This window comes from Actinoallomurus oryzae (assembly GCF_039541955.1).
In the GTDB taxonomy this organism is placed as follows: domain Bacteria; phylum Actinomycetota; class Actinomycetes; order Streptosporangiales; family Streptosporangiaceae; genus Actinoallomurus; species Actinoallomurus oryzae.
In genome coordinates, this window is the sequence record NZ_BAABHF010000027.1 from 1 (window position 1) to 56233 (window position 56233).

The 56233-nt window shown below is 69.0% G+C and carries 54 protein-coding genes, 1 other RNA gene and 1 pseudogene (1 of these 56 cut by a window edge); 24 read left to right on the forward strand and 32 right to left on the reverse strand.

The window, feature by feature from the left end; genetic code table 11:
• Positions 1-265 precede the first annotated feature (265 nt).
• The 3 genes from ABEA10_RS26615 (at position 266) to ABEA10_RS26625 (ending at position 4583) form a co-directional block, all read left to right on the forward strand.
• Positions 266-2263 carry a tetratricopeptide repeat protein gene (locus ABEA10_RS26615; RefSeq protein ID WP_345468641.1) on the forward strand — a complete coding sequence of 666 codons (1998 nt, stop codon included), beginning with the start codon at positions 266-268 and terminating at the stop codon, positions 2261-2263.
• A 915-nt stretch (positions 2264-3178) separates the two neighbouring features.
• Complete coding sequence (locus ABEA10_RS26620; RefSeq protein WP_345468642.1) at positions 3179-3706, forward strand: hypothetical protein; 528 nt, start codon at positions 3179-3181, stop codon at positions 3704-3706.
• Complete coding sequence (locus ABEA10_RS26625) at positions 3687-4583, forward strand: Kiwa anti-phage protein KwaB-like domain-containing protein (protein ID WP_345468643.1); 897 nt, start codon at positions 3687-3689, stop codon at positions 4581-4583. Before ABEA10_RS26620 ends, ABEA10_RS26625 begins: the two co-directional genes overlap by 20 nt.
• 129 nt (positions 4584-4712) lie before the next feature.
• On the opposite strand, the gene ABEA10_RS26630 is transcribed toward ABEA10_RS26625, so the two are convergent.
• The 6 genes from ABEA10_RS26630 to ftsE all read right to left on the reverse strand — a co-directional run bounded on the left by ABEA10_RS26630 (position 4713) and on the right by ftsE (position 10484).
• Complete coding sequence (locus ABEA10_RS26630) at positions 4713-5141, reverse strand: hypothetical protein (protein WP_345468644.1); 429 nt, start codon at positions 5139-5141, stop codon at positions 4713-4715.
• Between the two features lie 434 nt (positions 5142-5575).
• Positions 5576-5951: a transfer-messenger RNA gene (gene ssrA, locus ABEA10_RS26635) on the reverse strand.
• A 390-nt stretch (positions 5952-6341) separates the two neighbouring features.
• Positions 6342-8177: a penicillin-binding transpeptidase domain-containing protein gene (locus tag ABEA10_RS26640; RefSeq protein WP_345468645.1), complete on the reverse strand. Its 1836-nt coding sequence runs from the start codon at positions 8175-8177 to the stop codon at positions 6342-6344.
• 8 nt (positions 8178-8185) lie between these two features.
• Positions 8186-8659, reverse strand: coding sequence for an SsrA-binding protein SmpB (smpB, locus tag ABEA10_RS26645; protein WP_345468646.1), 474 nt, complete (start codon positions 8657-8659; stop codon positions 8186-8188).
• Positions 8660-8808: 149 nt separating this feature from the next.
• Complete coding sequence (gene ftsX, locus ABEA10_RS26650) at positions 8809-9714, reverse strand: permease-like cell division protein FtsX (RefSeq protein ID WP_329251757.1); 906 nt, start codon at positions 9712-9714, stop codon at positions 8809-8811.
• A 71-nt stretch (positions 9715-9785) separates the two neighbouring features.
• A complete protein-coding gene (gene ftsE, locus ABEA10_RS26655) occupies positions 9786-10484 on the reverse strand; it encodes a cell division ATP-binding protein FtsE (RefSeq protein WP_329251754.1) in 699 nt (232 codons plus the stop codon).
• A 208-nt stretch (positions 10485-10692) separates the two neighbouring features.
• On the opposite strand from ftsE, the gene ABEA10_RS26660 reads away from it, so the two are divergent.
• Positions 10693-10878, forward strand: coding sequence for a hypothetical protein (locus ABEA10_RS26660; RefSeq protein ID WP_285578978.1), 186 nt, complete (start codon positions 10693-10695; stop codon positions 10876-10878).
• 47 nt (positions 10879-10925) lie between these two features.
• Here ABEA10_RS26660 and prfB read toward each other — a convergent pair whose 3' ends face one another.
• Positions 10926-12047 carry a peptide chain release factor 2 gene (gene prfB, locus ABEA10_RS26665; RefSeq protein ID WP_345468649.1) on the reverse strand — a complete coding sequence of 374 codons (1122 nt, stop codon included), beginning with the start codon at positions 12045-12047 and terminating at the stop codon, positions 10926-10928.
• A gap of 130 nt (positions 12048-12177) precedes the next feature.
• On the opposite strand from prfB, the gene ABEA10_RS26670 reads away from it, so the two are divergent.
• On the forward strand, positions 12178-13230 hold the full coding sequence (locus ABEA10_RS26670) for a DUF8094 domain-containing protein (RefSeq protein ID WP_345468650.1): 1053 nt from the start codon (positions 12178-12180) through the stop codon (positions 13228-13230).
• A 72-nt stretch (positions 13231-13302) separates the two neighbouring features.
• Here the strand turns inward: ABEA10_RS26670 and ABEA10_RS26675 are convergent, their stop codons facing one another.
• Positions 13303-14211, reverse strand: a complete 909-nt coding sequence (locus tag ABEA10_RS26675; RefSeq protein WP_345468651.1) for a DUF8094 domain-containing protein — start codon at positions 14209-14211, stop codon at positions 13303-13305.
• A 66-nt stretch (positions 14212-14277) separates the two neighbouring features.
• On the opposite strand from ABEA10_RS26675, the gene ABEA10_RS26680 reads away from it, so the two are divergent.
• Positions 14278-14832, forward strand: coding sequence for an NUDIX hydrolase (locus ABEA10_RS26680; RefSeq protein WP_345468653.1), 555 nt, complete (start codon positions 14278-14280; stop codon positions 14830-14832).
• Positions 14833-14872: 40 nt separating this feature from the next.
• Here ABEA10_RS26680 and ABEA10_RS26685 read toward each other — a convergent pair whose 3' ends face one another.
• The 4 genes from ABEA10_RS26685 to ABEA10_RS26700 form a co-directional block, all read right to left on the reverse strand.
• Positions 14873-19798: an NAD-glutamate dehydrogenase gene (locus ABEA10_RS26685; protein WP_345468654.1), complete on the reverse strand. Its 4926-nt coding sequence runs from the start codon at positions 19796-19798 to the stop codon at positions 14873-14875.
• Positions 19799-19822: 24 nt separating this feature from the next.
• Positions 19823-20629: a tryptophan 2,3-dioxygenase gene (locus ABEA10_RS26690; RefSeq protein ID WP_329251738.1), complete on the reverse strand. Its 807-nt coding sequence runs from the start codon at positions 20627-20629 to the stop codon at positions 19823-19825.
• 111 nt (positions 20630-20740) lie between these two features.
• A complete protein-coding gene (locus ABEA10_RS26695) occupies positions 20741-22669 on the reverse strand; it encodes an acetoacetate--CoA ligase (protein ID WP_425550968.1) in 1929 nt (642 codons plus the stop codon).
• A gap of 199 nt (positions 22670-22868) precedes the next feature.
• A complete protein-coding gene (locus ABEA10_RS26700) occupies positions 22869-23753 on the reverse strand; it encodes an SDR family NAD(P)-dependent oxidoreductase (RefSeq protein ID WP_345468655.1) in 885 nt (294 codons plus the stop codon).
• Between the two features lie 72 nt (positions 23754-23825).
• Here ABEA10_RS26700 and ABEA10_RS26705 point away from each other — a divergent pair, with 72 nt between their 5' ends.
• The gene (locus tag ABEA10_RS26705) at positions 23826-24743 is read left to right on the forward strand and encodes a LysR family transcriptional regulator (protein WP_345468656.1); all 918 of its coding nucleotides are present in this window, start codon (positions 23826-23828) and stop codon (positions 24741-24743) included.
• Between the two features lie 25 nt (positions 24744-24768).
• Here the strand turns inward: ABEA10_RS26705 and ABEA10_RS26710 are convergent, their stop codons facing one another.
• Positions 24769-25521 (reverse strand): helix-turn-helix domain-containing protein, encoded by a 753-nt coding sequence (locus tag ABEA10_RS26710; protein WP_345468658.1) that lies wholly within the window; start codon positions 25519-25521, stop codon positions 24769-24771.
• A gap of 56 nt (positions 25522-25577) precedes the next feature.
• On the opposite strand from ABEA10_RS26710, the gene ABEA10_RS26715 reads away from it, so the two are divergent.
• Positions 25578-26141, forward strand: coding sequence for a class I SAM-dependent methyltransferase (locus ABEA10_RS26715; protein ID WP_345468659.1), 564 nt, complete (start codon positions 25578-25580; stop codon positions 26139-26141).
• On the opposite strand, the gene ABEA10_RS26720 is transcribed toward ABEA10_RS26715, so the two are convergent.
• Positions 26119-27546: an amidase gene (locus ABEA10_RS26720; protein WP_345468660.1), complete on the reverse strand. Its 1428-nt coding sequence runs from the start codon at positions 27544-27546 to the stop codon at positions 26119-26121. The two genes, ABEA10_RS26715 and ABEA10_RS26720, sit on opposite strands and share 23 nt — an antisense overlap.
• Positions 27547-27690: 144 nt before the next feature.
• Here ABEA10_RS26720 and ABEA10_RS26725 point away from each other — a divergent pair, with 144 nt between their 5' ends.
• Positions 27691-28845, forward strand: coding sequence for an MFS transporter (locus tag ABEA10_RS26725; protein WP_345468662.1), 1155 nt, complete (start codon positions 27691-27693; stop codon positions 28843-28845).
• Positions 28846-28978: 133 nt separating this feature from the next.
• Here the strand turns inward: ABEA10_RS26725 and ABEA10_RS26730 are convergent, their stop codons facing one another.
• The gene (locus ABEA10_RS26730) at positions 28979-29680 is read right to left on the reverse strand and encodes an HAD family hydrolase (protein WP_345468663.1); all 702 of its coding nucleotides are present in this window, start codon (positions 29678-29680) and stop codon (positions 28979-28981) included.
• 313 nt (positions 29681-29993) lie between these two features.
• Here ABEA10_RS26730 and ABEA10_RS26735 point away from each other — a divergent pair, with 313 nt between their 5' ends.
• The 4 genes from ABEA10_RS26735 to ABEA10_RS26750 are packed head-to-tail and all read left to right on the forward strand — an operon-like array spanning position 29994 to position 31806.
• A complete protein-coding gene (locus ABEA10_RS26735) occupies positions 29994-30332 on the forward strand; it encodes a YbaB/EbfC family nucleoid-associated protein (protein ID WP_345468665.1) in 339 nt (112 codons plus the stop codon).
• A gap of 29 nt (positions 30333-30361) precedes the next feature.
• Positions 30362-30754 carry a hypothetical protein gene (locus ABEA10_RS26740; RefSeq protein ID WP_345468667.1) on the forward strand — a complete coding sequence of 131 codons (393 nt, stop codon included), beginning with the start codon at positions 30362-30364 and terminating at the stop codon, positions 30752-30754.
• Positions 30755-31441, forward strand: a complete 687-nt coding sequence (locus tag ABEA10_RS26745; protein WP_345468668.1) for a hypothetical protein — start codon at positions 30755-30757, stop codon at positions 31439-31441.
• Positions 31442-31482: 41 nt separating this feature from the next.
• Entirely contained in the window at positions 31483-31806 is a 324-nt protein-coding gene (locus ABEA10_RS26750; RefSeq protein ID WP_345468670.1) for a hypothetical protein, read from the forward strand.
• On the opposite strand, the gene ABEA10_RS26755 is transcribed toward ABEA10_RS26750, so the two are convergent.
• Together ABEA10_RS26755 and wrbA are read right to left on the reverse strand one after the other, a co-directional pair.
• Positions 31798-33222 (reverse strand): MFS transporter, encoded by a 1425-nt coding sequence (locus tag ABEA10_RS26755; RefSeq protein ID WP_345468671.1) that lies wholly within the window; start codon positions 33220-33222, stop codon positions 31798-31800. The two genes, ABEA10_RS26750 and ABEA10_RS26755, sit on opposite strands and share 9 nt — an antisense overlap.
• 26 nt (positions 33223-33248) lie before the next feature.
• Complete coding sequence (gene wrbA, locus ABEA10_RS26760; protein WP_345468672.1) at positions 33249-33920, reverse strand: NAD(P)H:quinone oxidoreductase; 672 nt, start codon at positions 33918-33920, stop codon at positions 33249-33251.
• A gap of 78 nt (positions 33921-33998) precedes the next feature.
• On the opposite strand from wrbA, the gene ABEA10_RS26765 reads away from it, so the two are divergent.
• Together ABEA10_RS26765 and ABEA10_RS26770 are read left to right on the forward strand one after the other, a co-directional pair.
• Complete coding sequence (locus ABEA10_RS26765; protein WP_345468673.1) at positions 33999-34454, forward strand: MarR family winged helix-turn-helix transcriptional regulator; 456 nt, start codon at positions 33999-34001, stop codon at positions 34452-34454.
• A gap of 235 nt (positions 34455-34689) precedes the next feature.
• Entirely contained in the window at positions 34690-35019 is a 330-nt protein-coding gene (locus tag ABEA10_RS26770) for a hypothetical protein (protein WP_345468674.1), read from the forward strand.
• A gap of 41 nt (positions 35020-35060) precedes the next feature.
• Here the strand turns inward: ABEA10_RS26770 and ABEA10_RS26775 are convergent, their stop codons facing one another.
• Both ABEA10_RS26775 and ABEA10_RS26780 read right to left on the reverse strand, forming a co-directional pair.
• Complete coding sequence (locus tag ABEA10_RS26775) at positions 35061-36305, reverse strand: erythromycin esterase family protein (protein ID WP_345468676.1); 1245 nt, start codon at positions 36303-36305, stop codon at positions 35061-35063.
• On the reverse strand, positions 36302-36889 hold the full coding sequence (locus ABEA10_RS26780; RefSeq protein ID WP_345468678.1) for an NADPH-dependent FMN reductase: 588 nt from the start codon (positions 36887-36889) through the stop codon (positions 36302-36304). The genes ABEA10_RS26775 and ABEA10_RS26780 overlap by 4 nt, the downstream gene beginning before the upstream one ends.
• A gap of 120 nt (positions 36890-37009) precedes the next feature.
• Here ABEA10_RS26780 and ABEA10_RS26785 point away from each other — a divergent pair, with 120 nt between their 5' ends.
• Positions 37010-37633 (forward strand): TetR/AcrR family transcriptional regulator, encoded by a 624-nt coding sequence (locus ABEA10_RS26785; RefSeq protein ID WP_345468680.1) that lies wholly within the window; start codon positions 37010-37012, stop codon positions 37631-37633.
• Between the two features lie 32 nt (positions 37634-37665).
• On the opposite strand, the gene ABEA10_RS26790 is transcribed toward ABEA10_RS26785, so the two are convergent.
• On the reverse strand, positions 37666-37842 hold the full coding sequence (locus ABEA10_RS26790; RefSeq protein WP_345468681.1) for a hypothetical protein: 177 nt from the start codon (positions 37840-37842) through the stop codon (positions 37666-37668).
• 185 nt (positions 37843-38027) lie between these two features.
• A complete protein-coding gene (locus tag ABEA10_RS26795; protein ID WP_345468682.1) occupies positions 38028-38807 on the reverse strand; it encodes an alpha/beta hydrolase family protein in 780 nt (259 codons plus the stop codon).
• Between the two features lie 141 nt (positions 38808-38948).
• Here ABEA10_RS26795 and ABEA10_RS26800 point away from each other — a divergent pair, with 141 nt between their 5' ends.
• The 3 genes and pseudogenes from ABEA10_RS26800 to ABEA10_RS26810 all read left to right on the forward strand — a co-directional run.
• Positions 38949-39548 carry a TetR/AcrR family transcriptional regulator gene (locus ABEA10_RS26800; RefSeq protein ID WP_345468684.1) on the forward strand — a complete coding sequence of 200 codons (600 nt, stop codon included), beginning with the start codon at positions 38949-38951 and terminating at the stop codon, positions 39546-39548.
• A 188-nt stretch (positions 39549-39736) separates the two neighbouring features.
• Entirely contained in the window at positions 39737-40324 is a 588-nt protein-coding gene (locus tag ABEA10_RS26805; RefSeq protein WP_345468685.1) for a TetR/AcrR family transcriptional regulator, read from the forward strand.
• Positions 40321-40566: pseudogene (locus ABEA10_RS26810) on the forward strand (Rrf2 family transcriptional regulator); the annotation flags it as partial. The gene ABEA10_RS26805 and the pseudogene ABEA10_RS26810, both read left to right, overlap by 4 nt.
• A gap of 118 nt (positions 40567-40684) precedes the next feature.
• Here ABEA10_RS26810 and ABEA10_RS26815 read toward each other — a convergent pair.
• From ABEA10_RS26815 to ABEA10_RS26825, 3 genes are all read right to left on the reverse strand, one after another.
• Entirely contained in the window at positions 40685-41368 is a 684-nt protein-coding gene (locus ABEA10_RS26815; protein ID WP_345468687.1) for an alpha/beta fold hydrolase, read from the reverse strand.
• Positions 41369-41423: 55 nt separating this feature from the next.
• Positions 41424-42371 (reverse strand): NADP-dependent oxidoreductase, encoded by a 948-nt coding sequence (locus ABEA10_RS26820; protein WP_345468688.1) that lies wholly within the window; start codon positions 42369-42371, stop codon positions 41424-41426.
• A 111-nt stretch (positions 42372-42482) separates the two neighbouring features.
• Positions 42483-43115, reverse strand: coding sequence for a LysE family translocator (locus ABEA10_RS26825; RefSeq protein ID WP_345468689.1), 633 nt, complete (start codon positions 43113-43115; stop codon positions 42483-42485).
• Between the two features lie 166 nt (positions 43116-43281).
• Here ABEA10_RS26825 and ABEA10_RS26830 point away from each other — a divergent pair, with 166 nt between their 5' ends.
• A complete protein-coding gene (locus ABEA10_RS26830; protein ID WP_345468690.1) occupies positions 43282-43815 on the forward strand; it encodes a CGNR zinc finger domain-containing protein in 534 nt (177 codons plus the stop codon).
• A gap of 64 nt (positions 43816-43879) precedes the next feature.
• Here ABEA10_RS26830 and pruA read toward each other — a convergent pair whose 3' ends face one another.
• The 6 genes from pruA to ABEA10_RS26860 form a co-directional block, all read right to left on the reverse strand.
• Positions 43880-45508 carry an L-glutamate gamma-semialdehyde dehydrogenase gene (pruA, locus tag ABEA10_RS26835; RefSeq protein WP_345468691.1) on the reverse strand — a complete coding sequence of 543 codons (1629 nt, stop codon included), beginning with the start codon at positions 45506-45508 and terminating at the stop codon, positions 43880-43882.
• 88 nt (positions 45509-45596) lie between these two features.
• A complete protein-coding gene (locus ABEA10_RS26840) occupies positions 45597-46229 on the reverse strand; it encodes an HAD family hydrolase (RefSeq protein ID WP_345468692.1) in 633 nt (210 codons plus the stop codon).
• Positions 46230-46388: 159 nt separating this feature from the next.
• Positions 46389-47261, reverse strand: a complete 873-nt coding sequence (locus tag ABEA10_RS26845; RefSeq protein WP_345468693.1) for a hypothetical protein — start codon at positions 47259-47261, stop codon at positions 46389-46391.
• Complete coding sequence (locus tag ABEA10_RS26850) at positions 47258-47830, reverse strand: RNA polymerase sigma factor (protein WP_345468694.1); 573 nt, start codon at positions 47828-47830, stop codon at positions 47258-47260. Before ABEA10_RS26850 ends, ABEA10_RS26845 begins: the two co-directional genes overlap by 4 nt.
• Before the next feature lie 120 nt (positions 47831-47950).
• Positions 47951-48457 (reverse strand): DUF6912 family protein, encoded by a 507-nt coding sequence (locus tag ABEA10_RS26855; RefSeq protein WP_345468695.1) that lies wholly within the window; start codon positions 48455-48457, stop codon positions 47951-47953.
• A 33-nt stretch (positions 48458-48490) separates the two neighbouring features.
• On the reverse strand, positions 48491-49153 hold the full coding sequence (locus tag ABEA10_RS26860; RefSeq protein WP_345468697.1) for an HAD family hydrolase: 663 nt from the start codon (positions 49151-49153) through the stop codon (positions 48491-48493).
• Positions 49154-49386: 233 nt separating this feature from the next.
• Here ABEA10_RS26860 and ABEA10_RS26865 point away from each other — a divergent pair, with 233 nt between their 5' ends.
• From ABEA10_RS26865 to ABEA10_RS26880, 4 genes are all read left to right on the forward strand, one after another.
• A complete protein-coding gene (locus ABEA10_RS26865) occupies positions 49387-50028 on the forward strand; it encodes a Crp/Fnr family transcriptional regulator (RefSeq protein ID WP_345468699.1) in 642 nt (213 codons plus the stop codon).
• A 97-nt stretch (positions 50029-50125) separates the two neighbouring features.
• Positions 50126-50881 carry a hypothetical protein gene (locus tag ABEA10_RS26870; protein ID WP_345468700.1) on the forward strand — a complete coding sequence of 252 codons (756 nt, stop codon included), beginning with the start codon at positions 50126-50128 and terminating at the stop codon, positions 50879-50881.
• A gap of 137 nt (positions 50882-51018) precedes the next feature.
• Positions 51019-53157, forward strand: a complete 2139-nt coding sequence (locus tag ABEA10_RS26875; RefSeq protein ID WP_345468701.1) for a hypothetical protein — start codon at positions 51019-51021, stop codon at positions 53155-53157.
• Positions 53154-53945, forward strand: coding sequence for a hypothetical protein (locus ABEA10_RS26880; RefSeq protein ID WP_345468703.1), 792 nt, complete (start codon positions 53154-53156; stop codon positions 53943-53945). The genes ABEA10_RS26875 and ABEA10_RS26880 overlap by 4 nt, the downstream gene beginning before the upstream one ends.
• On the opposite strand, the gene ABEA10_RS26885 is transcribed toward ABEA10_RS26880, so the two are convergent.
• Entirely contained in the window at positions 53937-55586 is a 1650-nt protein-coding gene (locus tag ABEA10_RS26885; RefSeq protein ID WP_345468705.1) for a dipeptide ABC transporter ATP-binding protein, read from the reverse strand. The genes ABEA10_RS26880 and ABEA10_RS26885 overlap by 9 nt on opposite strands.
• Positions 55583-56233, reverse strand: the 3' portion of a protein-coding gene (locus ABEA10_RS26890) for an ABC transporter permease (RefSeq protein ID WP_345468707.1). 246 nt of this gene lie beyond the right edge of the window; the window shows 651 of its 897 coding nt (coding positions 247-897); its start codon lies off the right edge, out of view; its stop codon occupies positions 55583-55585. Before ABEA10_RS26890 ends, ABEA10_RS26885 begins: the two co-directional genes overlap by 4 nt.

Sequence of the window (56233 nt, forward strand, 5' to 3'; positions counted from 1 at the left end):
CGGCTACGCTGCTGCATAGCCGCAAGCCTCGCAGTGTCTACCAAGCCGGGGCAACTTCACTCTGCGACATGTGCGGGCATCGCGTCACTTCGAAACGGCTTGCCTGCTGCGTCATTTCGACTTGGGCATTCGAGCAAGCGAAGACCGGCCCCGGAACAGCACCACCCTTCGGACGGACCAGTGACCGTTCCTCCACGGACCCGAGCAAAGCACGCACTCCCGGCCCAACAAGCCGGCCTCGAACAGGGAGCGAGGGAGGCGGCGGATGACGTCGGGATGGCGGCGCCTCGTTACAGCGGCGGCGCTCGTACTGATCGTCGTCGCAGCGATCGCGTCAGCGGCCGCGGCGAAGCTACCCCTGCCTCCCGGCTGGGGCACCGCCGCCATCGCCGGTGTCACGTTGGCCGCCGGCCTGCTGCTAGACCCGTTCAAGCGCCTGGCAGGCGAGTGGATCGAACAACCACGCGAGCGACGAAAGGCGCTGAAGGCACACCTGCGGATGCTTGATCGCCGCGGTCGCCCACGCCGGGTCCGCGACTGCCGGCACGCGGTGGCACTCGGCGTCCATCCGGCCACCGACGGTGCGGCGGGGCTGCCACCTTACGTACGCCGTGACGTCCACGAGTCGCTTGAAGAGGCGCTTGCGGCCGGCGGCCTTGTGATCATCGAGGGCCGGTCGGCGGCTGGCAAGTCCCGGCTGGCGTACGAGGCAATCCATGCCTTCGCCCCCGACAGAGGGCTTATCGTGCCCGAGCACCCGCAGGCGCTGAAGGAACTCCATAAGGTCGGGCTCCCACTGCACCGCGCCGTGATCTGGCTGGACGATGTCGAGCGCTATCTCGCCAGCGGCGGTCTGGACAGCGCCGTGCTCGACGCGCTCTGCTCCCGCGACACCGTACTGGTCGCGACGCTGCGCTCCGAGGCGCGCCGCGACCTGGTCGGCTCGGAGCCCGACTCGGCGTTGAGGCGCGCCGCCGAGGAGGTTCTCCAGCGGGCGCGGACGATCCGCTTAAGCCGCGATCTCAGCGCCGACGAGCGTACGCGCGCGGAGCTGCACCGCGCCGATGCCCGGATCGCCGCCGCCCTTGTCCATCCCGGCCAGGTGGGCTTCGCCGAGTACATCGCCGCCGGCCCAGCCGCCCTCGACCGCTGGCGGTCCGCGCGGAATGGCGAACATCCGATCGCGGGGGCGATCATCTCGGCCGCCGTCGATGTCCGCCGAGCCGGGTTCATCGCTCCGGTCCCACGATCGCTGCTGGAGGGGCTTTACGAGCACTACCTGGAGACTCGCGACCGCACCGGCCGTTATCGGCTGCCGTCCTTCGACGAAGGTCTCGCATGGGCCGCCGAGCCGGTAAGAGGCGCGAGCGGTTGCCTCAACCCGATGGGCGAGGACCGCTACTGTCCGTTCGACTACCTCACTGATCACGTCCAGAGCACCGCCTCGATCCGTGACGTCCCCGATGCCGTGTGGGACACCGCGCTCGCCCACGTGGCCACCGAGGCTCTCACTGCCGTCGCCTATGCCGCTTTCCAGGCGGGGCGGCTCACTGTTAGCAAAACCGCATACCGGCGTGCCGCTGAGACAGGGAACACCGAAGCGATGAACAACGTCGGCGTGCTGCTGCTCGGCAACGGTCGAATTGACGAGGCCACGGAGTGGTTTCGCCGCGCGGCGGACGCCGGTGAGGCCACTGCCATGGTCAATCTCGGCAACCGGTTGAGAAGTGACGGCCTGATCGATGAAGCGGAGTCCTGGTACCGCCGCGCCGTGGACGCCGGGCATCACACCGCACTGCACAATCTCGCCATCGTGGCAGAGATGACCGGCCGGATCGACGAGGCCGAGAACTTGTGGCGCCGTGCCGCCGACGACGGACACGTCTACGCGATGAACAGCCTCGCTCTCTTGCTGAGGCGAAGCCGACGAATGGACGAGGCCGAAGCGTGGTGGCGCCGTGCCGCCGACGCGGGCCACACCGACGCGATGAGGAATCTCGGCAACCTGCTCTACGAAACCTGCCGTACCGGTGAGGCCGAAACGTGGTGGACCCGCGCCGCCCGCACCGAGCCCACCGCGGCGGGCAATCTCGGCGACTTCCTTCGGCAACACGGCATGGTCCAGGAGGCGGAGGTGCAATACCGCCGTGCCGCCGATGCCGGTGACGTTACGGCGATGCGCAGTCTCGGCCGCCTCCTCAAGGAGACCGGACGCGTGGAGGAAGGCGAGCAGTGGCTACGACGGGCCGATCCCACCAGTTGATGGGCCAGCCGACAAGAAGCACTAAGCCAAAGCCCTCTCCCCGCTTCAACCCTTGCCGGGAGAATAGCTCGACAAGCAGCGTCCGAACCCATGCTTCGTCAGAGTGATGGGAGAGCAGCGCCGCCCTCCTCCGACAGTGTTCGAGCGCTGCGACTTGGGCGACGGTCGGAACATCTGCCGGTCAGCACCGTACCGTGATCGCCGCGCATGGCTCGCGAGCCAGCGCATTCGCGAGCTCTTCCAGCGCGCAGGAGCCGAACCACACCGCGACGGCTCCCCTCATCTAGGCAACGCCGAACGAAGAGCAAACGCGAGTCGCTCCATTGGCTCTTCCCCACCCACGAACGGCGTGGCCACGGCCGCGCCGGCCAGTTGGTAGACAGCGCGGCGGTCCACGCGGTCGCCGATACGGTCAGGCGGCGGAGACACGAAAACGGCGCTGCTCTCCCGTCACTCTTACGAGTCACGAGCGAACAACGCCGTCAAACCAATGGCCCTCCTCCGACAACAACCCGCGGGGGGCTGTGGGGGGCGGAGCCCCTCACATCGGGGGGTTCCGGGGGGTCGTCCCCCCGGGCCAGCACGCGTGGACCTAACTGCGGCTTACTCGAACACAAATGACCAGGTAATCGCACTGTGCCCGCGATCTTCGCGCTCCTCACCTCCACAACTGGACTAGTCGCGAGGCGCCTTAGGCCTGGGTCGACCGACGACCACCGCACTACCCGTGGCCACTTCGCGACGGAGAAAAGTACGGCTCCAGCGGTCCGCAACGAACGCGCGGCTGCAAGGCTGGGGACGCGCATGACCGACTAGGCCGGCGGTCCCAAACACTCGGACCGCCGCGACCAGTCTTGTCGTAGCCGCATGAGATAATCGAACCTCTGTTCGAATAGCATTCAGCCAGGAGGCGACATGCTAGGCAAACCACTGCTCTTCCTATCAGCCTATGCACCGCTCTTTGCGCTCCTGGCAATTCGCTTCAAGCCGCTCGCGATCATGCTGACGTGCGTTGGCCTGGCAATACTTGGGCTCCTCGCACTACTACTGTTGCTCCGCCTGGACGCACGAGCCACCCCTGGAGCACACCGACTGAAGCAGGTCAAAGACGCGGACGCGGAGGCAGGGGCCTATCTGGGCGCCTACCTCCTACCCTTCCTGACCGTCTCAACACCGAGCGTTCGCGACGCCGCCGCCTATGCTGGCTTCATCATAATTTCTGGCGCAATATACTTGCATTCATCCGTTGTGCAGATCAATCCGCTGCTGTACCTTCTCGGCTATCGTGTACTACAAGTCGTCGACACAAACGATCTACAGGCTTATCTGGTCACCCGGCGACCCGCCCAAGTTGATCAATACATTGTCGCGACCAGGTTCCGCGACGACGTCCTGATCGACCGCACACGTAGGAGTGAGCAGCTTGACTCTGACGGAACCTAACCTCGATGGCCCAGCCACGCTAGTCATCGCTTGGCGTTTGGGTCGCAACGCACATGGGCGTGCTATCAAAGCTGGCGGCGATGTCATGTCGAGCCTGCGCCGATATGCAAGCGTAGCCTTAGATAAGGTCCGCAGCGCCGAGGGGCGTCGCTATGACCCGAACGATGAGCAAGACGAGGAGTGCGCCTACCTCGAAACTGAACGCGAAGAGCTACTAGACACTGCTCTTCTGGAAAAGATTCTCCAAGGCGCGTCACTGCAACAAGCCACTGACGATGATCTTCGGAAGCGCAGCTTGGCGCTTTACGCGCTTGTCGTTGGCGACGACCCAAATCGGCTTACTGCTTTCGTACGCAAAGGCAATCCTGTTCAACTTGCAAAAAAGAACCTAGTCACAGTCTTCGATCAAACCTTAGTGCGCATTGAACGGCCCTTGCTAGCGTTTGATCAGTTCTATGATGTGATCATCTATCCAAACAAAGTTTATGTTCTAAATCAAAAGAATTTCGAAGCCCTCTTCAAGGAAAGCGAAGCGGTTCTCGCGAAAACTTCCGAATGGGCCTCGAGTCTCAGTCAAGCACTTCCGCTATCCGACCAAAGTGTGGAATGGGTAGCGAAGCGGCTAAGAGAGACGTCGGTCATGCGACGCAGAGTACAGAGCATCCTTAAGAGCGACTATCTACGACACCTTACGCCGGACACGCTCCGCGCAAAGATGCAAGAGCGTGGCTTGGATCCGCAGGAGCTGATAGAAGACGGCAATCTCGTAATTAACAAAGAGACCGAAAAGGATGTCCTCTTGCTCCTTAACGAGGATCTTTGGACCGGAGACTTCTCCGGAGAGCAGTACGCCGCGTCTCGCAAGGCGAAACGGTAGACGCTAATAGCGCCCTCGCCAGCTCTGACCTGAAACGTTTCTCACCATCCAACGCACTAAAATTTCGGAGATTTTCGCGCCAGGTATAGCCGCATAACGTCGATGCGAGATTCATTCATGGTCGCTCTTTTATGGTCTCGCTCGGTGGAAGGCCTCGACCGCTTGTTTGATCAGCTCTTTTGCCATGGGGTCGCCGATCGCGGCGGCCTCTTCGGCCTCGCGACCCAGCACCCACGCGCGGGTGGCGTGGTCGCCGTCAGCCGGTAGGCACTGGCGGGCATCAGGCAAGAGGCGTCGAGCGTCCTCATGGGAGGTCGGGCCGTGCGTCGCGTAACTGCGGTAGGTGTTGGCGCATGCTACGACGACGGGGTCGCTGGCTTCTCTGGCTGCCAGCTCCACGATGCGGTACATGCGCGCCGAGTGGATCGGCTCGCCCAGGTCCCATGCGGTCCAGCCGGCGAGGACCGCAGTCTCTCCGGTGAGTTTCGCGAGGCGTGGCCTCAAGGGATCGCGGCCGTTGCCTTCGAGGAGGGCGGTCACTCCTCGCAGGTGCGCCATGATGGCGCGACACCTGCCTCAATGCGATGCAGGCCCACGGCGCGCTGTTCCGAGAACGTCACCGTGTCCTCGTGCAGGCCACCAGAGCCTGCCAGAGCGAACGCGAGTCGCTCCGTTGGTTCGTCCACACTCACGAAACGGCGTGGCCACGGCCGTGCCAGCCGGTTAAGAGACAGTGCGGCGGTCCACGCGGTCGCCGACACCGGTCAGGCGGCGGAGACACGAAAACGGCGCTGCTCTCCCGTCACTCTTACGAGTCACGAGCGAACAACGCCGTCAAACCAATGGCCCTCCTCCGACAACAACCCGCGGGGGGCTGTGGGGGGCGGAGCCCCTCACATCGGGGGTTCCAGGGGGTCGCCCCCCTGGGCAGAAACGACGAAGGACCAGCGGGAAAGGCGACAAAGTCGCCGACCACACCGGTCCCAGGTCCGCAGTGGAGGTGGCGGGAATCGAACCCGCGTCCTTCGGTACCAAGACAGGGCTTCTCCGGGCGCAGCCTGCTTGGCGTTTTCTCGGCCCCGGCGCTCACGCAGGCGTGTCGCCGACGGGCCCAGCCGCTGTTTGGTTTCCCTGTCGTTCCCGCGGCCGGAACTACAGGTGGAGTCTCCTTACGATGCCAGATCCCGGGCCGGAGACACTCCCGGGCTGACAGAGTTCGCTACCTAACCTCAGGCGGCGAGGGCGAACTCAGTGCGCTTAGAGTTGGCACTTGTTGTTTTGCGGTCACAGGATTTACGAGGTTACAACCGCAACCCTCGGCCCGCTTCCCCATGTCTCGACATACCGAAGTCGAAACCGATCACCCCCATGTTCAGTTGTCAACGGGCGCCGAAGCACCCACCACACCGACCGTACACGTACAACACACACCACGCCAACGCGATTCCCGCCACGAGACGATCGGCTCTGGACGATGCGGGGCGGCCGGCCTACAGGACGCCTGTGACCAGCGAGAAAAGATGAGAACCCCCGTGGGCGTGGACTAGGCACACCCACGGGGGCGACCGGCAGGGTCGGGCCGGTCCGGACGGCAGAGCCTCCCCCGAGACGAGGCTCTGGTCTCATCACGGCGACTGAGTCCGCAACCCCCCAAGCGGTGTCTCAGTCATCTGTTAAGACGTCGGTGACCGCCGCGAAGGTTGTGCCCGGTGAGTCAAGAGATCATAAAGTCGCCGATGCCCCGGCCGGCACGGGGGATCAGCCCGGTACGGCCCGCAGGAACCTCGCCGCGACCGCTGCCGCGTTGACCTTTCCCTCGACCGCCAGCGCGAAGGCCACGTTGCCGCGGAAGCCCACGAACCACGAGACCGTCTTGCCCGACCCGTACGGCACCTGGGCGACCACGCCGCTGACCGTGCCCTTGTTGCCCGCCACCTTCGCCGCGCGGGCCGCGCCGGAGGTGACCGAGCCGCGCAGCAACGGCTGGAGCGTCGAGATCGAGTCCGTGTCGAGCGATCGTGGCTGGATCGGCTGGGGGGACGCCGGGTCCTTGACCAGGCTCGGCGGCCGCCAGGTGCCGCTTCCCACCGTCGAGGCGGCCAGGGCCATCGCCAGGGGGCTCACTTCGATGCGGCCCTGGCCGACCATCTCCGCGGCACGCTCGGCGTCGTTCCTCGGCGGCGGCACGCTGCCGGAGAACGCCGGCAGCGCGAGGTTCCACGGCACGCCGATGCCGAAGCGGGCGGCGCTCGTGCGCAGGTCCTGATAGCTCAGCGAGCCGTACAGCGAGGCGAAGGCCGTGGGGCAGGAGCGCATGAAGTTGCTCTGGAGCGTCTTGCCTCGCGGGGACGAGCTGCGGAACACCTGGTCGCCCACCTTGTACGTGGGCGGGCAGGCCACGGCGGCGTTCATCTTCTGGTGGTAGCCCAGCAGTGCCTGCGTGGTGATCATGCTAAAGGTCATGCCCGGCGGATAGTGACCCTCGAATGCCTGGTTCTTGCCGCCGGTCAGATGGTTGGCGGCGGCCAGCACATCGCCGGTCTGCTGGTGCACGACGGCCAGCGACGCGGGCTGGCGCAGCCCCTTCAGGGCGTTCTCCGCCGCCCCCTGCACCCGCCGGTCCACCGTCGTCCGTACCGGCCGGCTCTGGGCACCCGGCAGCTCGTACAGCACCTGGCTGGACGCTCCCGACGGGGTCTGGGCCACCACCTTCACGGTCGGGGTGCCGGCCAGGCGCCGCTGGTCGAGCACCTGGAGGCCGGAGATGCCGATCGTGTCGCCCGGCTGGTACGGCGCGCCGACCTGCTGGAGGAGCTCGGCCGTGGCCGGGCCGAGCTGGCCCACGACGTCACCGGCGACCGCGGGCGCCAGCGGCAGATACCGCGTACGGGCCTGCACGCCGGGCACCTGCACGAGCTTGGCGGCCTCCGCGGCCTGGGCGGGCAGCTGGAGCGTCACCAGCGGCAGGAACTCCTGCGGCGGCGCGGAGCGTACGCGCCCGAGGACGCGGTCCTTGTCCAGGTCGGTGATCGACGCCAGCTTCGCGAGAGTGGCGTCCGGCCTGGCCAGCTGGCCCGGCAGCACACCGAAGACCTCCACCTTGACCTTCTTGGTCAGCGAGTGGCCCTGGGAGTCCTGGACGTACGCGCGCTCCGGCGTCTCGGTGACGACGGCGAGCCGTTCGCCCTTGCCGAGCTTCGGATGGATGATCGACGGGCTCCACACGACCTTCCACTGGCCGCCCGAGCGGTGCAGGTGCATCTGGCTGCCGTAGTCCCAGGGCTTTCCGTTGTCGCCGAGGTCGATCCTGACCTCGAACTGGGCCGTGGCATCGTCGCCGTCCTTGTGCACATGGCCGAGCGCGAGGTGCAGCGAGGCGAGGTCGAGCTGGCCCGGCAGCGCCTCGAGCGCGCCGGCGACCGTCTTGCGGTCGCCGTTGGTCTGCTTGGCGGCGCCGGAGTAGTCGCTGTTCTGCCAGGCCACCAGGAAGTTGCGCACCGTGGGCAGCGGCGAGGGCTCGGCGAACATCCGGCAGCCGGAGACCGCCAGCAGCATCCCGCTCACGGCCGCCAACGCTCCCCGGAACCGTCGCATGACCACCCTCAGCGCCTCTTCAGCCGTGCCGCGAGGGCGCGCTGCATCTCTCGATCGGCATCCCGTTTCGCGATGGCCTGCCGCTTGTCGTACGAGCGCTTGCCACGCGCCACCGCGATCTCGACCTTGGCCTTTCCGTCCTTGAAGTACAAGGACAACGGGATGATGGTGCGCCCCGACTCGGTCGTCGCGCCGCTCAGCTTGCCGATCTCCCGCCGGTGCAGCAGCAGCTTACGTGGCCTCCTCGCGGCGTGGTTGGTCCACGTCCCCATCGTGTACTCGGGAATGTGGACGCCCTCGAGCCAGACCTCACCGTCGCGGATGTGCGCGAATCCGTCGGTCAGGTTGGCCCGGCCGGCCCGCAGTGACTTCACCTCGGTGCCGGTGAGTACGAGGCCCGCCTCGTAGGTGTCCTCTATGTGGTAGTCGTGGCGCGCGCGCTTGTTCTGCGCGATGAGCTTGCGCCCCTCTTCGCGTGGCACTGGAACTCAGCCTCGGTCCTTCTCCCCGTACGGACGGTCGCGGTCGGCCGCGACATCGGGATCGGCCACGACCACCGCCGACGGCGGCGGGGCCGGTACCGATCCCCTCCCGAAGGTACGCGATCTGGCGATCACCGTGCGATCGTGACTCAGATCTTGAGGTAGCGGCGGAGGGTGAGGAAGGACGCCAGCGCGCAGAGGACCACGCCGAAGCACACCGCGAACACGATGACCTCCGCGACGGCGAACCAGTCGAGTGGGGTGGCGAACTGAAGGTTCTTCGTCAATCGTCCTAGCAGGAAGACCTTGGAGAAGCCCAGCAGGATGGCCGCGAAGGCACCGCCGATCAGGCCCGCGATGGCGCCTTCGAGGACGAACGGCAGCTGGATGTAGAGGTTGGAGGCCCCCACCAGCCGCATGATGCCCGTCTCGCGCCGGCGGTTGAAGGCCGAGAGGCGGATGGTGTTGGCGACCAGCAGCACGGCCGCGATGACCTGGATCGCCGCGATGATCAGCGCCGCCCACTGCAGACCGCCGAGGATCTTGAAGAACCTCTCCAGGATCGCCCGCTCGTTGATCACCTGGTCGACGCCCGGGCGGTTCTGCATCTGCGCGACCACCGCGGCGTACTGCTTGGGGTCCTTCAGCTTCACCCGGAAGGAGTCGGGGATGTCGCCGAGCTGGATGGTCTCGGAGAAGCCCGGGGTGTTGGAGAAGCGTTCCTTGGCGCGCTGGTACGCCTGCTGCTGGGTCTCCTGGGTGACCTTGGCCACCTGAGGCATCGACTCCAGCTGCGACTTGATCTGGTTCTTCGCGTCCTGGGTCGGCTCGGTCTTGTGGCACTGGGGGTTCGCGCTCAGCTTGTTGCAGAGGTAGACCGAGACCTCGACCTTGTCCGACCAGTAGTTGTTCGACTTGTCGACCTGCATCTTGAGCAGGACGCCGGTGCCGAACAGCGCCATGGCGATCGCGACGGTGACGACGAGCGCGATGGTCATCGTGAGGTTCCTGCGGAGACCGATCCAGATCTCCTGAAGAACGAACTGTGCGCGCATGCCTCGCTGTCCTTGGTCGTCCGTTATGGGCCGATATAGGGGAGCCTCGATCTCCCAACGGAGGCTAGAGGCTACACGCCTCCGTACGCCTGGCCGTACACGCCACGGGACTGGTCACGGACCACACGCCCGTCTTCGAGCTCCACGACCCGCTTGCGGAACGCGTCCACGATGGCCGCGTCGTGCGTGGCCATCACCACCGTGGTGCCGGTGCGGTTGATCCGGTCGAGCACCTTCATGATGCCGATGCTGGTCGCCGGGTCGATGTTCCCCGTGGGCTCGTCGGCGAGCAGGATCATCGGGCGGTTGACGAACGCCCGCGCGATCGCCACGCGCTGCTGCTCACCGCCCGACAGCTCGTCCGGCATGCGGTGCGCCTTGCCCTCGAGGCCGACGAGGTCGATCACCTCGGGGACGACCTTGCGGATGAAGCGCCGGGGCTTGCCGATGACCTCCAGCGCGAAGGCGACGTTCTCGTAGACGTTCTTGTTCGGCAGCAGCCGGAAGTCCTGGAACACGCAGCCGATGCGGCGGCGCAGGTGGGGGACCTTCCAGTTGGTGAGCTTGTTCAGCTCCTTGCCGGCGACGTGAATGCCGCCCTGCGTTGGCCGCTCCTCCTTGAGGATCAGGCGCAGGAACGTCGACTTGCCGGACCCGGAGGGACCCACGAGAAAGACGAACTCACCCTTCTCGACGGCCACGTTGACACCCTGCAGGGCCGGCCGGCTCTGGCGCGAGTAGACCTTGGTGACGTTATCAAAGTGGATCACGGCTGCATCACGACGTGTCAGTCTAGGGGGTGGGGGACGGAGGCGGCTGAACTTTCGTGGGACAGGCGCCCCGCGAGGGCCTCGCGGCTCGGGGGCCGATTGGCCAAGCAGCAGTCTAAGGGGGACACTGGCATGAAACGTCCAACTTGGGTACACCCATAGGTGCAACCGAGCATTACATGGCCCGACCAACGTGGAGAGGAGCCAGATGAGCTGCGAACATCTGATCTGTGCTCGGTGCGCGGGACCCGTCGTCGAGGGGCGCTGCCCCACCTGTAGAGCCGCACGTGCGGAGGTCCACTACCCCGGGACGTTCGGCATCTCCCCGGTGCTGATCGGCGCCCTGATCCTCGCGCTGACCCTTCTGATCGCGCTGAAGTTCGGGCTGAGCTAGCTTTCGACCGTCCGCGTACGGAACGCTCTCGGGCGGCCCTGAGCTCGTCAGTCCTGCCCGTCGCCGGCCTCCTGGCGGCGCATCCAGCGGATCTCGGCCTCGATGAACTCATCGATGTCGCCGTCGAGCACGGCCGTGGGGTTGCCCGCCTCGACACCGGTACGCAGGTCCTTGACGATCTGGTACGGGTGCAGCACGTAGTTGCGGATCTGGGTGCCCCACGAGCTGGTCGACTCACCGCGCAGCTCGTTCATCCGCTCGGCCTCCTCCTGGCGCTTGCGCTCGAGGAGCTTGGCCTGGAGCACCGTCATGGCGGTGGCGCGGTTCTGCAGCTGGCTGCGTTCGTTCTGGCAGGACACCACGATGCCGGTGGGCAGGTGCGTGATGCGCACCGCGCTGTCGGTGGTGTTGACGCCCTGGCCGCCCGGCCCGCTGGAGCGGTAGACGTCGACCCTGATGTCGTCCTCGGGGATGTCGACGTGGTCGGTCTGCTCCACCACCGGTACGACGTCCACGCCGGTGAACGAGGTCTGCCGGCGCCCCTGGTTGTCGTAGGGCGAGATGCGCACCATGCGGTGGGTGCCGTGCTCGCCGCGCAGCGTGCCGTACGCGTAGGGGGCCTTGACCGTGAACGTCGTCGACTTGATGCCGGCCTCTTCGGCGTAGGAGGTGTCGTAGACCTCGGTCGGGTAGCCGTGCCGCTCGGCCCAGCGGAGATACATCCGCTGCACCATCTGGGCGAAGTCGGCCGCGTCGACGCCGCCGGCCTGGGAGTTGATCGTGATGAGCGCCTCGCGGGCGTCGTACTCCCCCGACATCAGGGTGCGGACCTCGAGCTGCTCGACCTCCTTGCGGAGGGCTCCCAGCTCGCGCTCCGCCTCGCCGCGGGTGTCGTCGTCGCCCTCTTCGGCGGCCAGCTCCAGCAGCACGCCGGCGTCGTCCAGCCGACTCCGCAGGCCCTCGACCTTGCCGAGCTCGCCTTCGAGGTAGGACAGCCGCCGGGTCACCTGCTGCGCCCGCTCCTGGTCGTTCCACAGGTCGGGGTCGGCAGCCTGCTCACGGAGCTCGCCGATGTCACGGCGCATGCCCTCGAGGTCGAGCACCGCCTCGATGCCCTCCAGCATCGCGCCGAGCTCTTTCATCTCTTCTGACGGGTCGATGGCTGCCACGATCAAAAGCCTACCTGGGGCCGGGTCCGCGAGGTACGCGAGCCGCCGCCTGATCGGACTCGCGTTCGGGCACTGGGATTCGCCTGGCATACTCTGCCCCACATCGGTAACACATGATCGGCCGGGGAGCATGAGGACAGCGGTTGCGTCGGCTCTGGCGACGGCGGTGGCCCTCGCCGCGCTGACGGGGTGCTCGGGCGGCTCGCACGAGCAGGCCCGCACCAAGCCTGTGGCGGCGGAGTCCAGCCCCGACACCTCTCCCCCTCCCGTGCCGCTGACTCCCGAGGTGGCCAAGAAGGCGTTCCAGTCGTTCGTCACCAACGAGGACGTCGCGCGGGCCAGCGGCGACGAAAGGCTGGCCCTGTGGTGGACCAGCGAGGGGCAGTCGCAGCTGACGGCGGCGGCGTTCCGCCGGGCGATGACGGCCGGCGACCCGGTGCCCCGCTACCGGTACGGCACCCCGACGCTGTACGTCCCGCGGCTGAAACCGGAGGGACAGCAGTGGTTCGTGGCGAGCGTGCGGCGCAGCCTGGCCAACGGTAAGAGCCCCCACACCGTGCTGATGGGGTTCGTCAAGAGCAAGCCGACCATGCGGTGGCGCCTCAGCCTGGCCACGCTGCTGGACAAGAAGCAGAAGCCACCCAAGATCGCGGTCGATGACCAGGGGTACGCCAAGCCGCTGGCGACGTTCGACACCGACCTGCTGATCCCGCCACGGGACGTGCCCTCCATCCAGGCCACGCTCGCCGAGGAGGGCCCGGGCAACGTCGCGGCCAAGGTCATGGCGACCGGCAAGCACACCACGAGCTATTACATCTCCGACCAGAAGGCCACCAAGCCGAAGAAGGGCTCGGGGCTGAAGGTCGACACGGTGTACGCCACGACGTCGTTCCCGATCTTCCCGTTGGCCACGACCGACGGCGGCGGTATCGTCCTGTACGCGCTGAGCCGCGACGCCGTGTCGACCAAGCCCAAGAAGAAGCCCGGTCACGTGCCGATCCCCAAGGACGCGGCGCCGTTCGTCGCGTCGGACCTCGTGCACAACGAGCTGGACGTGACCCAGACGCTGCAGTTCGCCACGCTGGTGCCGCCCGCGCCCAAGAAGGACACGACGAGCACGGAGAAGGCCGTGATCATCGCCGCCGATGGCGGCACGATCAAGGCGAGCGTGCCCACCAAGTGAGCGAGGGGGTGCCCCTCGGCCGTACGAGGGGCTGCCCCCGCGGGGTCGCGTGGTCCGCACGGGAGACACCGGCTACGACGTCGTGGCCTGCACGGCCTTGCGGTAGGTGCCGATCACCTGGGTGTCGCCGTGATCGGGCACGACCGCGAGGTACTGGATGAGCGCGGTGGAGCTGAGGTGGTGACCCACCCGCCCCGTGACCAGCCCGGCGAGGTCGCCGTTGGTGTTGACCGTGCCGGGGTCGACCATGTCGTAGCGCTCGCTCTGGCGGATGACGTACCAGACCAGGGCACCGCCGCCCGTGGTCCGCAGGGCGTAGGTGCGCTGCCCGTCGGGCGCGAAGTCGGAGGTCAGCGTCACGCCGCGCTTCTGCAGCTCGGCCTGGACCCTGGTCAGCGCGTCGCGGGAGTCGGAGGTGTACGGTCCGGGCGCCATGCCCCCGGCCCCGGTGGACAGTGTCGCGGCGTGCGCGCCGGCCACCCTGCGGGGCTGGAGCGCGGCGTTGGTGTCGGCCGGGCTCACGGCCGTGGCGAAGCCGTCCTTGTCGAGGGCGATGCCGCTGAGCGGCGAGGAGGGGAAGGGGTCGGCGGCCAGCAACCAGGGCCCGCCCGCGTGGCTCTGGGTGAACAGCAGGGCGTGGCGGGTCTGGCCGGAGACCGCGTCGACCGCGAACCACTTGGGGTAGTGGTCCTGGCGCGGAATGTAGAACGCCGGGTGGGAGTAGGTGAACGGGGTGTACTTGTCCTTCTTGGCCTGCCGCAGGCGGTAGCCGGCCCGGTCCATCTCGAGCTGGTCGCCGGTCTCCACGGTGGCCAGGAGGTCGCCGTCGAGGTTGGCGTTGGCCCGGTTGTTGACGGTCTGGTAGTTGGCCAGCACCTGCTGGGCCTGCGTCTTGGTGATCGCGGGATGGGCGGTGCCGAGGGAACCGCACGCGGACACTGGGAGGATGGCGGCCGTCAGGGCGGCCAGTCGTCGTCGCATGCCGACAGATTCGCACAGTGACTGATCCACTACTGTGCGAATTCGCAATCAGGAAGGGACACCACGGTGCCACTCCCCCAGGCGGCCCGCAGCGGCCTGCTCGTCTCGGCTCTGGTCCGCCACGGCACGGATGTGCTGATGGTGCGCGAGCGGCTCGGCGACGAGCCGGAGCCGAGCTGGGTGCTTCCGGGAGGCCAGGTGGAGCCCGGCGAGCTGGTGCACGAGGCGGCCGTACGCGAGCTGCGCGAGGAGACCGGCCTGCGGGCCGCACCGGGCCGGCTGGCCTTCCTCTGCCAGTACACCGTCACCGACGATCCCGGCTGGGCCGGGGTCTGGACGGTCTTCACGTTCGAGTTCGCCGCGGCGGCGCGTGACCTGGCGCCCGCGGACCCGGACGGATCGGTCCTGGAGGCCGCGTGGGTGCCGCTGCCCGAGGCACGCAGGCGGCTGGCACGGCTGGCCTTCCGCCCCCGCCGCGAGCCGTTGCTGCACCATCTGGACGGCAGCGGCGAGGGTCATCCGGGCGAGTCGCACCTGTGGCTGTGGCCCGACGGAACCGACGCCGCCCCGGTCGTCCTGCCGGGACCCCACCGCGCGGCGGAGGTCCCGGACCGGGCGTGACCGGCCGGCCCGTTGCCGGGCCGGCCGGGTCTGTCGTCCCTCAGGCGGGGAGGGTCGAGGCGGTGACCAGCGTGCGGATGGCTCGCAGGGCCACCGACAGCGTGGCGACGCCCAGGTTGTCGCTCTCCCAGATCTCGCCGAGCGTCTGGGCGGCGCGGGCGACGGCGGCGCTGTTCTTGTCCGTCCAGATCGCCAGCCGCTGCTCCGGCGCGACCCCCGCCTCGCTGGTGACGAGGACGTCGCGGGCCAGGGCGGCGTGCGCGGCGTACAGGTCGTCGCGGAGGGCCGACCGGGCCATGGAGTTCCACCGGTCGTCGCGCGGGAGCTGGATGATGCGCTCGCGCAGGCGGGACAGCTGGAGGCGTTCGCTCAGGTCGAAGTAGACCTCGGCGACCTCCTCCGGCGGTCGTCCGGTGCTGTGGGCGATCTCCACCAGGTCGAACGTGGAGAACGCCGGGACCATCATCGCCACCTGCTCGGCGAGCTGGTCGGGCACGCCGGCCTCGGTGAACCGGTCGCGGCGGTCCTCGAAGTCCTCCAGGTCGCGGCCGACCAGGAGCTTGGGCATGTGCGCCGAGAGCGCCGCCGCTCCGGAGGCGAAGTAGTCCACCGTGTCGCGGATGTCGAACGGCATGCGGCGGTTGTGCAGCAGCCAGCGGGCCGCGCGCTCGGTCAGCTTGCGGGCCTCCAGCCGCATCCGGATCTGCGTCGCGGTGTCGACCTGGTAGTCCAGCCCGTCCACCGACCGCCAGAAGGCCTCCATGCCGAACACCTCGCGCGCCACGAGGTAGGCGCGGGTGATGTCGGAGGCGGACGCGCCGGTCTCCTCGCCCATGCGGAACGCGAAGGTGATGCCGCTGTCGTTGACCATGCTGTTCACCACCGAGGTGGCGATGATCTCGCGGCGCAGCGGGTGCCGGTCCATGTAGTCGCGGAACCGTTCGCGCAGCGGCGTCGGGAAGTACTCGACGAGCCGGCTGGCCAGGTCGGGATCGTCCGGCAGGTCCGAGCCGCGGATCTCGTCCTCGAGCGTGAGCTTGGTGTAGGCGAGCAGCGTGGCGAACTCCGGGCCGGTGAGGCCGATCCCGGCCTGCCGGCGCTCGGCGAGCGCCTTGTCGTCCGGCAGGAACTCCAGGCGCCGCTTCAGCTTGCCGCCGCGCTCCAGCCTGCGCAGGTAGCGGCCGTGGACGTGCAGCATGGACGACGCCTGGCTGCGTGAGGCGGCGAGCGCGACGTTCTGCGCGATGTTGTCGCGCAGGACCAGGCCGGCGACCTCGTCGGTCATCTCCAGGAAGAGCGTGTCGCGCTGCTTGTCGGTCAGCTCGCCGTCGCGGACGACCTGGTCCAGCAGGATCTTGATGTTCACCTCGTGGTCGGAGGTGTCCACGCCCGCGGAGTTGTCGATGAAGTCGGTGTTGACCAGGCCCCCGCCGAGGGCGAACTCGATGCGGGCCCGCTGGGTCAGCCCGAGGTTGCCGCCCTCGCCGATGACCTTGCAGCGCAGTTCGGTCGCGTCGGCCCGCAGCACGTCGTTGGCCTTGTCGCCGACCTCGGCGTGGGTCTCGCCGGAGGCCTTGACGTACGTGCCGATGCCGCCGTTCCACATCAGGTCGACCGGCGCGGTGAGGATCGCGTGGATCAGCTCGTGCGGGGTCAGCGCGTTGACCCCGCCCGGGATGCCGAGCGCCTCGCGGACCTGCGGCGTCAGCGGGATCTTCTTGGCCGAGCGCGAGTGCACGCCGCCGCCCTTGGAGATCAGCGAGGTGTCGTAGTCGGCCCACGAGCTGCGCGGGAGCGCGAACATGCGCTTGCGCTCGCGGAAGGAGGCGGCCGGGTCCGGGTCGGGGTCGAGGAAGATGTGCCGGTGGTCGAAGGCCGCGACGAGCCGGATGTGCTCCGACAGCAGCATGCCGTTGCCGAACACGTCGCCGGACATGTCGCCGACGCCGACGACGGTGAAGTCCTCGTTCTGCACGTCGACGCCGAGGGAGCGGAAGTGGTATTTCACCGACTCCCAGGCGCCGCGCGCGGTGATGCCCATGCCCTTGTGGTCGTAGCCGACCGAGCCGCCCGACGCGAAGGCGTCGCCGAGCCAGAAGCCGTACGACGCGGACACCTCGTTGGCGATGTCGGAGAAGGTCGCGGTGCCCTTGTCGGCGGCCACGACCATGTAGGTGTCGTCTCCGTCGTGCCGCACGACGTTCGGCGCGGGCACGACGCGCATCTGGCCGCGGGAGCCCTCGCTCTCCTCGTCCCGTACGAGGTTGTCGGTGATGTCGAGCAGGCCGCTGATGAACTGCTTGTACGACGCGACGCCCTCGGCCAGGAACGCCTCACGGTCGCTCGGGTCCGGCAGCCGCTTGCACACGAAGCCGCCCTTGGCGCCGGCGGGCACGATCACGGTGTTCTTCACCGCCTGCGCCTTGACCAGGCCGAGGATCTCCGTACGGAAGTCCTCACGCCGGTCGGACCAGCGCAGGCCGCCGCGGGCCACCGACCCGAACCGCAGGTGCACGCCCTCCAGCCGCGGGGAGTACACGAAGATCTCGAACTGGGGGCGGGGCTGCGGCAGGTCCGGGATCGCCTCGGGGTCCAGCTTCAGCGACAGGTACGGCTTGGGCGTGCCGCCCGCGGTCCGCTGGTAGTAGTTCGTGCGCAGGGTGGCGCGGATCATCGACAGGAAGCTGCGGAGGATGCGGTCCTGGTCCAGGCTGGTGACCGCGTCGAGCGCGCCCTCGATCTCCTCGGCGATGGCCGAGCCCAGCTCCTCGTGCGCGTCGGGCGCGGCGTCCGGCCGCGAGTTGAGGCGCGGGTCGAACCGCGACTCGAACAGCCGCACCAGCAGCCGGGCGATGCGCGGGTTGTCGATCAGCACCTGCTCGATGTACCGCTCGCTGAAGGTGGTGCCGGTCTGCCGCAGGTAGCGGGCGTACGCGCGGAGCACCATGACCGGCCGCCAGGCGAGCCCGGCTCGCAGCACGAGGGTGTTGAACGGGTCGCTCTCCACCTCGTCGCGCCACAGCGCGGTGAAGGCGTCCTGGAACAGGTCCTTGACGTCGGCCTCGTCCACGTCGGGCGAGGGGACGTACCGCAGGCCCAGGTCGTAGATCCAGGAGCGGCGGCCGCCCTCGGGGTCGATGCCGTACGGCCGCTCGTCGACCACCTCGACGCCCATGTTGTGCAGCAGCGGCAGAACGTGGGACAGCGAGATCGGCGGCCCGAGCCGGTACACCTTGAGCCGGCGCTCGCCGGGCTCGCCGCCGTACGGTTCGTACAGGTTGATGGAGATCTGGCCCGGCTCGGTCAGCGCCTCCAGGCGCTTGAGGTCGGCGCAGGCCGTACGGGCGGGGAAGTCGGCCTTGTAGCCCTCGGGGAAGGCGTTGGCGTAACGGCGGGTCAGCACCCCGGAGCGTTCTTCGCCGCACTGCTCGACGATCGCCTCGACCAGGTCGTCGGCCCACGAGCGGGTGGCGGCGACGAGCCGGGCCTCCACCTCGGCCAGGTCCACGTCGTCGGGCAGCGGGCGCCCGCGCTCGCCGCGCACGACCACGTGCAGGCGCGCGAGCGCGGAGTCGCCGACCATCGCGCTGTAGTCGACGCTCGTGCCGTCGAAGGCGCTGCGCAGGATCTCCTGGATGCGCAGCCGGATCTGCGTGGTGTAGCGGTCGCGAGGCAGGAAGACCAGGCACGACATGTAGCGGCCGTAGGCGTCCTTGCGGACGAACAGCCGAAGCTGCTTGCGCTCGCGCAGCCGCAGCACGCTCATCGCGATCGGGAACAGCTCGTCGACCGAGATCTGGAACAGGTCGTCGCGCGGGTAGGTCTCCAGGATCTCGATGAGATCCTTGCCGTCGTAGCTGTCGGCGGCGAGCCCGGCGCGGTGCAGCACCGTCTGGAGCTTGCGGTCGAGCACCGGGATGTGCTCGATGCTCTCGCTGTACGCGGCATGGGTGAACAGGCCGAGGAAGCGGCGCTCGCCGACCACCTTGCCGTCGTCGCCGAACCGCTTGACGCCGACGTAGTCGAGGTAGGCGGGGCGGTGCACGGTGGCGCGGGAGTTGGCCTTGGTCAGCACGAGCAGGTGCGGCTCGTGGGCCTTGGCGCGCACCTCCTGTGGCAGCGAGGCGAAGCTGGTCGACTCGCTCTGGTCCGAGCGCAGGATGCCCAGGCCGGTGCCGGGGACGGCGCGCAGCCGCTCGCCGTCCTCGCCGGTCTCCAGGGTGTACTCCCGGTAGCCGAGGAAGGTGAAGTGGTCGTCGGCCAGCCAGTCGAGCAGCGCGACGCCGTCGCCGGTCTCCTCCTCCGGCAGCGGCGGCCGCTTCTCGCGCAGCCCGGCCGCGATCGTACGGGACAGGGACCGCATCTTGTCCTCGTCCTCGACGGCGGCGCGCACGTCGTCCAGGATCCGGCGGATGTCCTTCTCCAGGTCCTGCAGCACCGTGCGGTCGCCCTGCCGGTCGATCTCCAGGTGGATCCAGGACTCCTCGAGCATCAGGCCGTCGCCGTCGTCCGTGCCCCGCAGGTGACCGGCCACGTCACGGCGGACGTTCAGCTGCGGGTGGACGATCAGGTGGGTGGACAGCTGGTGCCGGTTGAGCTCCATCGTCACCGAGTCGACGAGGAACGGCATGTCGTCGGTGACCACCTGGACGACGCTGTGCCCGGGGTCCCAGCCCTGGTCGTCGACGGTCGGCGTGAACGCGCGCACCTTGGCCCGGCCCTGCGGGCGGTCTTCGCCCAGCTGCCGGTGGGACATCGCCGGACCCCAGATGTCGGCCGGGTCGCGGGAGCCGAGATCCTCCACCGCGACATGCCGATAGTAGAGCCGGAGGAAGCCGAGAATGTCCGCGGTCTCCTGGTTGGCGCCGTACGTGTGGTGGGCACAGGCCTCCGCCGCACGGCGCAGCAGATCATCCTTGGCACGCTCGGCTTCGTCGTCCGGCCGGGCCGTCGGTTCGCCGCTCATCTACATATCTCCCTCAGTGCCTTCTCAGAGCAGGGTTCGCAATTCCCACAGCAACGGGTAATACCGCAGGTCAAGCCTGCTTCGGAGGTAAGGCGCGCCGGTAGAGCCACCGGTGCCCGACTTCGTGCCGATCTGCCGCTCGACCATCTGGACGTGGCGTTGGCGCCAGAGCGCGGCCATCTCGTCGTGGGTCAGCAGGTCCTCGGACAGCTGCCACAGATCGTCGTAACGGTCGCGGTCGCCCGCCACGGTGACCATCGACTCCCGGATCTCGTCGTCGTCGCCGGCCGCGAGCCCGCGCCTGCGGAGCAGCATGACGAACGCGTCCCAGAGCGTGGGTTCGGCGAGCCGCCGGTCGAGGCGTTCGGTCTCGTCGTCGGTGAGGCCGCGGAACCGTTTGACGAAACCGGGGTCCTTGTGGCCGGAGAGGAACTCCATCTCGCGGAACTGCACGGACTGGAAGCCGCTGGCGGGCGCCAGCTTCTCCCGGAAGGCCATGAAGTCCTGCGGGGTCATCGTCTCCAGCACCTGGATCTGGTCGACCATCACCCGCTCCACCGCGTGCACCCGCCGGAACAGGTGCCGGGCCAGCCAGACCTCGTCGTCGATCATCGCCCGGCGGATCTCGCCCAACTCGTGCAGAAGCAGCTTGAACCAGAGCTCGTAGACCTGGTGGATCGTGATGAACAGAAGCTCGTCGCGGGCGGGAGGGTCGGACTCGAGCACCTGCTGTTCGAGCAGGGTCGGCAACCGGAGGTAGGCGCCGTAGGTGAGGCGCCCCCCTTCTTCACCGAAGTTACGCCCCGGTGCGCCATATCCGTTTCCGGGCATACCGGAAGCGGAAGCGGCCGCACCACGCCGTTGTGGTGTTGCGCTCACGGCCGCCACACTAACTCGAAAACCGGGATTCGCCGACTCGGGGACGGGAGGATCACCCTGCCACTAGTGTCCTGACGTGGGCATGAAGTGCGCCAGCACCTCGGGATTCGCCATGGCGTCCGGGTTTGCGGCCTTCTCCACGGGCGTGCCGAGCAGCATCTTGCGCACCGGCACTTCGAGCTTCTTGCCCGACAGCGTGCGCGGGATGCCCGGCACCGCACGGATCTCGTCCGGCACGTGCCGCGGCGACAGCGTCGACCGCAGCGCCGCCCGGATCCGCGCGACGATCTCCTCCGACAGTTCGGCGTCGTCGGCGAGCTGCACGTACAGCAGCAGGCGCCCGTCCTGCCCCAGCTGTCCCGTGTCGACCACGAGTGAGTCGGCGACCTCGTCGAACGCCTCCACGACGCGGTAGAAGTCGGCGGTGCCCATGCGCACCCCGCCCCGGTTGAGCGTGGAGTCGGACCGTCCGTAGATCACGCTGCCGCCGTCGGGCAGGATCTTGATCCAGTCGCCGTGCCGCCAGACGCCCGGGTACATGGCGAAGTAGGACTCCCGGTAGCGCTCGCCGCCCTCGTCGTTCCAGAAGTAGATCGGCATCGAGGGCATCGGCTCGGTGATCACCAGCTCGCCCACCTCGTCGACGACCGGCTCACCGGTGTCGCCGAACGCCTCGACCTTGGCCCCGAGCCCCCGGCACTGGATCACGCCCGCGCGCAGCGGCAGCAGCGGGCACGGCCCGACGAACCCGGTGGCGACGTCGGTGCCGCCGGAGAACGAGCCGACCAGCAGATCCGCGCCGACGTGCTCGTACAGCCACGCGAAGCCCTCGGGCGGCAGCGGCGAGCCGGTCGAGCCGACCCCGCGGATCCGGGTGAGGTCATAAGTCTTGCCCGGCTCCAGGCCGGTCTTCATCGACGCCAGGATGTACGGCGCGCCGACGCCGAAGTAGGTCACCCCGGTCTCGGCGGCCAGCCGCCAGAGCGCGTCGCCGTTCGGCGCGCCGTCGTACATGACGATGGTCGCGCCGACGAGAAGGCCGCCGACCAGGTAGTTCCACATCATCCAGCCGGTCGTGGTGAACCAGAAGAAGATGTCGCCGGGGCCGAGGTCCTGGTGGAAGCTGAGGGACTTGAGGTGTTCGAGGACGATGCCCCCGTGCCCGTGCACGATCGGCTTGGGCAGCCCGGTCGTGCCGGAGGAGTACAAAATCCATAGGGGGTGGTCGAACGGCACGTCCTCAAAGCCCGGCGCCGCGCCGGGCCGGCGCAGGTCGTCGTAGGAGATCGCGTCCTCGACGCCGTCGGTGCCCAGGTACGGGATCAGCACGGTGGCCCCGAGCGTGGGCAGCGCCGCCTGGATGTCGCGTACGACGTCGCGCCGGTCGTAACGCTTGCCGTTGTAGGGGTAGCCGTCCACCGCGACGAGCACCTTCGGCTCGATCTGGGTGAACCGGTCGATCACGCTGGGCGCCCCGAAGTCGGGCGAGCAGGAGGACCAGATCGCCCCGAGCGAGGCCGTGGCGAGGAAGAGCACCAGCGCCTCGGGGATGTTGGGCACGTACGCCGCCACCCGGTCGCCCTTCGTCACACCGAGCTCGCGAAGGCCCTGACGCGCCTCGGCGACCCGCGTGGCCAGCTCACCGTACGTCAGGGTGCGCTCGTCGCCGCTCTCGGAGCGGAAGATCACCGCCGTGGCGTTTTGGTCTCGGTCGGCCCGCAGGGCGTTGCGCGCGTAGTTGAGCGTGGCACCGGGGAACCAGCGCACACCGGGCATCCCGGCACCCTCGCGCACCGGACCGTCGCCGCGCTCGCCGAGCACGCCGAAGTAGGACCACACCGTGTCCCAGAAGGCATCGAGCTCGGTGACGGACCAGCGCCACAGCTCGTCGTAGGAACCGAGGCCCCGCTCGTCCATGAGCCCACCGACACGGGCCCGCCGCCGCGCATCATCGGACGGCTCCCACAGCAGGTCACCCTCGGCAACCGACACGTCACAGCCTCCCAAACGCTAGTGATGGCCATCCCAGCATCAGCGTGGCGGCCACGCACTGCAACATAGAACACCACCACGGAACCACTGGAAACCATGTGACCGCAGAACACTGCCAAGGCCCTTTGAGGCCAGACCGGTCAAGGAGGTGAGACTCACTCTGCGCAGTCTCCAGAGGTCCACCTTCCCTTGGCGGGTATCACCGTGCGTCGGGTGACCAGGGCAGGACCTCACCATGCCGGACGAGCCGGCCGTAGTGGTCGGGGTCTACCGGGTCGAGGGCAAGGCTCAGGAGCGGCAGGGCCGCCTCGGCCGGGCTGGGGGCGTCGCTGACGTCCCACCACAGGCCGGAGGTCGGCGTGTTCATCATCCCGGGGCAGACGGCGGCGAGCAGGATGCCGCGCTCGGTGTCCTGTTCGCGCCGCTGCGCCGCGAGCGCGCGCACGGCGGCGACCTGGCCGATCTTGGAGGGGATGTTGACGAAGCCGGGCCAGGCTCCGGCGCGGGCGCTGCCGTCCTTGACGGCGTCACGCCAGGCCGCGACCTGCTCGTCCACCTCGTCCAGGGACGCGAGCCCGTCGAAGCGGTCGTGGAGTACGGGCGCCAGGTGGTGCAGCCTGCCCAGCGAGCTGGCCACGACGATCAGCCTCCCGCCGTCCCGCAGCAGCGGGGCGAAGGCGCGCAGCACCCGCGTGGCGCCGAAGTTGTTGACCTCGGCGTAGATGTCGACGAACCGGCGCGGGTCGTCGTCCGGGCCGATCCGCATCACGGCGTTGTTGAAGACGATGTCGACGCCCTGGTGCCGTTCCTTCAGCCGCGCGGCGAGGCGGCCGGCGGCCTCGGGGTCGGCCACGTCGAGCAGCTCGCCGCGGACGCGGGCTCCGCCGGAGGGCATGGCCTCGACGGCTTGGGCGACACGGCCGGCGTCGCGGCCGGTGAGGTAGACGGTGTCCTGCGGGGCCATGCGCTCGGCGAGGCCCTCGACCAGGGCCAGACCCAGGCCCTGGGTGGCGCCGGTGACCAGGGCGACCTTCGGCGCGGTGGCCAGGCCGGCGGACGCGGACGGTGTCTTGATCAGGTTCATGCCGGCCACGTTAGGAGCCTGATCGGTCATGCCACCAGCGAAAGTTTCTCAGGTAGGGTATGCGTAACCGTCATGGCCTTCACCGACGCGTCCCTCACCGCTCTGCGGGTCTTCCGCGAGGTGGCCGAGCGGGGCACCCTCACCGCCGCGGCCACCGCGCTCGGCTACACCCAGTCCGCCGTCTCCCGCCAGATCGCCTCGCTGGAACGCGCGGCCGGAACGCCGCTGCTGGAGCGGCGTCACGACGGCGTGCGGCTGACCCCCGCCGGGCACGTCGTGGTGCGCCGCGCCGCCACGGTGATCGACCAGGTCGACGCGACAGCGCGTGAGCTGGCCGGCCTTCCCGACGAGCACGGCACGGTGCGGCTCGGCTGGTTCGCGAGCGCGGGGTCCGGGCTGGTGCCCCGTGCGCTGGCCGCGTTGCGCCGTACGCACCCGGCCATCACCGTGATCGGCCGCGAGGGCAGCACCCCCGCGCTCGTACGCGCGCTGCGTGCCGGCACGCTGGACCTCGCCCTGGTGGCGTCGGCGCCGCCGTTCCGCCCGCTCGACAGCGAGACGCCGGCCCTGGAGCTGCGGATCCTCGCCGAACGAAGCCTGCGCCTCGCGGTGCCCGACACCCATCCGCTAGCGCGGGGCGACTTCGTCGACATCGCCGACCTGCACGGCCGGCGCTGGATCGCCGGATCGGGCGATGACCAGGTGATGGGAGTCTGGCCCGGCCTGGACGAACGGCCCGAGATCGCCCACACCGCCCGCGACTGGCTGGCCAAGCTGCATCTCGTCGCGGCCGGCTGCGGCATCACCACCGTGCCGGCCTCGCTCACCGCCATCGTCCCCGCCGGCGTCCGTGTACTGCCGGTCCGCGGCGGACCGCGCGAACAACGGCGCCTCCTGCTCGCGCGGCTCCCGCGGCCCCTGCCGGAACCCGCCGATCACCTCGCCGCGGCCCTCCGCGCCGCCGCGATCGAGACGAGCGCACCGCTGTAAGACCCTCCGGCGGCTCCCGCCGTGCTCAGCGGCTGGTGAAGTAGGCGCCCGGTGGTATGCCGGTGGCCTTGCGGAACACGGCGACGAAGGCGCTCGGGGTCGTGTAGCCGACGCGACGGGCCGCGGTGGCCACCGGCAGGCCCTCGGCGAGCAGCGGCAGCGCCGCTCGCAGGCGTACCTGGGTGCGCCAGCGGCCGAACGGCATGCCCGTCTCCGCCGTGAACAGGCGGGCGAGGGTGCGGGTGCTCGTGCCGGTGCGACGGGCCCAGATGTCCAGCGTGGCGTCGTCGGCGGGATCGTCGATCACGCCGCGGGCCACGTCGAGGGCACGCGGGTCACGGGGCATCGGTACCGCGATGGTGGTCACGGGAACCGGCACGAGCTGGTCGAACAGGACGCTCTCGGCCCGGCGGCGGGCGGCCCGGGGCGGGTCGGTGGCGGCCAGGTGGAGGATCAGCTCCCGGGCCAGCGGGCTGATTCCGACCACGGTCGGGACGGTCCAGCCCGGTCCTCGATCGGCGGCGAAGTAGGGGCAGCAGACGAACGTGTGGCGGCCGGCGTCCATGGCGTGCTCGACGCCCGCCGGGATCCACAGGGCCCGCGTCGGCGGCAGCACCCAGGTGCCGTCGGGCGAGGAGACGGTGAGGATGCCCGAGGAGGCCCAGGCCAGCTGGTGCGCGGTATGCCAGTGCGTGTCGTACCGGCGCCCCGCCGAGGAGAACGCCGCGACCAGGATCGCCCCGTCGGCCCGCGTCTTGAGTTGGCTGGTTCTCGACATCACTTGACCGTCTTGGTCGTTCACGCCACCGTCGTCCGCTCCTAATGTGCACGAGCATGAACCTGCTCCACAACCGGATATGCGGTTCGGCCAGGTGGGCCGAGTACATGCGCACGGACCTGTTCCCGGTGGTGCTGGGGGACGTCGACCTCGGCGACGACGTGCTGGAACTCGGCCCCGGCCTGGGCGTGACCACCCGCGAGCTGGCCGGCCGGGTGCCGCACCTCACCGCGCTGGAGGTCGATGAGACGTACGCCGAGCGGCTGCGGCGTGAGCTGGAGCCCGGCGTGACGATCGTGCACGGCGACGCGTCGGCGATGCCGTTCCCGGACGCGTCGTTCACCGCCGTCGCGTGCTTCACGATGCTGCACCACGTATCCACGCCGGAGCTGCAGGACCGGCTCTTCGCCGAGACCTGCCGCGTGCTGCGCCCGGGCGGGGTGTTCGTCGGCAGCGACGGGCGGGCCGGCCTGTTGTTCCGGCTGATCCACCTGGGCGACACGCTCGTGCCGGTCGATCCCGGGACGCTCGCCTCCCGTCTGGAGGCGGCCGGCCTCGCGGACGTGCGCGTCACGCCGAAGCCCAAGCGCGTGCACTTCACCGCCCGCCGGCCCGCCTGAGCCCCGCCGGCGGGACGCGGTCGTGCCAGGGAACGGCCTCTTCGAGCCGGGCGGCGACGCGGAACAGCAGGTCCTCCCGGCCGTACGGCGCGGCGAGCTGAACACCGATCGGCAGACCGTCGCCGCTCTGGGCGAGCGGCAGGCTGACGGCCGGCTGCCCGGAGACGTTGAACAGTGAGGTGAACGGACCGTAGTCGAACTCCGCCCGCAGCCAGCTCTCCACCGTGTGGCCGGGGTCGTCGTAGCGGAGCGTGCCGTGGGGGGCCGGGAGGCGCGCGATCGTCGGGGTGACCAGCAGGTCGTACTCGGTGAAGAACGCCCCCACCGCCCGGGTGAGGCGGTTCTGTGCGTCCATGCCCGCGATCAGGTCGAGCGCGCTGAACTCCTCGGCCATCCGCAGGATCCGCCGTGAGACGGCCTCCATCCTCGCGGGGTCCGGCCGTCTCGGCGCCAGCAGGACAGGGGCGACGAGCGCCACCGTCTCGGTCGCGATCGCCCGCAGCACGGCGTCCCAGTCGATCTGCGGGCTCGCCTCCGTGACCGCGTGCCCCATCTCCTCCAGCAGCCGGCCGGTGCGTACCGCCGCCTCGGCCACTTCCGGGTCGACCGGGGCGCCCGACCAGGCACGCGTGGTCACCGCCACGCGCAGCCGGTGGGGGTCGGCCGCCAGTTCGTCCTCGTACGGGCGGAGCGGAGGCGGCGCGGTGTACTTGTCGCCCGCCACCGGGCCCTGGATCGCGTCGAGATAGCGGGCGGCGTCGCGTACGGTCCGCGTCAGCCCCGACTCGCAGGCCATGCCGAAGCCCGCCTCTCCCAGGTCGGGCCCGCACGGCGTACGGCCGCGGCTCGGCTTGAGACCGACCAGCCCGCAGCACGAGGCGGGCACCCGGCCCGAGCCGGCACCGTCGTTCGCGTGCGCGACCGGCACCGCTCCGGCGGCGACCAGCGCGGCGGCCCCACCGCTCGACCCGCCCACGCCGCGGTCCAGGTTCCAGGGGTTTCGCGTGGGGCCGTACCGCAGGGCCTCGGTGGCGAAACTGATCACCAGCTCGGGGACGGTGGTGAGGCCCAGCGTGACCAGCCCGGCGGCGCGGACGCGTCTCATGAGGTCGGTGTCGTACCGCGCGGTCACCCCCGAGATCGCCCGGCTGCCCAGGAAGAACGGCACGCCCTCCGCCATCGGCCCGCTGTCCTTGATCAGGAACGGCACTCCCGCGAGCGGCCCGTCGTCCGCGTGGTCGAGCGCCGGCTCGAACACCGGCAGGGCCAGCCCGTTGACCCGCTCGTCCGCCGACTCCAGCGCCCGCCGCGCGGCGTCCTCCACCTCCGCGGCGGTGACCTGCCCGGAAGTGATCAAACCGCGCAGCCCGACCGCGTCGTGGCTCGCGTACTCCCAGAGCTCCACGATGCCACTGTACGAACGGCCCTGCACGGACAGTGCTGCACGGACGACCCTGCACGAACGGCCCTGTACGGACGGCCGAATCGCGATATCGGTCGGCACGCCGGCCTGTTCCCGTCATGCACCCTTTCTCATAGCGTCGCGATCATGACTTCGGGACGGCGGATGCTGACGTTGCTGGTGGGGACCCACGTCGTCGACGATCTGTACCAGGGCGCGGTGCCGGCGCTGCTGCCCTTCCTGGTCGCCGAGCGGCACTACGGCTACGCGCAGGCGACCGGCATCACCCTCGCCGCGACCTTCCTGTCGAGCATCCTGCAGCCGGGCTTCGGCGTGCTGACCGACCGGCGCCGCGCACCCTGGCTGGTCGGCGTCGGGCTGCTGACCGCGGGCGTCGGCATCGGGCTGTCCGGGCTGGGCGGCGGGTACTGGACGACCTGGCTCGCGGTGGCGCTGTCCGGCGTCGGTGTCGCGGCCTACCATCCGGAGGCCGCTCGGGCGGCGCGGCAGGCGGCGGGGGCCTCGGCGCAGGGAATGAGCGTGTTCGCGGTGGGCGGGAACGCCGGCATCGCGGTCGCGCCGCTGGTCGTCGCCCCGATCCTCGGAGCGACGGGCCTGGCCGGCACTCCCCTGCTCGCCCTCCCGGCCGTGGCGACCGCCCTGTTCCTCGCGGTGGCCTGGCGAAGCCGCGAACCCGCGCCCGCCCGCGGACGGGCCGCGAGCGACGCGGGGGCCGACGACTGGCGGGCGTTCGGCTGGCTGACGGTGGTCGTCGTGTGCCGATCGGTCGCCTACTTCGGGATCTCCTCGTTCCTGGCCCTCCTGCTGATCCACCGGTTCGGCCTGTCGAAGGGCACGGCGTCGGCCGCCCTGACCGTCTTCACCGGTACGGGGGCGGTCGGCACGGTGCTCGGCGGCCGGCTCGCGGACCGCGCCGGGCGGCTCACGGCCGTACGCGCCGGCTACGCCCTGACCGTTCCGGGTCTGCTCGGCCTGCTGCTCGCCCCCGGCCCGGCGGTCGCGTTCGTCTCGGCGTTCGTGCTGGGCCTCGGCCTGTACGTGCCGTTCGCCGTGCACACCACGCTCGGCCAGGAGTACCTGCCCGGCCGGATCGGCACCGCCAGCGGCGTGACCCTGGGCCTCGCGGTGTCCGCGGGCGGGATGGTCGCACCGCTGCTGGGCCTGGTCGCCGACGCGTACGGCATCCGCACGGCGCTCGCGCTCCTGCTCGTGCTCCCGGTCATCGCCCTGGCGGTGTCCACCCGCCTGCCGGAGACACGGGTGGCGGCGGCGCGAGCATGACGCGCGGACCCTCACTCTTGGAGGGTCTGGCTGCGGCCGATGAGGTCCAGCACGGCGTCACTCGTCTCGCGGAAGACGGCGACCGTCTCGGCGGCGGCCGCGGAGGCGGCGGCGGACACCGCCGGCGCTTAATTCAGGAGGTGGTCAGCGACTCCACCGCGCGGACCACGCGGTCGGTCTCGGCCAGGGTGGGCAGCACGATGTCGGCGCCGGCGCCGCGGAGCTCGGCCTGGGTGGCGTTGCCGGTGGCGACGGCGATCGTCCGGGCGCGGGCGATCTGGGCGGCGCGCACGTCGTTGGCCGAGTCGGCGATGAGCACGGTCGCGGCCTCCGCGATCGGGGCGCCGTACTTCTCGGCCGTACGGCTGCGCGCGAGCTCGACCAGCGCGGCCTTGGGATAGGTCTCCGAGCCGTACCCGCCGACCTTGAAGTCCAGGTGCTTGTCCAGTCCGAGCGCGGTCAGCTTGGCGACGGCGTTCGGCTCGATCGAGCCGGTCAGGACGGACTGGACGACATCGCGCAGCCGGGCCACCGCGGCGAGGGCCTCGCGGGCGCCCGGCAGCACGCGGCCGTCCTTGCGGATCGACTTGCGACGGGCCGTGAACGCCTCGCCCAGCGCCGCCATGAACTGCGCGAGGTGGTCCTCGGTGGTCACGACGTCGTTGAACGCCAGGGTCTCGAAGATGATCTCCGATTCGGTACGGCCCACGGTCGGCGCCAGCCGGACGAGCGGACGCCCGGTCACCTGCTGGAAGGCCTCGGCGTACGCCTCCCGCGTCACCCGGCCGACGTCGACGAGCGTGTGATCGACGTTCCACAGCACGAGACGGGGCATGGCGGACTCCTGCGGCGAATCGGGGCGACGGTCAATCGTCGCGGTAACGCCCCTGCGTGCGCAAACCCGCTGTTCAACCGGGGCAGCGGCGTGATCACGGTGTCCGGCCGGCGCGCCGCCCCGGTCATGACCAATGAACACAGCGTCACCGGGCTCGAAGGCAGGAACACCACCGAAGACCACCCGGGAATCCAGCGCCTTAACCAGACATATACCAGCACTTGTTACTTTATTGCTGAGTCATGCCGATATCCAGGCGCAAAAGGCTAACTACGATAGACATGATTATTAACCAAGATGAGAAGGAAGAGCGATGGCTTTTCAACGGCCTCGCGAACCCGAAACGCCATTCTCCAGCCATGCCGAGACGGAGGATGGCCGGATTCGCGTCACCGTAGAGGACAACGGCCTTGTGAGCACCCTCTCCATCGCCCCCCGAGCGATGAGGAACGGCTCCGATGAGCTCGCCGAGCTGATTCTGGCGACCGTACGTGAAGCACAGACGGCCTGGTTTCGGAAGAAGCTCGACAAGGGGCCCGAAGCGAGCCCCGACCAGGAGATGATCCGCAAGGACCTGGCAGAGGCCGAGGCCGCCTTCGAACGACGCCTGGCAGAGCTCCGCCAGATGATGGCCGAGCTCCGCGACAGCTGAATCTCTGCCACGGAAAAGGAGCTTGTGCGATGAAATACGATCCCACGGCGCTGGAAAAGACAGCGGGCTCGGTCGATGCGGCAGCATATGAATGTGACCGCGCCATAGATACCATTCCCGACGGCTGGGCCCTGTATGGGTTCACCGACAAAGACGTGAATAGGCTCGCCGGCGCACCCGACCAACCCGACGAACCGCCCGCCGACTACGATCCCTCTTATGCGATATTTTTGGCACGTCCACTGGCGAAGCCGTACGAAGCCATGATGGGAAACCTAGTAGACGCCCTGTCGTCCACGGCCGAGGAGATGAATTACTTCGGCGCATGCCTCCGACGCATGGCAAAAAATGTGAAGAACGCCGAAGACGCCAACATCGGCGATATCAAGACCATCGAAAAACTGCTGGAGGCGAGTGACTAGATGGCGCCGTGGCAAGAACCGCGAGAACTCCCCGACGAGATCCGTGACATCTTGAAGGAGTGGGCCTCCAGGGGGGTGATGAAGTTCCGATGGCCGGCCGATTTCACTGACGCCATCGCACAGGACGCGGCAACATGGGGAGGGATCGGGGCGCAGTCGTCGGCGCCGGTACAAAAGGCCACAGGGAGGCTGAAGGATACGGCGGAAGACGGGAAGCAGGGCTACGGCGTCAAGACGCTGAAAAATACCAACGAGGGGCCCGCGGTCGATAGCTGCCTCGACTTCTGGCGAAAATTCCCCGGACGGAACATCGACGACATCCAGACTTCGGTCAAGAAGATCGGCCCCGCCCTCGGCGTCGTGGCCTCGGCGATCGACGCTTACCGAGCCATCGCCTACACACGCCTTTGCGCCCTCCAGCGCGATCTTTCGGAGAACGAAGCGTGGGCCTGGCTGGTGTCGGATTGGTTCTTCTCGGACAAGAACGCGAAGATCGATCAACGTGCCCGCGCCATGGTGGCGGAGTTCGACCAGAAGATGAAGAAGACCTACGACTCACTGGTGGCGGATAACTTCACCGACTTCCGCAAGCTCATGGACCGGCTCGCCGAGCAGTACTCGAAGATGATCGCCGGCGAGAAGACAAGCCGCGACATGGACGAGTTCGTACGGGCGGTCGACAAATAGTCTGAGTACGGCGATGCCGCCGTCGCATTGTTCTAGCCCATGTGCGGGTAACGGTGGTCGGCCGGCGGGACGAACGTCTCCTCGCCGACTGGGTCATCGAATCCCGCGGGCAAGGTTCCAACGGCGAACGCCGCTACGCCTGGGCATGGATCGGCACCGCCAGCCCCCACCATCACCGTCGCCTCGTGCTGACCATGGGCGCCCTGGCCGTGGTCGCCGTCACCGCCGCCCACACCCGTATGACCAGCAGCCTCGCACCTACACCGGCCACCCGCGATACGGCTCCACCGGTTGATCCCGGGCTGATCCCGCTCACCGTCGCGCCGATGACGAGTTCACGATCTCGGACTGCCGTACTAGTGTGATCGCCGTGGCAGCAGCAAACTGACCACTGCGATGGCCAGGCCGAGCCCGGCTGCCATGAGAAAGACCCGATCGTAGCCGGCGGCGAGGGCGGCGGCCGGGGAACTTCCGCCGGCCTTCATCTGGGTTCTGGCGCTGGCGGCTGTTGCGAGTACCGCCAGGCCTATTGAGCCGCCTGCCTGGCTGGCGGTGACGGCCAGGCCGCCGATGATCCCGGCGTCGCCTTCGGGGACTTCGGCGGTCGTCGCGGCCATGAGCGTGGGGAAAGTCAGTCCGATGCCGACCGCGATGAGCAGTGTGGGCCCGAGCATGCTGGTGAGGTAGCCACTGTGGGCATGGGTCTGGGAGAGCCAGCCGAACCCGGCCAGCAAGGCGCCGCAGCCGGCCAGCACCAGAGGGCGTGCGCCGGTTCGCGGCAGCAGGCCGGCGGCCCATCGTGCGATCACCATGAATGTCACCGCCGCGGGTGTTTGCCCGAGTCCGGCGCGAAGGGCTCCGTAGCCGAGGACATTCTGCAGGAACAGCGACGTGAAGTACCACATCGCGATGGCGATCCCTCCGAACAGCAGCAGCATGCCGTTGCCCGCGGCCACTCCTCGGATTCTGAACAGCCGTAGGGGCATCAGCGGCTGGGTGGCGAAACGCGCCTCCACCATGGTGAAGACGACGAGCAGGAGCAGGCCCGCCGTGGCCGAGCCGACGACCAGCGTGGACGTCCAGTCGTGATCGGCGCTCTGCATGACCCCGTAGATGAGCGCGGCCAGCCCAGCCGTTCCGGTGACCGCGCCGATGAGGTCGAGCGATTCTCGTCGGCCGGTTCGCCTGCCGGTCAGCGACATCATGGCCACGACGATCAGTACCGCGCCGATCGGCACGTTGATCAAGAAGACCCACCGCCACGACAGGCCGGTTGTGAGGGCGCCGCCCGCGACCGCGCCGGCCATCCCGCCGACACCGCCCGCGGCAGACCATGCGCCGAACGCCCGGGCACGCGCGTGGTCCTCGGTGAAGCTGGTGTTGATCACGGCCAGTGTCGCCGGGGCCAGCATGGCGGCTCCCATGCCTTGGGTGATGCGAGCCGCCACCAGGACCTGCGCGGCGGTCGCTAGGCCGCCGACCAGGCTCGAAGCGGAGAACAAGAGGAGCCCGGCGGTCAGCATCCGGCGGTGGCCGAACAGGTCGGCGGCGCGGCCACCCAGCAGCATGAAGCCGGCGAAGGTGAGCAGGTAGCCGTTCACCACCCAGGCCAGGCCGGTGGTCTTGAAGCCCAAATCTCGGTCGATCGAAGGCAGGGCGACGTTGACGATGGCCGAGTCCAAGATCACCATGAACTGGCAGGCGCACGCCAGCGACAGGACCATCCAGGCGGGGCCGGCGTGCGGCCTGGCCCGCTGCGTTTCGGTGCTCGTGCTCGTCATGACTTCTTCCTTGCCGGTTCGGGCGCTCACGCGGTCTGGAGGGTCGTTCCGGTCCTGGTTCCGCGGGAGTTGCCGTCGGTGTCGGTGGCGTGTCCGCCGGTCAGTAGCCGGATCGTGGTCTGGGCCAGCCGCCGTCCCTGATACCGGGCCGCTTCCAACGTCGTGGCGTCGGGGCCGTCTTCGGTCGTGTCGGTGACAGACGAGGTGCCGTAGGGGTTGCCGCCGGCGGCGTACACGACCGGATCGGTGAATCCGGGCGGGATGATCAGCGACCCCCAGTGGTAGAACACGTTGGCCAGCGACAAGATCGTGGACTCGTTGCCGCCGTGCCGGTTGAACGCCGAGGTGAAGGCCGTGACCGGCTTGTCGGCCAGGATCCCTTCCCGCCACAGTCCGCCGGCCTGGTCGATGAACTGCTTGAGCTGCGCGGCCGGCGTGCCGAACCGGGTCGGTGTCCCGAACGCGAACGCGTCGGCCCATGCCAGGTCCTCAACCGATGCCTGGACGATCGCAGTGGTGGCGTCGGCGTGCCGCCGCCACTGCGGGTTCTGGTCGATCGCGCTGTCCGGTGCCAGCTCGGCGACCCGCCGCAACCGCACATCGGCCCCGGCCGAGGCGGCGCCCTCGGCGACGGCCTGCGCGAGTGCGTGCACAGTGCCTGTCGCGCTGTAGTAGATGACGGCGACCTTCACGGTCATGTCCGGCTCCCTCGATGTCGAGTAAAATTAGTTATCCGCATAATGTTATGCGGATAACTAACATGTCAAGGAGAGCCCGTGGACTTCGAGCAAGCCGACGCCATCAACCAGGCCATCCGCCTGCTGAGCCTGCGCCACCGGGCCAGGGCAGCGGCACTCCTGGCCCCGCTCGGCCTGTACCCCGGACAGGAGGCGCTCCTCCTCGAACTGGCTCGGACCGGCCCGATGATCCAGGCCCAGCTCAGCGAGGCGCTCGGCTGCGAACCGCCCAGCGTCACGCTCATGACCCGCAAGCTCGAAGCCTCAGGTCACATCCGCCGCGAGCCCGCCCCCTCCGACAAGCGCGCCAGCATCGTCGAACTCACCGACAGCGGTAAGGCGCTCGCCGACAAGATCAAGCCGCTATGGTGCGCTCTGGCGGAGGAGACCGTGAGCGGCTTGCCCGCCCAGACCGTGGCAGAGCTACCTGGCATCCTCAACGCCTTGACCGGCAACGTCGACACCAGGCGCACCCGCCACCCTCACGGTAGGTAGGCCTCGGCGTTCCCATCACCGAGCAACGTACGGACCAGGTGATCTGGGGAGTCGCACCTGGCGAAGGTTGAGCCCGGTGCGGCCCGTCGCCTTCGATGCGGCCTGAGGCCGCGAGTCGTCCGGCCTGCCGGCAAGGTCCGGCGCTGTTCTGCGAGCATCCGGCGTTGGGAAGCCTGCTCCCTTCCCGCGGCGGATGACGTCGTCGAGGGCGGCGCGGGCGTCCAGCAGGCTCTGGATGACCTGGTCGATGCGCTCGCGTTCGCCGCGCACCCGCTCGACGGCGCCCGCGCACGCGGGGGTCGGCAGCGAGTCATCGCGCAGACATGAGCCGACCTCGGCGATCGTGGCCGTGGACAGCCCGGCGGCCAGCAACCCCCGGATCTTCTTCGAGATAGAGCGCCGGGCCAAGACGACACAGAATCCCTTCGAGTACGTGGGGTTGCAGTACCAGTGGTGCATGGTGACCGGGAAGGGCAAGTTCGACAACCTGGACAACGACCGCTACGCGGAGATCAAGCCGACCTCGGTTGAGGAGTTCGTACGCGGCCTGAGCCTGGGAGCCTGAGGGACGTTCCGTCGCGCGTCAGTGTGATGACCGCGACCTGTTCAGTCCAGGAAGGTCGGTCTCCGGACACCACTGGGAGCCGGCGCGGGTGGCGCGCTGGCAGCCTGCCCCAACACTTGCACCGGGGATGCCTTGCGAATGTGGATGAGCACGTCGAACGCGTCGGTGAGTGACGGGACGGTCATGTGCTCGGCCGCGTCGCGGGACGGGCGGTAAACGCCGCTGATGACCCGGGCCTTGGCAGGCCCATCCCAGCGACCGGCTGCCGCACCGGCGCGCAGGTCCAGCCAGTGTCCGGGCAGGCCGACCTCGCCGAGCTTCGCATCGACCAGATCCGGAGCCGGCGCCGGGACGGTCGTGCCGCCGAGGTCGCCGTGATGGAAGCCGATCGCCACGGAGACATATCGCCTGCCGTAAAAGCCGCGCAGCACGCTGCCGACGGTGGGTTGCGGACCACGCTCGGGAGCCAGGCCCAAGACCACCGGGGCGGCCGAGGTGTGGGCGATGCCGTCCCAGTAGGCCATGCGCAGACCGCTCCGCTCCTGGTGGTCAAGGATCAGCTCGGCCCACTCGGCGGCCTCGCCCGCATAGCTGTCCCGTCCGGCGACGCTGCGCTGGTGGAACCCGACGATCAGACGCATCCGTGTCAGGATTTCGTCGTCGGGCCCGAGGTCGGACAACGACCGGACGAGCGCCAGCGCATCGCGGGCATGGTCGACGAAGGGGCGACCGGGATGCGTTCCGCGGGCGCGCTGCACGTGTTCATCGAGGTCATGGGCGGTTCGGATCGGTCCCAGGTGTGATGCCACCTCGGCCAGCAGCTCGGGTGCCGTCCGTCGGACGTGGTCGTATACGGCGTCGTAGTCCGCGGGTCGAGCTTGGAGGGGTTTCACGCCGAAGATTCGGACGGGATCGTCGGGAACGTCACGGTTGAAAGCCCTGATCCACAGCAATGCCGCGGCCATCTCGGCGGTACGCCAGGGACGCCAGGCCTCCGCGAGAGCGGATTCGGCCGAGCCTTCACCGAGACGCACGTACCTGTCGATCCTGGCGGCGACGCCGACGTCGTCCTGGAGGGCCAGCGCCCGGAACCCATGGCGTTCGACCAGCCGGCGGAAGAGTAGGTCGCGCACGCCGAAGGTCTCCCGGGAGAACCGCGTGGATTCCCCGATGCCGACGACTGTCGCCTCGGCGGCGACCTTATCGGCGAGTTCATCGAGTTCGGCGTCCGTCAGTGGGCAGGTGCCGCCAGGCCACAGACGGCTCGACTCGCCGGACGCGGTCATGCCTGGACTCTTTCGCGGACGGGGCGCAGCGCCTGGGACCAGACGATGACGTCGTCAAGCAACTCGGCGAGCGTCTTGGCTTGGTGGGCGCCGGGTGTGAAGGCCCCGGGCTCGGTGGGAACTTGGCGGGTGAAGTCGTCGAACAGCGACAGCACCACCTGGGTCCGTACGGTGGCGACGCGCAGTTCCGCCAGGATCAGTCGCAGGTGTTCGGCGGCGCGCGTGCCGCCGTGCAGACCGTAGCTGACGATCCCGGCCGCCTTGTTGTTCCACTCGGCGTACAGGAAGTCCAAGGCGTTCTTGAGCGCACCGGAGATGGAGTGGTTGTACTCAGGAGTGACGAAGACGAACCCGTCGCAACGGGCGACAGCCTCGGCCCAGCGCACCGTGTGCTCCTTGCCGTACCGGCCGAAGAGTGCCGGGTCCGGTTCGTCCAGCAGCGGCAGTGAGAAGTCGGCCAGGTCGACGATCTCGAACTCGTGCGCCGGGTGCTCCTGCGCGGCGACCGAGGCGACCCACTCGACGACCATCCGGCCACGTCGACCGGGACGTGTGCTGCCGACGACGATTCCGATCCTGCTCATGGTTCCTCACTTCCGATGACTACACCGATAGATGTAGTTATTGCATTGACCGGTGTAGACACTACGCTGATCGGAGTAATCGATGCAACGTTCGGTGTAAACGAGGTAGGCTCGGCCAGCGTGGTCGACAAAAGGAGCACGGGACAGCCCGACAAGCGCCGGGCGATCGTCAACGGGGCGCTGTTGCTCTTCGCGCGAGACGGCTACATGCGGGCGAGCCTGGACGCCATCGCCGCGGAGGCCGGTGTCTCCAACCGGACCATCTACAATCACTTCGCCGACAAGGCGGAACTGTTTCAGACGGTGATTCAGGAGAGCTCTCAGCGGGTCGCCGACACGATGGTCGACATCATCGACCGGCACCTCGGCAAGATCGTCGACCTGGAGCAGGATCTGATTGAACTGGGACTTGCCTGGCTCGGCGTACTGACCTCCGACCTCGCCCCGCACTTCGCGCTGGTGCGCCAGGTCAACGCCGAGACCGAACACATCCCCCCGGCCGCGAAAGAAGCCTGGTGGGAGATGGGTCCTGGCCGCGTCCGGCGCGAACTAGCCGACCGACTGCACCAACTCGCCGACCGCGGCCTGCTGACCATCGACGATCCCGCACGCGCGGCTGGGCACCTCATGCTGCTCATCTCCGCCGACAACCTGACCGAGAACTCGGCACTCGACGACAAGACCGAACGCGTCGCGATGGTCTCCGCAGGCGTGCGCGCCTTCCTTTACGGCTACAAGCGCTGAGCCACCGCCCGGCATCGTCCCGGCCGAGCCGATCACGCCGCGGAGGACGGTTCCGTCAGGCCCTCAGCGGCCACGGATGACGAAGCGGCTTGCGGGACCTCGCGCATGTGGCGCAACGGCGTGGCCGCCACCCAGATCACAGTGGTGACCAGGCCCCCGGCTCCGACGGCGACGAAGCCAAAGGAGATCGTCCGGTAGGTCGCCGTCATCCGGCCCAGCATGGTAGGCGGGGTCACCGCTTGGCGGACGCTGGTGGCCACCGCACCGGACAGGGCCACACCCATGCCGTTGAACAGGAACCCGATCAGCGCATAGCACGCTGATCTGCCATGTCGACGTGTAATCGCTGGTCAGGGCGGCTGACAGGAAGGGCGCATGCTGGAGCTGAGCGCGCTCACCGTGGGTTGCCCTTCAAGTGCCGGTCGAGGAAGGCGATCACCGTGCGGGCGAGGGTAACCCGATGGTCGGACAGGGCATGGTCGGTGTGGAAGACGTGATGCTCCAGGCCCGGAAGGGGGTGGGCGCGGTAGGCCTCCACCAGCGGCCTGTGGTGGATGTCGGCGGGAGTGACCGTGTCGCGGTCGGTGCCGATCAGCAGCACGGGGCGTCGGGCGAGCCGTGACGCGAGGCGGCTCAGGCGCCACGAGTCCCCTGCCGCCTCCATCTCCCTGACCAGCGCCTGGGCGCTGGTGCCGCGCAGCGGGAGCAGTTCGCCCGCCCAGTCTTCGAGGTAGCCGACTCGCGCGGCCGGATCGGACCGGCAGGCGGCGGCGGCCGTCCCGAGATCGAACCCGGCCACCGAGCCGACCGCGGTCACGCCGGCATCGGCGGCCGCGGTCATCAACGCGGCGAAACCGCCCAGGCTGTGGCCCACCACGGCCAGTCGGCCCGGGTCGAGATCGTAGGCGGCGGCTTTGGGCCCGCGCAGGCGGGCGACGACGCGAGCGGAATCCTCCAGCACGTGCGCCCACGACCAGGAACCGTCCATTCCCCATGAGCCGCGGTAGTGGAACACCAGCGTCGCGTAGCCGGCTCGCCGCATCGCCTGCGCGAGGTCGAAGTTACGTTCATGCCCGGGGAAGCCGTGCAGCAGAACCACGATGGGATAGGGGCCGGGGCCGGACGGCAGATGCAGGACGCCCAGCAGCGTGGCGTCCGCACTCTGAAAGGTCACAGGCACCGTGCGCGCGGCGGGTCCGTTCGCGCGGACGGGATCAGTGACGAGAGGGTCAGGCAAGCGCATACCTCCAGATAGAACCGATCGGTTCGATGTGAAGGTTAACAGGACATCGAACCATTCGGTACTATGTGCCGTGTGCCGGTGCCCAAAGGCAGCAGCCTGAATCCCGACCGCACCCGGGCAGCGATCGTTCGAGTTGCGGGGGACTTCCTCTACGCGCGCGGACTCGACGGCGCGGGCATCGCGGAGCTGTGCGCCGAGGCGGGCATCTCCAAGGAGACGCTGTATCGCCACTTTGGGTCCAAGGAGGGACTCATCCGGGCTGTCCTCGAAGCTCGCAGCGACCGCGTCACGCGTTGGCTGGCCCAGGTCGCCGCCGACGCGGGCGACGAGCCCGCGGACCAACTGGCCGCGGTGTTCGACGCCCTCGGCCGCTGGTACCGCGAACCCGGCTTCCGCGGCTGCGCGATCGTCAACGCCGCCACCCAGCGCCACACGACCCCGGCCAACGAGATCGCCACCCGCCATCTCGGCCGCCATCTGGACCTTCTCACGACGATCGCCGCCCGAGCCGGGGCCGCGGATCCCACCGCCCTGGGGCGGCGGTTGCTCCTGCTCCTCGAAGGCGCGACCGTGGTCGCCGACCACCTCGGAGCACCGGGCTCCGCCGACGACGCCCGAGAAGCAGCCCTCACCCTTCTGAAATGTGGGACTCAAACAGCGCACAGCCCATGACCACCGTGAAACTGGGCGCTCCCGGCCGAGAAACCGGGTCGGCGCGAACGAGGCTCACACTTCGGCGACCTCAGTTGCTTTGGGTAGATCCATACATTCGTTCGGTATGTTTCTTGGGGACACAGGACGATCGAGATCGAGGGTGATCCATGGTGCCGGTTGCTCGCCGTAGCCAGCATGATCGTACGATGGCGACGATCGGCGCGCTTCTGTCGGTGGCGCGAGAGATGTTCGTCGCCGACGGCTTCGGGGCCGTGTCACTGGGCGCGATCTGTGATCGGGCCGGAGTGACGCGAGGCGCCTTTTATCACCACTTCAGCAGCAAGGAGCAGATCTTTCGCGACGTCTACGCGGCGGAGCAGAAGCGGCTGGCGGCGATCGTCCGCAGGGCCTTCGCGGCGGAGCCGGATCCGTGGGAGGGCATGTTCGCGGGCTGCCGCGCACTGCTCGAGGCGTCTCTGGAACCGGCGGCGCGTCAGATAACGCTGGTGGAGGCGCCGGGAGCGCTCGGCTGGAGCGACATGCGTGACATCCAGGCCGGATGCAAGGAGCAGATGCGCCGCGGGTTGGCCATCGCCGTGGATGCCGGTTGCATCCCCGACCGTCCGTTGGAGCCGCTCACGTCCCTCCTCCATGGAGGGATTTGCGAAAGCGCCCTGGACATCGCCTACGCCGACGACGAACGTGCCGCACTGGACGAGACGTTGTCGCAGCTGAGGCTGCTGTTGGCCGGTATCGCCGGACGCACGAGACCGGGCTGCGCGCACGACGACTGACTGTTCGTGGATGGCACTCGTGGAGCGAGCGCAACGGACAGCATCAGGTGGCGTCCGACCGGGTGGCCGAAAGCGTCAAGACCAATCCGGTCGTGATCCGGCGGACGCTGAGCGAGTTGCGCCGGGCCGGGATCGTCACGGCGCAGCGCGGTTCCGGCGGAGGCTGGAGTCCCGCACACCCGGCCGATGCCATCACCCTGGGCGACGTCTACGCTGCTGTCGAGGGCGGTGAGATCTTCGCGCTGCATCACCGACCTGCTTGTCGACGCCCTCGCCGCGGCCTGGAACTCGACCGAGGCGCCGTAAGTACGGACCGGCCGGAGCTCATCTCGACGTCGCACCCGGCATACGCCCCGGAGATCAGGCCTCTTTCAGCAGGATGTTCGCGAGTTCCTCAGGGGCGGTCACCATGGCGTCGTGACCCACGTCCAGGACGGTGGTCGCCCAGCCGAACTCCTCGGCGATCCGCGGGAACGGCATGGGTCCGCTGGGCGTGCACAACACCGCGCGGCAGGCGATCGCTTCGACTGCCCCGGTCAGTCGCGTGGGGTCGGCGAACGTGCGCCGGGGCTGGGGCGTCAGCAGCCGCTCCAGCCGGGCCACCTGATCCGGCGCGGTGACGCCGACCATGGCGGTGGGTGTGACCGGAATGGTGCCGTCGGTGGTGACCGAGTCCAGCCAGTCGAGGAACCGTTGCGGGGCCAGGTCGTGCAGCGATTCGCCGTCCCGTCCCGCCCATGCGTCGAGGAGGACGAGGCGGGCGACCCGGTCGGGTTCCCGGTCGGCGGCCTCGCGGACGACCAACCCGGCGTAGCTGTGGCCGACGAGCACGACGTCACGCAGATCCTCGTAGCGCAGCAGGTTGACGATGTCGTCCACGTGCGTACGCAGCCCGATCTCGGGACTGTAGAGATGGACGCGTTCACCGAGTCCGGTCAGCGTCGGGAGGTGCACACGGTGACCGGCGGCGCGCAGCGCCTCGGCCACGTCCCGCCAGCACCAGGCCCCATGCCAGGCGCCGTGTACCAGCACGTAAGTCGTCATTTTCCATCTCCTGGTGACTTGTGGTTCATCGGCGTATGGGTGGTACAGGTTGTGCTCAGGACGGGTCGGCGACCTTGAGGATGACCTTGCCGGTGGCGTGTCCGGTATCGATGAACTCGTGTGCCGCCGCGGCCTCAGCGAGCGGGAACACCCTTCCGAGGTGCACCCTGAGCCGCCCGTCGCGGACCAGCCGGGCGAGGGCCTCCAGTCCGGCACCGTCCGGGTCCACCAGGTACGTGGCCGCGCGGACACCCAGGTCGGCGGCGCGCTTGTGCATTCCGGGCGTCCAGGCCCCCTGGCCGGCGACCATGATCCCTCCGGGGCGGAGGCATTCCAGTGCCTCCAGTCCGTGGTCGCCGCCGAACATCTGGATGACCACGTCGACGTCCCGTACGACCGCGGCGACCTTGGTGGCGGTGTAATCCACCATCTCGTCGATGCCCAGTTCGCGCAGGAACCGATGCTTGGCCGCGCCGGCCGTCCCGATCACATGGGCGCCCAGGGATTTGGCGATCTGCACGGCGAGATGACCGACCCCGCCCGCCGCACCCGAGACCAGCACCCGCTGCCCCGGGCCGACCCTGGCCACCTCGGTGAGCATCTGCCAGGCCGTCAGCCCGGCCAGCGGCAACGCGGCGGCCTCCTCGAAGGTCAGTTCCGGCGGCATCGCGGCCAAGTGCCGGGCGGGCGCGGTGACGTACTCGGCATAGCCGCCGGCGGCATGCGGAAACCGGGGCATGCCGTACACCGCGTCGCCCGCCTGGAAACGGGTCACACCGTAACCGGTCTTCGCCACCACCCCGGCCACGTCCCAGCCGTTGACGAAAGGCAGATCCAGCACCCGGTTGTATGCGACGCCCTGACGGGTGTAGACGTCCACCGGATTGACCCCGGCCGCGATCACCCTGACCTGGACCTCGCCGAAGGTCGGCTCCGGCGGCTCGGTCTCCACCAGGGTCATCGTCTCGACGCCGCCCCACTCGTCCTGCCGTATCGCGCGCATCGCCGCCTGCCTTCCCCGTCGTGGCATTTACATACATACAGTATGTATGTTGTCCGCAAAGGTATCGATCGTGGAGTCGAATTTCAACCGCGGGCGGCCACTGCGGCAGGCTCATGCCGCCCAGAGAGCCTCACCGAGGAGGAGCAGCGCGAGCACGGCGAACGTGATGCCAGCGGTCACGTTCAGCACCGTCGCGGCGCGACTCCCCTGCGCCAGTACGGCCCCCAACCGACCGGCGAAGAGACCGACGATGCTGTCCCACCCGAGGCCGACGGCCAGGAAGATGAGGCCGAGCGTCAGAAGCTGCAGCGGAATCGGACCGTGCCCGGTCCGGGTGAACTGCGGGAGGAAGGCGGCGAAGAAGAGGATGACCTTGGGGTTGGAGAGGTTCGTGACGACGGCGCGGCCCAGAATCCGCCCGTCGGGCGGTCGACCACGACCCGTGAGTCCGGATGTCGTGGCCGATCGCAGCGTGCTCACCGCAAGCCAGCCGAGGTAGAACCCACCCCCGACCTGCACACCGGTCAGTGCCTCCGGTGCCGAGCTCAACAATACGGCCAGCCCGAGCGACGCGGCGACGACGTGCACCACCATTCCCACGGCCATCCCCACCGCCGACAGCACCCCGGCGCGCGCCCCCTGGCCCAGTGCGACGGCGACGATGTAGACGCTGTCCGGCCCTGGAGCGATGGTGATCAGTAGCACCGCCGCGAGGAATGCCGGCAGGACGGTGAAGTCGAGCACGCGCCCTCCCGGTTGAAACGCATTGACTTGCGATTGGACGTTACACGCTCTTGATCGAGGCGTGCAACGCGCATATAGAGTTGATCGCGTTACCGTACGATCGAGCGTTACGCACAGAGAAGGTCTATCGCGTTACAGTGGCGGCATGACGGAGACAGTGAGCCCGATGCCGCCGGCGACCCTGGTCGAGTTGGTCAACGGGTGGGGAACGACGCCTCGCGCAGCGCGCAAAGACGACGGCGGCGAGGACACCTACCTGACCACCGCGGAACTCCTCGACCGACTCGGTGCCCCTTCGAGCGTCAGCCGCGTACTCACCGATCATGCGCTCACAGCGGTCGCCGACCGGCTCCATCCGGTCTTCGCCACAGCGGACGCCACCGAGCAGGCCCGGCTGATCACCGGGCTCCTCGACGACACCCGTGTCCGCCCTGTCCTGAACGTCATGGCCGGCCACCCGCATGCCGGTTGGATCGTCGACAACGCTGAGGATGCAGTCCTCGCCTCCGCGGCGGTCACGCTGCGCCGGTATCTCGCCGAGCGGGGGCCGGGCCGGCTGGGCGTCTGCACCGGTCGGCGATGCACGGACGTCTACGTCGACGCCTCACCGGGCGGCCGGCGCCGTTTTTGCTCTGTCACCTGCCAGAACCGTGCGCGCGTCGCGGCCTTCCGTAGCCGCCGCGCATCAGCCGGACATTGACGAGTAACCGACGCCCATCGAGCCCGTCGTCATGCGGCGGAAGTGATGCCGCCGTCGCATCGTTCTAGCCCATGTGCGGGTAGCGGTGGTCGGTCGGCGGGACGAACGTCTCCTTGATCGAGCGGGTGCTGACCCACCGCGTCAGGTTCCAGATCGAGCCCGCCTTGTCGTTGGTGCCGCTGGCCCGCGCGCCGCCGAACGGCTGCTGCCCGACGACCGCGCCGGTGGGCTTGTCGTTGACGTAGAAGTTGCCCGCGGCGTAGCGGAGCCTGTCGGTGGCCTCCGCGATGGCCGCCCGGTCGCGGGCGACGATCGAGCCGGTCAGGCCGTACGGCGCGGCGTTCTCCATCTGCGTCAGCATCGTGTCGTAGTCGCCGTCGTCGTAGACGTGCACGCCGAGGATGGGGCCGAAGTACTCCTTGGTGAAGATGGCGTCGGCCGGGTCGGAGCTCTCCAGCACGGTCGGCTGGACGAACCAGCCCTCGGAGTCGTCCAGGCCGCCGCCGACGAGCACGTCGATGCCGTCGTGGGACTTCGCCCGCTCGATCGCCTCACGATGCTTGGCGAACGCCCGCTCGTCGATGACCGCGCCCATGAACACCGACAGGTCCTCGGCGACGTTGCCCATCGTCAGGGACTCGACGGTGGCGAGCAGGTCGTCGCGCATGCCGTTCCACAGCGAGCGCGGGACATAGGCGCGGGAAGCGGCCGAGCACTTCTGGCCCTGGTACTCGAACGCGCCGCGGATCAGGATCGTGGCGAGCGCCTGCGGGTCGGCCGAGGGGTGGGCGACCACGAAGTCCTTGCCGCCGGTCTCGCCGACGAGGCGCGGGTAGCTCCGGTAGTTCGCGATGTTCTCCCCGACCGTGCGCCACAGGTGCTGGAAGGTGCCGGTGGAGCCGGTGAAGTGGATGCCGGCCAGGTCGGGCCGGCGGAGGGCGACCTCCGAGACGGCCTGGCCGTTGCCGGTCACCAGGTTGATCACGCCCGGCGGGAGCCCGGCCTCCTCCAGCAGCCGCATCGTGAAGTGCGCCGCGAACGTCTGCGTCGGCGACGGCTTCCACACCACGACGTTGCCCATGAGCGCCACCGAGCACGGCAGGTTGCCGGCGATCGCGGTGAAGTTGAACGGCGTGATCGCGACGACGAAGCCCTCCAGCGGCCGGTACTCCAGCCGGTTCCACACACCGGGAGAGGAGATGGGCTGCTGGTTGATCAGCTCGCGGGCGAAAGAGACGTTGAAGCGGAAGAAGTCGATCAGCTCGCAGGCCGCGTCGATCTCGGCCTGCTGCACCGACTTGGACTGGCCCAGGATCGTGGCGGCGTTCAGGGTGGAGCGCCACGGGCCGGACAGCAGCTCGGCGGCGCGCAGGAAGATCGCGGCGCGGTCGTCGAAGGACATCGCGCGCCAGGCGGGCGCGGCGGCGCGGGCGGCCTCGACGGCCGCGGTGACGTCGGCGGCGGTCGCCTCGTGCATGCGGCCGAGGACGTGCCGGTGGTTGTGCGGCTCGACGGCGTCGATGGGCGCGCCGCCGCCGAGACGCCTCTCGCCGCCGATGGTCATGGGCAGGTCGATCCGCTCGCCCGACAGATCCTTGATCTTCGCCTCGAGCGCGGTGCGGTCCTGACTGCCGGGAGCGTACGTCTTGACCGGCTCGTTCACCGGGACCGGGACGTTCGTGACAGCATCCATGAGAACACTCCCCAGCGTTCGACGTCATCGTCGTTCTGCATCGTAAGCACGGGTTGCCATTCCCGACAAAAAAGCTCTTCGATCCAGGTCAGATGTGTTGTGCGACGTCGGCCAGGCGTTCGATCACCGGAACTCCGAAGCGGGCGAGGTCGGCGCGGGACTGCAGGCCGCCGGTGTAGAGCACCGCGCGGGCCCCGACGTGCCGCGCGGCGGCCGCGTCGTCGACGCTGTCGCCGACCATGAGGACGTCGGCGGCGTCGATGCCCAGCGCCGCCAGGTGCCGCACCATGAAGTTCGCCTTCTCCCCGCCTCCCTCGTCGGGCCGCAGGCCGTCGACCCGCCGGAAGGCCAGGCCGAGGCCGAGCCTGCGCACCGCCACGGCGAGCCGGTCGTGGTGCCACATGGACAGCACCGACTGGGTGTGTCCGTCGCCGGCGAGCGTGTCGATGGTCCGGCGGGCGTCGGCGGCGAGCCGGCAGCGCTCCATGAGCCGGTGGTAGGAGTCGTGGAACGCGGCGTCGATCCGCTCCCACTCGCCGTCTTCGAGCGCCCGGCCGAGGATGCGCTCGTACGACGTCCAGATCGGTCGCGTGTAGGCCGCGCGGTAGCCGTCCAGCCCCAGCGGCGGCAGCCCATAGCCGGCGAAGACCTCGTTGGTGGCGTCGAGAATGGCATCGCGATCGTCGAAGAGCGTGCCGTTCCAGTCCCAGACGATGTGCATGACGTCCTATCGTCCCCGATGCCGCGTCCGGGCGCACCGGTACGGCCGGGCCCGGCCGCACCGGTGCGCCGGAAACGGCACGTGACCGGCGCCGCCGCGCCGTCACGGGTGGCCCGCCCGTGACGGTGAGGCGGTCGTTCCGGCTCTCCGTCACGTGGATCAGTTCGGGGGGTGGACGAAGAGGAGGACCTCACCGCCCGTTCCGGCGGCGGCGTCGTAGACGCGCCAGTCGCCCTTCACCTTGTCGGCCGGGACGCCCATGGGGTACGGCTGGCGGTCGCCCTGCTCGTCGGGGCGGGTGGGCTGGTAGCGGTACCCGATGCCGCCGATGTGCCGCCTCCTGGCCTCGGCGAGCACGTCGGCGACGGTACGTCCCCGAACGTCGCTCAGCCCCACGCCCTCGCCGGGGGTGTCTCCGGGGCCGGTGTTGTAGTGCTCGCCCGGCCGTGCCGTCCGCCCGAAGACGACCCGGACGAACGCCTTGTAGGTCAGCGGGATCTTGATGCCGACCTCGCAGGTCTCGCTTCCGCAGTGCCCCGGCGCGCTGATCGTCTTGACCCGGCCGCCGCCGTCGTCCTCCAGGAAGATGACCGAGCCCGCCTTCCTCGCCGGGCCGGGCTCCAGCCGGAGGTCGACGTTCAGGCCGTGGGCGGCGAACTCCTTCTTGTACCGCGCCGGGTCGGCGACCGGGTCCGTCACCTTCACGGTCAGGTATCCGCCCTTCCGAGTGAAGGAGAGCGCGGCCGCCTGTACGCGCGGCGGGGCGGGGGCGACAGTGACCGCGGGACGGCCGGTGTCGCGGGTCGGCACGACGGTGACCGCGACCGCGACGGCCCCGGCCGCGACGGCACCGGTCGTGAGCAGCAGCCACGGCCGCGCGGGGAGGCGACGCGTGCTCGTGACGCGGGCGGGCCGGGGGCTCGCGACGATGGCGGCGATCCTCGCCTCCATCCCGGCATCGGACTGGTCCGTCTCGGACAGGTCGTCGAGGGCCACGGGCTTGAGGGCGGACAAAGCGCGGTGACCGGTCATGAGCGGTTTCCTTCCAGCAGGTCCAGGGGGACCATCGCCGCCGTGCCCGTCTCCTTGTGCAGCGCTCGGGTGAGCCGCCGGCGGGCGCGGTGGACACGGACGTAGTACAGGGCCTTCGTGCACCCGAGGACCGTCGCGGCCTGCGCCGCGTCAAGCCCGTACCAGGCGCTCAGGATGAGGATCTCGGCATCGGCCTCCGGGAGGGAGGCGAACGCGGCCAGGACGCTGTCGCGTTCGGCCACCAGGTCACCGGTGTCCCAGGCCACCAGGTCGCGTTCGTCGCTCAACCGCCCGATGCGATGGGCGATCGTCTCGCGCCGCCGGCCGGCGGCGCGCTGTTTGAGCCGGTGGTTCCGCGCGGCTCGCAGCAACCAGGGCAGAGGATCGTCCTGGGGGACCTCGCCGAGCTTGCGCCACGCCGTCAGGAACGTCTCGTTGACGACGTCCTCCGCGACGTCACGCCGGTCGTGGGCCAGCGCGTAGCTCAGCACCCTCGAGTAGTTGCGCCGGTAAATGGACGTGAAGCGTGCGGCGTCATCACCGGTGTCCTCACCTCGGGCAACGATCACGCCATCACCCCCTCTCACGTGTGCTGTGTAGGTCCGACACCGGGTAACCCCTTCCGGTGTCGCCTTTCTTGCACGGGGGTGCGGAGTTTCTTACGCCACCCGTCGGGAGAACGGACGCGGTCAGGAGAACAGGTGCGGCAGCTCCTGGGTGGCGTACCACAGCAGCTCGTGACCGGCCGCGCCGTCGACGGTGAAGCGGGCGTCGTCGTCACCTGCGTCGGCGGCGTCGCTCGCGGCGCGCGCCGCGCGTACGTCGGGCTCGGCCTCGGCGTCGTCCACGTGACCGGAGACGATCCGCTCGAACGGGACCGGCTGGGTCACGCGCACCTGGGCGCGCTCCCCGGGGCCACCCAGGTCGCCGCCGCTGTGCACGACCGCCTCATCGGGGATCTCGGCGGCGAGCACGACGCGGCGTGACGGCGCCTCGGGGTCGGCGGCGAGCAGGCGCAGCGAGTCACGCGCGGCGTCCGACATCGCGGCGTACTCCAGCTCTTCCAGGTCGGCCGAGGCGTACCACTCGCGCAGCGCCGGTGTCACGGCATAGCCGGTCAGCGGCGCCGGTTCGAGCTTGCGATCCCGGAGGATGCCGGCGAGTCCGCTGAGTGTGGTCGGAAGGTAGACGCGCATGTCCTACAAGAGTGTGCCAGTACCGGATGAGGACTACCCGAGCGACACCCCGAACAGCTCCTCCAGGCGCGCCACGGTGGTCGGGGCGTCGGCGTGGTGGACGCCCACGATGCCGAGGCGTTCGGCGGCCCGGATGTTCTGCTCGATGTCGTCGATGAACGCGCACTCCCGCGGCGGCAGGCCGAGCAGGTCGAGCGCGTGGTGGAAGATCTGCGGGTCGGGCTTGCGCAGCCCCACCTCACCGGAGATCACCACCTGGTCGAACAGCTCGCCGAACGACTCGCGCGGGTAGGTGTTGCCCCAGGAGTTGGACAGCAGGCAGGTGCACACGCCGGCGGCCCGCGCCCGGCGCAGCGCCTCGTACATCTCCTCGACGGGCTCGAACGCGGCGAACATCCGCAGCAGCAGGCCCTCGGCCGCGACCGCCATGCCGCCACGGGTGCGCAGCCGCTCGGCGAGCATGCGCTCGAACTCGGCCGGCGGCAGCGACCCGTCCTCCAGCCCGTGGACCGGATTGGCCGCACCGTCGCCGGCGTACGCCTGCGCGAACCACTCCCGCATCACCACGCGGTAGGTCTCGTCGTCGATGTCGTCGTTCTCGATCCACACCGCGATCGCGTCACGCAGCGGCGTGGTCAGCACACCGCCCCAGTCGATGATCAGTCCGCGTACGGTCACGGCCTCGATGGTAGGCATGCCGTCCACCGGCGGCCGAACCGGGTTCACAGCCGGTGCCTCTCGGCCCGTCGCCGACGCTGCTCGACCGGGTCGGGTACCGGGGCGGACGTCGCCAGAGGCGTTGTCAGTGCCGCCCATCCGACGTATGCCTGGAACAGGACCGTGCTCTCCGGAGGCATGCCTTGCCACAGGGAAACTGGCCGAAAGACACCTTCCTCTATCGTCTTCGCGAGTCTCTGCGAGCGAGAATCATGCAGCTGGGCGTCCGGCGAACGTATCCGCCCGGTCATGTGCTGTTGCGACAGGGCGCACCCGGCGAGTCCGTCTGGGTGCTCGTTGACGCGCTGGTCAAGGTGACCGCCCAGACCCAGAACGGCAGTGAGGCGCTGTTAGCGATCAGAGTGAGCGGCGATGTGGTCGGCGAGATGGGCGCCCTCGACGGATCGCCCCGATCCGCGACCGTGACGACCTGCGGCAGAGCAGTGGTCTTCCAGGTCAAGGGAGCGATCTTCATCGACTTCATACGCCGGCATCCCGAGGCGGCACTGACACTCAGCCAAATGGCCGTCGAACGATTGCGCTGGGCCAATCAGCGGCGGCTCGACTTCACCGGGTACGGAACCGACGTCTGCTTGGCGCGTGTGCTGATCGACCTCGCCAGACGACACGGGGCTCGGAAGGACGACGGCCTCGACATCGGCGTGTCACTCACCCAGACGGAACTCGGTGGCATGGTCGGCGCCAAAGAGGTCACCGTGCAAAAGGCGCTCCGCGGCCTCTCTGGGCTGGGACTGGTCCAGCCAGGACACCGCCGTGTCCTCATCACGGATATGCGAGGGCTGGTGAAGTTCGCAGACCTGGATTCGAGGGACGTTCCTCCAAAGCCGTACTAATACGGCATCCGTCCGGAATCGGGATCGGATCATGAGGTCGGCCCCGAGAGCTGGAGGGACGATGAGCGACCACCCGATGCCAGAGTATCGAGCTCTGATGACCGTCGACATCGAGGACTACGGCAGCCGGACCGATGCCGAGCAGCGCGTTTTGCAGAGTGCCATGATGATGAGTCTCGACCGCGCCGCCGATGCGGCGATGCTGCATCGCGAGCGATGGAAGTGGCAGTTCGGCGGCGACGGCCTGATGGCGGTTCTGCCTCCCGGCTCCGACATCCTTCGCCTCCTCGACGTCCTCGTTCGCCGGCTCGACGCCGAACTCGGCTCATACAACCGGTTGCGGGAACAGCCCGCGTGGACCCGGATCAGGCTACGGCTCGCGGTACACGCCGGGCCGATTCATCAGGACGGAGAGTCCGGCTGGCCGGGGCAGCATGTCGTCCTCCCCGCCCGGCTACGCGACTCCAAGCCGGTACGCGCCGCCCTCGGTGCGCGAACCCAAGCCGACCTGGCGGTCGTGGTCTCCGAGGACGTCTACCGCGACTACGTGACCCAGGGGCCCGGTGATCCCCGTCCGACGGAGTTCCGCCACATACGGGTCCAAGAGAAGAAGCAGTCCTACACCGCCCACCTCTATCTGCCCGGATACGACGTCCACCAGATCGTCGAACTGGCGCCCTACGACGTGGACGAGCAGCCGCCGTCCGACGCCGCCCCGCCCGCCATGCCGGCGACACCCGGGCCGCCCGCGCCCACCGGGGGCATCACCGCCGGGCGCGACATCTTCGGCACCGTGAGCAACAACGCGAGCGGAGGAGGAAGCATCAACATCGGCGGCGGGCCGGACCGATGAGCGACGATCGGGAAAACCCTGCGCAGGACACCGGCTCTGGGGCGGACAAGACCGTTTCCGGCGCGGAGACGGGCGGAGGCTCCGGAGCGCAGCAGCCTGACAGTCCGACCTCGCGCCCGCCCGGCCGGGAACTCGAAGTGCGGGCCGAGCGTCCAGACGGCACGACCGGATCCGGCGACGGCGGGCAGGACGCCGAACCCGACGAACGGCGGCTCCATGAGAGCATCGCCGCCGAGGCGCGGGACCGGCGGGAACGCGACGACAGCCTGCGGGACCTGTTCGGCAACGCCTCGGTGGACGCGGGCCGTGACGTCTACGGCGATGTCAGGAACACCGCGTTCGAGGGCGGCACCATCTTCCAAGGCAGCACGGTCTTTCAGAACAGCACCTCCTTTCGCGACAGCACTTTCAACTTCACCGAATCCGGTGACGGCCGCTGCACCGTCACTCATCTACGGATCCAAGACGCCGACGAACTCCTGGAATGGTTTGTGCCGTCGGCCAGTCAGGAAAGTCTGGAAATGTGCGTCGACACCGAAACCGTGGTCTTCCTTCGCGGTGCGGAGGGCACCGGCCGCAGGTCCGCCGCGCGAGTCGCACTGCTCAACTGGGTGCGCAAGCGAGGAAGCGCGGCGTCTCCCGATGAGGCCGAGGAGCACGTCGGGGAGATCCGGCTGCCGCGCGACAAAGTGGACATGCCCGAACTGCGACGCGGTCACGGCTATCTTCTTGAGCCCACGTCGGGCGACGGCCGGGTCCGGGAGATCGATCATCTGTCCGATCTGGCGGCTCGGAACGAGTGCCGGCTGGTGGTCGTGATCCCTCCGAAACGGACCGGCCGTTGTGTGATCGACCACGTCCCGGCATCGGACCAGGCCGTCTTCCGCCGCTGGCTTCACCGCGCGGCGAGCACCGACGTCGATCCATGGCAACTCGCCGAGGTCGACCAGACGATCACCTCTCGCCTCGACGGTGAGCACTCACCGTCGATCGTCGCCGCCCAGGCTCGTCAGGCGGTTCACAGGCTGCGGAAGGGCCACCCGGTCGCCGGGGTCGTCGAGGATCTTCTCGACGAGCTGACGGGGCGCCTCCGAGAGGACATCCGCCGGCGAATCGATACCAGGGATCCGATTCTCGGCGGATGTTTCATGGCCGCGGTGGCGGCCCTGCACGGCTGTCCTGAAATGGTCATCTCACAGGCCGCCATGGATCTCGCGGAGCGCATCGACGAAGACTGGAAAGTCCACGATAAAAGGCGGACGCGCCCCATCTGGGAGGAACTACAGAGCTGGTTGCGCTCCACCAAGTCAACGGCACGCCCCTCTCCACGCCCGGGCGACGGCCGCACACTTCTTCTCGATCGCCCGAGGGCACCGGGCATAGCGCTGCAGGTGCTCTGGGAAGAACATCCGACGATCAGAGAAGCGTTGATCCAATGGCTTCGGCACCTCACCGAGCATCCCGACCCCGGCGTCCAGACACGGGCCGCGCACGCGGTGGGGATGTTCGCGACGCTCGACTTCAACACCATCAACACGCGATTCCTCGCCGAATGGAGCAATTCACGGAGCTCTTACGATCACCGGCGAGCCGCGTTGGTGCTGGAAGCAACGGCGTGTGACCTGCAGCTCAAGGACCGCGTTCACGCTCACCTCCGCGAACTGGCCTCTTCCGTACGTTACGGCCACCGCGCCGTCGCCGTCCGCGCGTACGGATCCAGGATCGGCCTGGAGGCACCGGATGAGGCCCTTCGCGTGCTGCGGTCCGTATCCGTCCGTCTGAACCTCCGTCTCGACCACGAGATCGCCGTGACCGTCGCGAACCTCTGCCATGCCGGAACAGCGCGGGCAATCGTCAAGGAACTCGCCTCGTGGGTGACCGCGGGATCGGACGGCGGCCGGTACAGCGCCGCTCTGGCATTCGGACGTCTCGCCGCGCCGTGGAGCGACGCACCCGCCGGCCCGGCACTCGCCGGGCTCTGCGCGGGCGACCACCTGGTCCGGCTGTGGCAGAACGCTCTGAGGCTACGGATCGCGAGCAAGGGTTCCGGATGGCCACGCCTGGCACTCCCCGACGCCTGGGACGTCTTCTGCGCCTGGGTGCGGCTCCACGACGAGAACCGCGCCGCCCGGACCGTCGTCGACCGCGTGGCCGCCACGGTCGACGCGCGAGAGCTGGAGCTCTATCTGCGTCTCTGGCGTCGGCGACAGCGCATTCCGCAGGAGCTGTACTCCCATCTCATGGAGATATCGAAGGGAGCTACCCCTTGTTCTTGATCAGCAGGCAGTTCGCCGAGCCGTCTCCGCTTTCGATCGGCGACCGGCCGGAGACCTTCCCGGCCCCCTCCGCCGAGCCCGCTTACGACTTCACCATCACCGCCTTCTATCAGAGAACCGTGAAAGGCGGTCGCCGGACGACCGTGTGGCTGCAACGCGAGGAACTCGCCAGGACCCGCGAGGTCGTCAGGGACACGGCACGAAGTGTCTCCTCCGAATACTCCATTCTCAAGCCCGTCCAGGCGGAGAAGGCGATCAACGACGCGCTGGCCCGGTCGCTCGCCGTCGAGGGACGCTCCACGCCATCGGTCTGGAGAGCACGGGTCGAGGTGACCGCACCCGACGCGGTGCGTGAGATGTTGCAGGCGACGCTGAAGGAACGTTACGAGATCGAGGCACGTGCTCGCGTGCAGGAACTCCTGGTGGCCACGACGGATCAGCTGCGCGAGCTCTGGAGCGGCTTTCTCGCCCGAGCGGCGAAGCACTCCTCCGCACCGCACGCACTCGAACTCGCCCAGGACCCCCAGCACGTCGCGGACGTTTTGAAGAAGATGCTCGACGAGCACCGCGACGACGCCCGTCACCTGCTCGAACTGGTCGCCGGCATCGTGGAGGCGCACAGGTCCGCGGGCATCCTGGACCTGGTCGTGGAGACCGACTCCGTGCTGCGCAGGACGCTGGCGATGATGGGCATCGAACTACCCGAGCAAGAGTCCGACCCGTTTGTCGTCACGGAACGCGCCGAGTCATCCCGGACTCCCGGCCGGTCCCAGGACGGTTCACATTGACGAGGGAGGAGCCGAAGCCGCCCTCCGCTCGGCCCGTCGCCGGCGCTGCTCGACCGGGTCGGGTACTGGGGCGGAGGTCACGAGGCGGCGTGTGTACTCCTCCTGCGAGTCGAACAGGACGTCGTCGCGGGCGCCCACCTCGACGAGGCGGCCCTGGTTCATGACCGCCACGCGGTCCGACACCCGGCCGACGACGGCGAGGTCGTGGGTGATGAACAGGCAGGCGAAGCCGAGGCGTTCCTGCAGCTCCAGGAACACCTCCAGCACGGCGGCCTGGACCGAGACGTCCAGCGCGCTGGTTGGTTCGTCGGCGATGACGAGCCTCGGGTCGAGCGCGAGTGCCCGCGCGATGCCGACCCGCTGCCGCTGCCCGCCGGACAGCTCGTGCGGGTGGCGCAGGCGCAGTGCCGGGTCCAGCTCGACGCTCTTCAACAGGGCGACCACCCGTTCGTTGCGGTCGCCGACGCCGTTGATGACGAGCGGTTCGGCCACGCAGTCGCCGACCGTCATCCGCGGGTCCAGCGAGGACGCGGGGTCCTGGAAGACGATGCCGCAGTGGCGCCGCAGCCGGCGCAGGTCGCGTCCCCGCGCCTCGCTCAGCGGCTCGCCCAGCAGGCGTACGGTGCCGGAGGCGGGCTTGATCAGGCCGACCGCGGCGCGGCCCACCGTGGACTTGCCCGAGCCGGACTCCCCGACCAGCCCCAGCACCTCGCCCTCGGCGATGGTGAGCGTGACGTCGTCGACCGCGCGGACCCGGCTGCGGCCCTTGCCGCGGAACTCCACGACGAGGTTCTCCAGGGACAGCGCGGCCTCGGTCCGCACCTCACGCTCTCGTCGCTCGCCGGGGGTCAGGCGCGGCACGGCGGCCAGCAGGCGCTTGGTGTAGTCGGCCTCCGGCCGGTTGAACAGGTCGTCGACGGGCGCCTGCTCGACCACCTTGCCCTGGTACATGACGACGACCCGGTCGGCGATGTCGGCGACCACGCCCATGTTGTGGGTGATCACGAGCATCGCCATGCCGAACTTGGTCCGCAGGTCGCGCAGCAGGTCGAGGATCTCGGCCTGGACGGTGACGTCGAGCGCGGTGGTGGCCTCGTCGGCGATGAGCACCTTGGGTTCGCAGGCGATCGCCATCGCGATGACGACGCGCTGCCGGAGCCCGCCGGACAGCTCGTGCGGGAACTGCCCGAGCCGGCGACGCGCGTCCCGGATGCCGACCATCTCCAGCAGCTCGGCCGCCCGGTCGAGGGCCTGTTTGCGGGACAGGTCCGCGATGTGCAGGCGCAGCGCCTCGGCGACCTGCCAGCCGACGGTGAACGCCGGGTTCAGCGCGGTCATCGGCTCCTGGAACACCATGGCGACCTCGGCGCCGCGGATGGCTCGCAGCCGCGCGCCGTCGAGCGTCGTCACGTCCACGCCGCCGACCCGTACCGTCCCGCCCACCTTGGCGGTCGGCGGCAGCAGCCCGAGCGTGGACATCGAGGTGACGCTCTTGCCCGACCCGGACTCGCCGACGACGGCGACGATCTCTCCGGGGGCGACGGTGATGCTGACGCCGTCGACCGCGCGTACGGCCTCCCGGCCGCTCCTGAACGTGACGCTCAGGTCCTCGATCGCCAGCGTGGGCGTGGACTCGGTCATCGTCCCTCCAGGCGGACCTCGAAGGAGTCGCGCAGCCCGTCGCCGATCGCGTTGAACGCGCACACGACGAGCACGATGGCGACACCGGCCGGGAAGATCAGCCACCAGTAGCCGTCGTAGGTGTAGGAGATGCCCTTGCTGAGCATCCCGCCCCAGTCGGTCTTGGGCGGCGGCACGCCGAGTCCCAGGAAGCTGACGTAGGCGATCAGCAGGATGGCGTCCGCCACCTGGAACGTCGCGTTCACCACCACGGTGCCGATGGCGTTCGGGATGATGTGCCGGAACACCGCGCGGCGGTGGCTGCCGCCCATCGCCTTCATCGCCTGCACGTAGTCGCGGCTGCGCAGCGACAGCGCCTCGGCCCGTACGAGCCGGGCCGGGACGAGCCACGACACGCACCCGATGATGAGGATCTGCACCGGCACCGTCGGCCGCAGGATCGTCGCGGTCACCAGCAGCAGGAACAGCGCCGGGATCGCGATGCCCGCGTCGACGACGCGCATCATCAGCGCGTCCACCCAGCCGCCGGCGTAGCCGGAGATGGCACCCCACACCGTGCCGATCAGGGTGGCGAGCAGGCCCGCCGCCACCCCGATCTCCAGGGACGTCTGGCCCCCGACCATCAGACGTCCCAGCACGTCGTGTCC

Bases quoted from the DNA above. Each gene is read 5' to 3' on its own strand.
- ABEA10_RS26820 (WP_345468688.1), bottom strand. From the start codon at position 42,371: ATGCGCGCGATACGGCAGGACGAGTGGGGCGGCGTCGAGACGATGACC.
- ABEA10_RS26885 (WP_345468705.1), bottom strand. From the start codon at position 55,586: ATGACCGAGTCCACGCCCACGCTGGCGATCGAGGACCTGAGCGTCACG.
- ftsX (WP_329251757.1), bottom strand. From the start codon at position 9,714: ATGCGCGCACAGTTCGTTCTTCAGGAGATCTGGATCGGTCTCCGCAGG.
- ABEA10_RS26855 (WP_345468695.1), bottom strand. From the start codon at position 48,457: ATGCGCGTCTACCTTCCGACCACACTCAGCGGACTCGCCGGCATCCTC.
- ABEA10_RS26615 (WP_345468641.1), top strand. From the start codon at position 266: ATGACGTCGGGATGGCGGCGCCTCGTTACAGCGGCGGCGCTCGTACTG.
- ABEA10_RS26735 (WP_345468665.1), top strand. From the start codon at position 29,994: ATGGCTTTTCAACGGCCTCGCGAACCCGAAACGCCATTCTCCAGCCAT.
- ABEA10_RS26770 (WP_345468674.1), top strand. From the start codon at position 34,690: ATGACCTGGTCGATGCGCTCGCGTTCGCCGCGCACCCGCTCGACGGCG.
- ABEA10_RS26845 (WP_345468693.1), bottom strand. From the start codon at position 47,261: ATGACCGGTCACCGCGCTTTGTCCGCCCTCAAGCCCGTGGCCCTCGAC.
- ABEA10_RS26865 (WP_345468699.1), top strand. From the start codon at position 49,387: ATGCAGCTGGGCGTCCGGCGAACGTATCCGCCCGGTCATGTGCTGTTG.
- ABEA10_RS26705 (WP_345468656.1), top strand. From the start codon at position 23,826: ATGGCCTTCACCGACGCGTCCCTCACCGCTCTGCGGGTCTTCCGCGAG.
- ABEA10_RS26745 (WP_345468668.1), top strand. From the start codon at position 30,755: ATGGCGCCGTGGCAAGAACCGCGAGAACTCCCCGACGAGATCCGTGAC.
- ABEA10_RS26730 (WP_345468663.1), bottom strand. From the start codon at position 29,680: ATGCCCCGTCTCGTGCTGTGGAACGTCGATCACACGCTCGTCGACGTC.
- ABEA10_RS26870 (WP_345468700.1), top strand. From the start codon at position 50,126: ATGACCGTCGACATCGAGGACTACGGCAGCCGGACCGATGCCGAGCAG.
- ABEA10_RS26630 (WP_345468644.1), bottom strand. From the start codon at position 5,141: ATGGCGCACCTGCGAGGAGTGACCGCCCTCCTCGAAGGCAACGGCCGC.
- ABEA10_RS26755 (WP_345468671.1), bottom strand. From the start codon at position 33,222: ATGACGAGCACGAGCACCGAAACGCAGCGGGCCAGGCCGCACGCCGGC.
- ABEA10_RS26700 (WP_345468655.1), bottom strand. From the start codon at position 23,753: ATGAACCTGATCAAGACACCGTCCGCGTCCGCCGGCCTGGCCACCGCG.
- ABEA10_RS26830 (WP_345468690.1), top strand. From the start codon at position 43,282: ATGCCGCCGGCGACCCTGGTCGAGTTGGTCAACGGGTGGGGAACGACG.
- ABEA10_RS26670 (WP_345468650.1), top strand. From the start codon at position 12,178: ATGAGGACAGCGGTTGCGTCGGCTCTGGCGACGGCGGTGGCCCTCGCC.
- ABEA10_RS26805 (WP_345468685.1), top strand. From the start codon at position 39,737: ATGGCGACGATCGGCGCGCTTCTGTCGGTGGCGCGAGAGATGTTCGTC.
- ABEA10_RS26675 (WP_345468651.1), bottom strand. From the start codon at position 14,211: ATGCGACGACGACTGGCCGCCCTGACGGCCGCCATCCTCCCAGTGTCC.
- pruA (WP_345468691.1), bottom strand. From the start codon at position 45,508: ATGGATGCTGTCACGAACGTCCCGGTCCCGGTGAACGAGCCGGTCAAG.
- wrbA (WP_345468672.1), bottom strand. From the start codon at position 33,920: ATGACCGTGAAGGTCGCCGTCATCTACTACAGCGCGACAGGCACTGTG.
- ABEA10_RS26740 (WP_345468667.1), top strand. From the start codon at position 30,362: ATGAAATACGATCCCACGGCGCTGGAAAAGACAGCGGGCTCGGTCGAT.
- ABEA10_RS26775 (WP_345468676.1), bottom strand. From the start codon at position 36,305: ATGACCGCGTCCGGCGAGTCGAGCCGTCTGTGGCCTGGCGGCACCTGC.
- ABEA10_RS26840 (WP_345468692.1), bottom strand. From the start codon at position 46,229: ATGCACATCGTCTGGGACTGGAACGGCACGCTCTTCGACGATCGCGAT.
- ABEA10_RS26620 (WP_345468642.1), top strand. From the start codon at position 3,179: ATGCTAGGCAAACCACTGCTCTTCCTATCAGCCTATGCACCGCTCTTT.
- ABEA10_RS26780 (WP_345468678.1), bottom strand. From the start codon at position 36,889: ATGAGCAGGATCGGAATCGTCGTCGGCAGCACACGTCCCGGTCGACGT.
- ABEA10_RS26725 (WP_345468662.1), top strand. From the start codon at position 27,691: ATGACTTCGGGACGGCGGATGCTGACGTTGCTGGTGGGGACCCACGTC.
- ABEA10_RS26860 (WP_345468697.1), bottom strand. From the start codon at position 49,153: ATGCCTACCATCGAGGCCGTGACCGTACGCGGACTGATCATCGACTGG.
- ABEA10_RS26640 (WP_345468645.1), bottom strand. From the start codon at position 8,177: ATGCGACGGTTCCGGGGAGCGTTGGCGGCCGTGAGCGGGATGCTGCTG.
- ABEA10_RS26660 (WP_285578978.1), top strand. From the start codon at position 10,693: ATGAGCTGCGAACATCTGATCTGTGCTCGGTGCGCGGGACCCGTCGTC.
- ABEA10_RS26685 (WP_345468654.1), bottom strand. From the start codon at position 19,798: ATGAGCGGCGAACCGACGGCCCGGCCGGACGACGAAGCCGAGCGTGCC.
- ABEA10_RS26790 (WP_345468681.1), bottom strand. From the start codon at position 37,842: ATGACGGCGACCTACCGGACGATCTCCTTTGGCTTCGTCGCCGTCGGA.
- ABEA10_RS26710 (WP_345468658.1), bottom strand. From the start codon at position 25,521: ATGTCGAGAACCAGCCAACTCAAGACGCGGGCCGACGGGGCGATCCTG.
- ABEA10_RS26715 (WP_345468659.1), top strand. From the start codon at position 25,578: ATGAACCTGCTCCACAACCGGATATGCGGTTCGGCCAGGTGGGCCGAG.
- ABEA10_RS26690 (WP_329251738.1), bottom strand. From the start codon at position 20,629: ATGCCCGGAAACGGATATGGCGCACCGGGGCGTAACTTCGGTGAAGAA.
- ABEA10_RS26815 (WP_345468687.1), bottom strand. From the start codon at position 41,368: ATGACGACTTACGTGCTGGTACACGGCGCCTGGCATGGGGCCTGGTGC.